Below are 57671 nucleotides of genomic sequence, written 5' to 3'. Positions count from 1 at the left end.
GAAACTACGGAGAGAGGCTTAGCTGCCCTCCCCACATTCTTTCCATAGAAGAGTTCAGGAAGATCCTTTCGGAATACAGCGATGTGCTCCTACTTGCGGAAGAACACAATACTGCAGGTGTGAAGGATATCCTCGAAGCCTGGGGAAAATTCCGGAACAAGTCCTTTCATAAGATGTTCGAGCTGGAACAGGAAGCTTTCAGGAAAGGCTTCATCTATGCCCACCTGCTCCGACCCGGCCCCTGTAATGAATGCAAGAAGTGCAACCTTGAAAAGTGCGTAAAACCCGAACTCAGGCGTTTTCCTCCGGAAGCTGTGGGAGTAAACCTGCAGAAAGTCCTGGAAAAGGCAGGCATCGAGCTTGAGTTTTGCAAACCCGATAAAACGATGTGTGTGGGAATTCTCCTGGTGGGATAAAAACTGAAAAAAGAATCCAAAAAGAAAAGGTTGAATTGCCCTTTTTGAGGACAATCCGATTTTTCAGGTTGTTTTTCAGGTTAAATCTGTTTGCTTATTCACCATAGGCAAAATCGTATGCAATCTTTCCTATGATAGGGATTTTGAACTTTGAGCCCCTGAAGGCCATGTACGCCGGGATCACGATGAGCAGCAACCCGGGCATTCCAACACTGTCTGCAATGGCCCAGCCAATCCATGGGATCCATGCCACCGCAAAGAGGAAGAGAGCAAACGGCATGAAAAGCAGGATAGATTGCATGGCGTGGAAGCGGACGAACCTGTTCTTGCGCTCAAGGAGCAGGAAGAACAGGCCTGAGAGCCAGCCTACAGGGTAACAAAGGGCTGCCACGATATTTTCAGGCAAGCCAAAGGAAGTATCATAAGACATATTTTCCACCTACCTCAATTTCAGGTTCAAGGTCAAAAAACGAGCCCGGAATTACCGGAGCTCGATTGCCTTCTGCGGGCAGATTGCTACACAGGCTCCGCATGCTGTACACTTTTCCTGGTCAATTTCAGCCAGGAAGTCAGTGACCTTGATCGCCCCTGCGGGACATTCTTTTTCACACTTTTTACAGCCTATACATCCGACCTCACAGACTGCCTTAACGTCCTTACCCTTGTCATGGGAACGGCAGAGCACATGCACTTTCTCCGAGTCCCTGGCAAAGGTGAGCACCCCGTTAGGGCAGGCTGCAATACAGTTACCACAGCTTGTACAGAGGACTTTATTCACAACAGGGAACCCGTTTTCTCCCATCGAGAGAGCACCGAACTGGCAGGCACGAACACATGTCCCCAGACCGACGCAGCCATAAGTACAGCCTTTCCTGGAATCACAGATCATCAGGGCAGCCTTACAGCCTTCAACTCCTTCATAGTCGTAAAGGGTTGTACAGTTAACATTGCCACCCTGACAGCGGACAAATGGATACGCAGGTTCGGTTTCCGTAACCTCCTGGCCGAGAAGAGCACCGATCTGCTTTGCAACCTCAAAACCACCTACAGGGCAACTGTTTACAGGAGCACCATTTTCAACGATTGCTTCAGCGCATGCTGCACAACCCGCAAATCCGCAACCTCCACAGTTTGCTCCTGGCAAAAGGGAAGCAACATCATCGATAAGGGGATTTGAATCGATCTTAAAGACCTTGGAAGCAATGACCAGCATTACCCCGACTGCAAACCCCAGACCCGCAAGTACGGCTATAGAGTTTATGAGCACGTTATTCAAGGGGAATCACCCCAAAGAAGTTCACGAAAGACATTGACATAATAGTCGCAATGAAGAACGCGTATGTTACACCTCTTCCAACGGATTTCGGCACTTCTACCAGGTCACTTCTTTCCCTTATTGCAGCCATCATCAGCATGGCAACCGTATAACCAAGCCCTGCAGCCACTCCGAAGACAACGCTCTGAGCGAAATCGAAATCGTTCATGACATTAAGGAGCACAGCCCCGAGCACCGCACAGTTGGTGGTAATCAGGGGCAGGTAGATCCCGAGGGAACGGTAGAGGGCAGGCACATGTTTCCTAACGATAAACTCTACAAGCTGCACGAGCGCCGCGATAACCACGATGAAAGCGATAGTCCGCAGGAACTCCAGCTTTAGGGGTACTAAAATGAAATTATACAGAGCAAAGGATACGGTTGCTGCCATCGCCATGACGAAAACTACAGCACCCGACATTCCTGAAGCACTTTTCAGGTCCTTGGTTACGCCCACAAAAGAACATAAGCCCAGGAACTGAATGAGAAGAAAGTTCTTGATAAACACTCCTTCAAGAAAGATTGTAAATAGAGATTCTGCCATTTTAACCACCCTTTGCAGCTTTCTGCTGCCTGCGATAGTTCACAATGGTCATCAACACTGCAATTGTGAGGAAGGCACCTGGGGACATGGTCATGAACATTGCAGGGTGGATTATACCACTCAGGTTTATGAGAGTCATTCCGAACGGATCGATAATGCCAGTTCCCAGCAGTTCTCTGATTCCCCCGATGAGAATTAACACGAGCAGAAAACCCGTACCCTCACCAAGAGCATCGATAATCGAATAAAAGACTCCATTCTTCAGGGCGTAGGCCTCAGCCCTTCCAATAACAATACAATTAACCACGATCAAAGGAATGAACACACCGAGAGATGCATACAGGTCCGGTGTAAATGCTTCCATCACCATGTCAACGATCGTAACGAAAGTTGCAATGACAATAATTTCAATGGGAAGCCTAACTGTCCCCGGAATTCCTTTTCGGATCGCAGAAACCATCATGTTCGAACCTACCAACACGAACAGTGTACCCATGGCCATACCGATCCCGTTTTCCACGGATGTTGTGACTGCTAGAGTCGGACAGAGCCCGAGCACAAGCCCAAAGGTAGGGTTGTCTTTAGTAATTCCGCGTATAAATTCACTTATAGGATTCATATCAGCCCTCCTGTGCGGATACATAATCAACTGCACTGTGCAGCGCATCTACCACTGCCTGTGAAGAGATCGTAGCTCCGGAAATTGAATCAACTTGACCGCCATTTTTGGTTAAACTCGTATCGGCCACAGGAAGATCCACAAACTGCCCCTGGAATTCGGGAGTTGTAATAAGGGCTCCTAAACCGGGGGTTTCGGAATGTTTCATAACCTGAAACCCTGTGATCGTACTAAAATCCGAGGAAATTCCCGCAAGCAATTGGATCATGCCCTGGGCTCCTACCTGGTTCCGTTCGACCACATAGCCTACGACATTTCCTGAAGAATCAACTCCCCGGTAGTACAGCACAACAGGATTTCCATCATCATCCACCTCAGACCCGGCAACTTCTTCGAAATCAGAAGCCTGCGGAAGGATTGCCTTCATGGCTTCTTTCTGCTGTTCTGCATGTAAAAGTTTCAGCTGCTCCTGGGTAGGAGTATAGGTGAGAGCAAGCAAAGCTGCAGCAACAGCAGAAATTACCACTATTGTTACAATAACTTTCATTACTTCCTTACCATCACTCATGCGCTACACCACCCATAGGTTTTGGAAGAGTCTTGAGTTCGATAAATGGAGCTACCGCGTTTGACAGAAGCAGGGCATAAAGGGTACCCCATACATAGTTTCCTGAGAAATACCCATAAATCACAGTAAGGACTCCACAAAGGATCCCGTATACAATTCTTCCATTCCGGGTTACCGGACTTGTAACTGTCTCCGTGGCAATGAAGAATACTCCAAGAAGGAAAGTCCCCGAAACCACGTAAGATATGGGGTCTCCAAGCACTGAAGCCAGGATAACCGTTGTCAAGAGATATGATAGCGGGATCCTCCACTCAATATATTTCACAAGTATGAGTATTACTCCTGCAAGAAGCACAAGGATCGGAGAAACATCTGCAAGGAATCCGGCTCCATTCTCCAGTATCAGGTCCGAAAAGCTGCTTAAAATCGGGATAGTTCCCGGAAGCATGTCCTGAGCCCAGGCAAGGCTTAAGAAAACCCAGGCTGCAAGTGAGGGATGAAAAGTATAGGACCCGAGTCCTCCGAATGCGTGTTTCCCAACTCCTATAGCAAACGCCCCTCCTATAAAAATCATCCAGGCAGGGAGTGTGGGCGGAGAAATAAGAGCAAGCAAGAGCCCGAGATAGATGGCATTTCCATCCATTATTGTAAGCTTCTTATTGAACGCTTTTTGAATTACAAATTCAATACCCACTGCCCCTAAAATTGAAGCAATTATGTTCCCCAGAGCAGCAAATCCAAAGAAATAAACAGCTGCTGCACTGATGGGTAACAGGGCAACAATCCTACTCCATATGAGATTTTTGATGAAAATTTTCTTTTTTCTATGAGGAGGGGGAGATACCGTAAAAGATGTCATTCCGTCGCCTCCACTGTTTCGTTCTTTTGATTCATAATCTGAAGCTTTGAATAGCGTATGAGCTGCACAAGATGTTTCTTAGCAGGGCAGACTACAGCACATTCTCCGCATTCGATACAACCTAAGGCAAAATACTCTCTGCACCTGTCAAACATGCCCTGGTCAGCCATAACGGCAATTCTCCCGGGCAGCAGGTTCATGGGACAGACATCCACGCAACGCCCACAGTGGATACAAACATTTGCTTCGTCCCTCAGGACTTCAGCTTCTGTCTGGACGACAATCCCGACGGTAGTCTTAACCACAGGCGCCTCGTCCGTATACACGGCCACTCCGCCCATGGATCCATTAACAATAACCTTGCCGGGTTCACCTTTGTACCCTCCACAGGCCTCGATTACATCCTTAATAGGAGTCCCGAACTTGACAATTACAGTCTTGGGGTTATTAACCGCCCCAGTAACTGTTACTGCACTTTCGAGATAGGGTTTTCCCTCGTTGATTGCGTCGTATACTGCTTTGGCAGATTTTACCCCACATACTACTACATGCACGTCTGAAAGCTTGTATCCCAGAGGAAGTTTTCTACCCATTATGTTGGCTGAAAGCAGGTTCATCATCGTAGGAGTGTATGTGATATTTCCTGTGACAACAACGATGATCTGATCCTCTACATCCTCAAGGTAGTAGTCAGCATGCCTCTTTCCAATGATAGGAGCAATGGTAAGCGATTTACCATCAACCTTTGCACTCTTGAAGGCTTTAATGGATTCCTTATCATCTCCTCTTACAACAATTACCCCCCTTGGAATCCCGCTTGCCTCAAGCATAAGCTTGAACCCTTCAAGGACTTTGTCAAGAGAACTCAGATAAGCATGGGTAATAAGGGGAAAAGTTGCATTCATAAGCAAAGTATCGATCCTCTTACCGGGCTTAAGAGCAAGGTATGTGGGTATTTCATAATACTCGACAATTCCCGCTTCCTTGATAATCTCAATTAACCTTGAAGGGGGCGCATTCTTTTCAGGAATGAAATCAACCGTTTGCTCACACTCCGAAGGAGTGAGCACAACACTAAGGATTCTCTTTCCACTTGGGTTTGGCATTAGCTCGATTGATTTAACAGTCCCGCAGAAAGGGGAATGGACATAAGCGAGGTCACTGCCCTCACATTCCCCCAGTTTCTGGCCGGCGATAACTTCTGCACCTTTCTTAACCAGAGGAGCACAAGCAATTCCATCGTGCTGCCTCATGGGTATAATTGCCTTTTCAGGCAGTTTGTCAATTTTAATAACGTCACTCAGGTTTGCCACCTCCTTATAGTGCAGGTTCCCTTTCAACTTCAACAGGTCTTGGCCTATCGTAAGTTACAGCAATACTCTTCACAGCCGAAGACTCTCCTCCCGGGTCCTGCTCATAACCAAGGGCTGCCCAGTCAATCACGGATTCATTCCCGTGGCAGTCCTTGCAGGTGTATGGGTCAGCGAGTCCAATATCACTGCTAACAATACTGTGAGCGACCTGGTAATAAAGCTCCACAGTTCTCAACACCGCGTTCGGATAGTCGGCCTGTCCGTCTCCGTCAGCATCATAAGCCTGCATTTCTTCCACTGTGACTTCACCGTCACCGTTGGCATCTGCTGCCTTTACATACTGGACCGGGATCGGGTCTCCGGTGGAGATGCTGGTGTTCGGGTTTGCGAGCACTTCAGGATCGGTGCCTGCGTCCCACCAGGTTCCGGTAATGTTGTTGAACGGAGTAACCATTACATCCGTGTCATTCCTTGTGTCCACACTTGGCAGGACATCTCCTGAGTTTCCGTTATACCAGGCAAGGGCAGGCTGGAAGTCCGAATCCCTGTAAACGTCCTCACGTTCTCCATTCTGCCAGCTGAAAGACTCGAGCACGTTGCCACCCGGCAGGTCTCCTCCAGGAAGCTCAGGGATGTGGCAGGCTTCACATGCAAGGAATTCCATGTGAGAGTCAGCAAACGGGCCGTGAGAGATTCCTGCATGGCACGCGGCGTCATCACAGCTGCGCATAGTGTCATCATAGTGGCTATCCGGAAGATCCGGGGAATCAGAGGCGTTTCCACGTCCGATCTGGTGATCGGAGGTTATGATGAACGCTTCAGTATGGTGGCATGCCGTACATTCAACGCCGTTTGCTGCATGGGCATCAGACTCCTCAAAGGCCTCTTCATCAGCCCACATAACAGCACTCGTTTCCACATCGGTTCTGTGACACATCTGGGCACAGGACGTTGGAGCTCCGTTTACAGCATCATGGAAAACGATCAGCAGAGGGTAGGGGGTAAGGACGTTAGCAGCGTAGACAAAAAGGTGCAGGGGATCAGTCTGTGCGGTAGCACTGAAATTCGCCACCGCTAGACTATTCGCATTTGCAAAATTCCCATTTGCAATAGCTTCGGCACGTGCATCAAAGTCATAGAGCCCGTACTTCTCATGACACATCATGCAGTCAATGTCAATACCATATTTTGCAAGCGGACCTCCACCGGGATGATACATCCCGAATTCCTTGACCCATTCCTCTTCTCCGGATGTTTCAAGATCAAAATTTGTGAGGGGAGACCATCTACTCATATTTACCTGTACATGATAAGAATTATTGACGTTTTCATAGACATCGAAGTGACAGCCTCCGCAGACCGAATCGGACCATTCTCCTTTGGTCATATAGTGAGATGCAATTGCATCATTCCCTGAATACCCAAGAGAAGAATAGGCACCAGCAGCCACGAGAAGCACCACAGCGACTCCCGACACCAACAGATTTAACCTATTCATAACGACCACATTCTCTTTTTTTGTTCACGTTGTTATGTTCATGCTGGGAAAGAAAGAAAGTTCAAATTTCAACAACTTGAAACTTATATCGAATAACGAATGAAATTGAAAGATATTTACGGCTGGATCGTACACGGCCAGAGGGGTGTACACTGCCGTTCCTTCCAGACCTCCAGTGGCATAATCCAGAGACCGAAAGGAATCAATTAACGGAAAACTGAAGCGAGAAGGAACTGGCATGAATGACTAGCCTAGCTCTTTTTAGCGTCATTGGTTTTCCTGAAGGTTTTTTTGATCACCGGCTTTTTCCTTTCCTTACTTTAGATAGCCATTTTACTCCGAAAAACAAAGCTAAATTTCACTTCAACGAAAAATGTTTGCTTGAGGTAATACTTATTTCTTTCGAAATAAGTTTTAGGGAATTGCATAGACTTTTATAACGTAATCAAAATATATACTTAATATATACCATACCGTGTATATTAGTTAAATATATAAAATAATTGAAATATAAGTAAAAAACTTACACTTTTTTTATATATATAGTTTTCCAAAGAGAATGTACATGATTATACATTAAAATCAAGAAGAGTACCTGTACAGTTAACCTAAAGAAAAAGAATCTTTTTTAGCTTTTATGGGTAGGGAAAAATCTCGAAAAACGAGAATAAATTGAAAAATATATAAAATATATTAAATATAAGAAAGTAACCAATAATTGATCGTTCAATAACCATTAATCATGAATTAACCACCAGATCAGGATGAAGAACTATAGAGTTTTCCGGGCCAGACAGGAGACAGGCGTAACAAAGAAAAAGCTAACTAAAGAGCATGTCAGGCTTTTATCAATAGAAATAGGGAACGAAGAAAAAACAAAAAAAATGAGATAAGAGAAAAGAAGTGAAAAATAGATGAAAACCGCGAGAAATAAAAACAGAACAAGAAACAAAAATAAAACTTCATTTTCAAAATAAAATATTACTTCCACTTCATTTTCAAAATAAAATATTACTTCCTATTCATTCCACTACAGATTTCATCCACTACAGATTTCATCCATTACAGATTTCATCCACTACAGATTTCATCCATTACAGATTTCATCCACTCTAAATTTCATTCACTCTAAATTTTATTCACTCTAAATTTCATCCACTCTAAATTTCATTCACTCTAAATTTCATTCACTTTAAATTTCATTCACTCTAAATTTCATTTTTACCTTGTTTTATCCTTTGGAAAAAATTCGGATAAAGAATTAAACAATCCCAAAATTAAAAAACTAGCAGGAAAAATTGATAGATCATGGATTTAAAATACAAAACACTACTTGCATTTCTACTTATCATATCGATATTAGCATCGGGTTGTGTACAGTCTGAAACCCAAGAAGAGAAGGAACTTCAGGAGTTTCAACAGACAAAAAGCATTATGGACACCACGATTACAGTAGCTGTCTACGCCTCGAATGAAAGCGAAGCTTCGAAAGCAATAGATGATGCCTTCAGTGAAATATACCGAATTGATGCCCTTATGAGCCCTTCAAAAGAGGACAGTCAGCTCACTATCCTGAATACCGTGGGAAAAGTTGAAAATGCTGGCCCTGATTTTATCTATGTGCTGGAGCGGTCAAAGTACTATTCGGAGAAAAGCGGAGGAGCCTTTGATGTCACCATCCAGCCCGTACTTGATCTATGGAAGAGTAAATTCCTCCCTGGAGGCTCGAAGGAACCCCCGACTGCAGATGAACTGAATGAGACCCTCAAACTCGTAAATTACTCAAAAATAAGCATTGAAAACGGAACTGTAAGCCTGGAACCCGGGATGAGGATAGCCCTGGGAGGTATTGCAAAAGGCTACGCCGTTGATAAAGCAATAGAGGCTCTGGAGAAAGACGGGATTGAGAACGCCTTCGTAAATGCAGGCGGAGACGGAAAATATATAGGCCAGAAGCCCGACGGTACACCCTGGATGGTAGGCCTTCAGAACCCTGACAAAAACGGGCAATATGCCACTGCAATTGAAGCCCAGGATATTGCAGTTGCAACGAGCGGAAACTACGAACGTTATTTTAATGAGTCAGCCAGAGTGTCCCACATCTCAGATCCGAGAACAGGATATCCGTCTGAAGGCATTATAAGCAGTACTGTAATTGCCGGAAATGCTATAGATGCCGATTCTTTTGCAACTACAGTCTTTGTACTGGGAGAAGAAGAAGGGCTTGAGATGATAGAAAATCTCGAAGGGATTGAATGCCTTATAATAACCGAAGACCGCAGACTTGTGTATTCAAGCGGATTCAAAGAATATGAAGCAGAAGGATATAGCTGAGATCAAAAGGGTGCCATTAAAGAAACAAAAATCACCACACAAATGAGATAATGAGATACAAAAATCAGTAATTAGATAAAAATAAAGTACGAAAAAAGGAATAGGATACATAGAGAATTTAGAGACTTAAATAAAAAGAAGTGATCAGGGTTGAAAGGACTGATACGGTCCTGCGCAGGGGCCGGTCAGTCCAGATATACCGTATGCAGGGTCTCATAAATGGGACCTTCGGGAGTTAGAGTGCTTTTTTTCAGAAGCACTTTATTTACCCTTATGCTTCCAATTTTTGTATCTTTTAATTCGTTCAGGACACCTGCAAAAGCATTTTTTTGATTTTTATTCAGGAATTTTACCCTGGCAAGGGTAGCATGGGCAGTAAACGCCCTCTCGTCCTCTTTGAATTTAAAAGGCTTCAATACGGTTTCCACATCATCATGAAGAGCCTTGAAGTTTCCTTTTGCCCCCAGCCACAGAACTTTAGGGTTTGACAGCTTTGGGAAAACTCCGATGCCTTCAATTTTTGCATCAAAAGGCTCACAAAGAAGAGAATCAAGAGCTGCTGAAAGGGATTTAACCTTTGATTCCTCGATATCCCCGAGAAACTTCAGGGTTATGTGAACGATTTCAGGGTTAACAAACTTCAGGTTAAAATCGGAAAATTTCTTCTGGATCTGGCGGATTTCCTCCCTGAAACTCGGGTCCAGTTCCACTGCTATAAATGTCCTGATCAGAGTTTTCATCAGTATGAATTAGATGAAGGAACCAGAAAAAAGTTTCTATCTCTTTGCCTCCCGGAGAAAGCTAATTCAGGATGCCGTTTTCCAGAAAAAATTGTAAACCTGTACGACCGGACTGAATTCAAAAAAATGGTAGAGATAAGAGACTGGAATTGAGGGCAAAATAAGAGAGAAAGAGAGAAAATGAACCAGACCCAGAACAATTATAATATATAAAATATTACACTACACAGTAAACATGCCTGTCAAATGTGCAATTACCGTAAATGTTAACTCTGAGAACTAATGTTAACCTATGGGGACAACATTAGTTAAAAGAAATAATAATTATCTTCGAAAGCAAACAGCAGAATATAAATTAGCTCAGAACAAAAAAGCAGGACTGCAAATATAGTCGGGTAAAAATAAAAAGGGGTGGAAGATATAGACAGAGCGCATATAATTGCAGAAGCGGCCGCCCGTATTTCTCAGGAACTTGACGCTGCCGCAATTATGGTCTCAGGAGATATGAACTTTGAGGGGACCGAAACCGGAGGGATTCCGGTCTATTATATCTCCATGCGCCCGAAAAGCATAATAGACCACCTCGTGGCAACCGGCAAAGAAGGGAAAAGTCCTGTAAAAGAGCTCAGCGACCAGCTCAACCGGGAAGCTTCGGGTAATGTTGACCACCTGCAGCATGCCGCAGCTATAGAGTACGTGCTTGAAGGACCAAAAAGCGGAACAATTGTCGGGGTTGTCGAAACCCGCGGTTCCAGCTCTATCATAGTCCACAGCCTCGATGAAAACCCCCTGATAAAAGCAATGAAAGAATGTGAAGAGCGAGTCCGACCTGAAGTCATGAATGCAGTTCTGAAAATTGCTTTTGATATTGCCCTTACAGGAAGAGAAGGGAAAAAAATAGGAGCGGCTTTTATTGTAGGCGATTCCGAAGAAGTCCTGAAACGCTCCCATCAAATAATCCTTAACCCTTATGAAGGTCACGAAGAAACCTACAGGAACATCCTTGACAGGAAAAACTGGGAGTCAATAAAGGAATTCGCTCAGCTTGACGGAGTTTTTGTGATCGACGAGACAGGTTTTATACACGCAGCAGGGAGATACCTTGACGTGGACGGGAAAAATATTGATATTGAAAAAGGATTGGGAGGACGGCATGTCTCAGCAGCTGCCATCAGCAGGGATACGGTAGCAATCGCAGTTACGGTCTCAGAGTCAGGTGGAATCCTGAGGGTCTACAAAGATGCAAAAGAAACCATCTGCATGGAATCCTTACAGCCTGCGACCAGATACATCTGAATCCGGGATTCAGACAAAATATTTAACTACCTGTTTTAGAAGTCGCCGGCAAAGGTCTGAAAATCCGAATGAAAACGGATACTAATTAATAAGAGTGAGAATAACTCTGAACATGCAAAAAACCGGAGAAAAGAGGGTGATTCCGTGAACAGACAGATTTTCTACTTACCTTTCAGCCTGGGATTCTTTTTCCTTTTAATTCTCATCATGATCTTCGGGCTTGGATCTCTGTTTCTTGGAATTATCGTTTCTGCCTTCATGAAAATAGGATTCTCCGCAGAAGATGCGCTTTTAATCCTGCTCCTGTCCCTCCTTGGAAGCGGAATCAATATCCCACTGACAACCCTTAAGTCTGACACCCCTGTTGTCAGGGAAAATCATGTAAAGGTTTTCGGGGTCTCCTACAGGATTCCTGTCCGGGAGATGGTCAAGAATGAAACCTTACTTGCAATCAATGTAGGAGGAGCAGTTATACCTGTCCTGATTTCCGCCTATCTTCTAACTCAATTTTCATCTGCCATCTATCTTGCAGGAGTCGGGGTAGCAGTTGTGGCAGCCGTAACCCATTCCGTAGCAAAGCCGATCCGGGGGGTAGGCATTGCAACTCCGGCTCTGGTTCCACCGCTGACAGCAGCCCTTACCGCAGTCCTGCTTACTTCATTAATCCAGCTCTCCGGCTGCCCTGTAGAACCCTGCCGCGTTATCATTGCCTACACGGGAGGAGTACTCGGGACCCTTATAGGAGCCGACCTGCTTAATCTGGGGAAAATCAAGAACCTCGGAGCTCCGATCGCAAGTATAGGAGGAGCAGGAACCTTTGATGGAATATTCCTCAGCGGATTTATCGCCCTTCTCCTGATCTGAAATAGATTAAGCTCTGATTAATTGATCGCTCTATTCCCAGGCCCTGGGACGGATTTTTCATTTTTCTCCCTGCGCCACACGGGATATAGGCCAGCCTGTAAGGCAAGAAAAAATAACCTGTAAGCAGGTACTGCAATTAAGAGGACCAATATACTGAAAAATGAACTTCGTGCTGAAAGATATATCCCTTAAGCCTGGGAATGAATTTCAATTGGCAGAAGAATATGGTTTATGAGAATTAAGGAAGTAAAAATATGAAAAAAGATAGTAGAGGTATTCTCTCAGAAAATAAATCTCTAAGAGATAATTTTCTAAGAGAATGAATTCCCTATTTTATTCTTCACCTGAAAAACGGATTAACTCTTTTTCCAGAGAGCCACGCAGATTATAACCCCAAGAATCCCGGAAATTATTCCAAAACCGGGGAGTTTAGAGGTTTCCTCTGCGGCTTCTTCGGGTTGACTGCTGTTATCTTCGTCCGCTATTTCGGCAGAAGATGCTCTGTAATCAGAGGAGACATCAGACCCTTTTGACTCCGAGGTCACGTTGAGATTTTCTGTAGAATTCTCTGCGGATTCAGAGGCGTCTTCAGCTTCGATAACCACATCCGTTACAGGACAAATAACGTAACCGTTAGGAGAAGTACTGCCCTTTCCCTCATCTGAGGTCTGGAAATACCAGGAATCCGTAAAGTAATTCTTTACATCCTTATCAAGGTTTAAGGTAATCGAATCGGTATTTTTGAGAACAAGCTCATCTTCGGAAGCCTCTTTTACCTCAAAGCCCTGGTATTCATCCCCTTCTTTAATAATAAGGATATTACCTTTGTCGATTAACCAGGTGTACTTGAAGACAGCAAAGGAATCGGTAGCGCTCACAAAAACGGAGTCAACATAGGTGATGAAATAGAGCTGATCGCTTCCGTCCCCGCAATCTGCTTTTGCAGTAAAGGTCTGACTTTCAACAGTCCCGTCTGCATTAATAATCCCGGACTCCAGTTCTTCTCCGTCTTTAGACAAAGAGAACCAGACTTTGTTGCCTTCGACATCAACCTGGTTAACGGTCAGAGAATAGCCTTTCCCGAAGTCCCAGACATCCCCGGCTTTAAGTATTTTTTTATCACTTCCGGACTGGTCGATTACGATGCTTGCAAGCTGGGTAGCATCGTTTTCAACAGTAACATAAGGTTTGCCAAACCAGGGAAGCTTGTAGTAAACCATACCGCCAAGTTCTGAAGGCGTTGTATTTGCATCAAGTCCAAGCTCGGAAACAACCTTGTATTTGTTGGGGAAAGGTCTTGTAGAATATACAAGCTCATCTTCACCAATAACATGGTTTCCGGGATTGCTTTTCCCGAGTTCGTACTGGCCGTCGGTTTCGATATACTGGAGATGTTCTCCAAACCAGTTTTCAGAGGCCACAAGATTCTTATTCTTGTTTATAGAATAGTAAAGGCCTCCAAAAGTGCTTGGATCCCAGCAAAACTCATCCGAGGAAGTTGCATTGGTGTCAAAAGGCATACCTCTCAGAGTGTAAGATCCGGGAGTGCTTAGTTCTTTTACAGGGTGAATAACGTAACCGTTAGGAGAAGTACTGCCCTTTCCCTCATCTGAGGTCTGGAAATACCAGGAATCCGTAAAGTAATTCTTTACATCCTTATCAAGGTTTAAGGTAATCGAATCGGTATTTTTGAGAACAAGCTCATCTTCGGAAGCCTCTTTTACCTCAAAGCCCTGGTATTCATCCCCTTCTTTAATAATGAGGATATTATCTTTGTCGATTAACCAGGTGTACTTGAAGACAGCAAAGGAATCGGTAGCGCTCACAAAAACGGAGTCAACATAGGTGACGAAATAGAGCTGATCGCTTCCGTCCCCGCAATCTGCTTTTGCAGTAAAGGTCTGACTTTCAACAGTCCCGTCTGCATTAATAATCCCGGACTCCAGTTCTTCTCCGTCTTTAGACAAGGAGAACCAGACTTTGTTGCCTTCGACATCAACCTGGTTCACGGTCAGAGAATAGCCTTTCCCGAAGTCCCAGACATCCCCGGCTTTAAGTATTTTTTTATCACTTCCGGCCTGGTCGATTACGATGCTTGCAAGCTGGGTAGCATCGTTTTCAACAGTAACATAAGGTTTGCCAAACCAGGGAAGCTTGTAGTAAACCATACCGCCAAGTTCTGAAGGCGTTGTATTTGCATTAAGTCCAAGCTCGGAAACAACCTTGTATTTGTTGGGGAAAGGTCTTGTAGAATATACAAGCTCATCTTCACCAATAACATGGTTTACTGGATTGCTTTTCCCGAGTTCGTACTGGCCGTCGGTTTCGATATACTGGAGATGTTCCCCAAACCAGTTTTCAGAGGCTACTAAATCCTTATGTTTGTTTACAGAATAGTAAAGACCTCCAAAAGTGGTTGAATCCCAGCAAAACTCATCCGAGGAAGTTGCATTGGTGTCAAAAGGCTCTCCGTTGATAGCCGTAGCCGCAAGGCCTAAAGGCGGGAGCAACAAACAGATTGCAAATGCAACAAAAAGTAAAGACAAAGTTTTTTTGATACCTGAATACATAAACATCATCACTTATTTTTATTAAATATCACAAATTGAGCCACACACTACTGGAACGTAAAAGCAAGTAGTTATATAAATTAAACTAAAAGTAACAACAAATAAAGCTGAATAGTTAATAAGTTTTACGAATTTAAACTAAGGAGATTAAAAATAATACAAAATAAAGTATAATAAATAAAAAAGTGGAATTATAAAAAAATAGAATTAATCGCTTAAAAATTGCATAAATTTGTAAAATAAAAATCACAGGAAAAATTAAAAAGAAAATAAGGAATAAAAAAATTACTTGAAGATTATGAAAAGTAAAACAGTTGATATTAAAAGTTCAGTATCAATTCAACCTGTTACTTTGAAGCGGAGCAGAGCCGCAACTCCCCCCAGTTTATGAAGCTTTTCCCCGGGTTCAAAGGCTGTGCTGAATACAACAACCTTCCCCTGTGCCTGCTCAACTTTCATAAGGACTTTGTCTATGTCTTCCCCTTTCTCCCGTCCTTCCCGCAGGGTTTCGTCAGCAATGAGCAGGGTTTCGACAGCCCCGTAGTTGAGGGCATTTTTGACATCCGCAAAACCATAAGCTGCCTTCCCGTCCATTGAGATCTCCCTGAGAAGGTCTTCCATGAGAGAGGACTCCCGGGCTATACGGGACTCCTGCATTATCCGGTCAACAGCTCCCCTGCGGAGCACTTCCTGAAAACCGGACATCCCTATCATGGAGGTGTCTTCGGTGAGCGCCTTTGAAGCCATCTCAGGCTCGATTTCATGGAAATATTTCAGGAAATCTTCTTTGGTAAACCCGGGACCTGCAATCACTATAGAGGCGTCTTCCGGAACCGCATGCCTGAGCTGGTCAACAATTTCCCTGAAAAAATCACTCCTGAGCCCGTTTTCTCGCTTTCCGGAAGACTGCCGGATATGCGAGTAGACCTCAATTCCGTAGTGGCGAACAAAACCAATGTCTGCATCCCCTTCTTCTACTGCCACAATTACAACTTTAGGACGTTTCCCCGCCTCCTCAGCATCCTGGATCCGCTGGAGCTGGTCATTTTTCCAGTGCTCCTTGAATATGGAAATATTGGTCCCGATTTCTACATTGAGGGTGTGATAGGAGCCAGCGTCCATCCCGTGCTCTATAGGGCCGTGGATTCGCAATCTGTTCGCGAATTTATGGAATTCCATTTCCTCGACCCGGATTCCAAGCCTGACCTTTACTTTCTCGACCTTTTCCGGGCGAAGCTTGTCGCTAGCGGCATCGGCTTTCCTTTTTGTGAGAGCAAAGACCAGATCCCCTTTTTCAACAATGTATTTCAGGTGCCAGAGGTCGTCCAGGGTCTCAGCTGTTACGGCAATTTCCCCTTCCCGGCCCCTCAGAGAACGTTTCGTGACCCTCATACCTTTTTCACCCCATGAATTTCAATTTCCGCTTCAATTTCCCCTCTGGCTCCCATTTCAATTTTCAAATCTTCCCCCTCGCCGGCTTCTTCTCCGAATTCCGCTTCAGCTTCTTCTTCACTCCCTTCAAATTCGGGTTCCGATCCGGAAATCCCGCATTCTTCTCCTTCGGACTCGATTCCCTGGCCTTCCCGTGCGGGTTTCTGGTTCCTGAGGTCTGACTCCCCGGCAGGAATCATCATAGCAATCTGGTCAGGAGATGCAATCTGCTTTACAAAGCGCGGGTCACCGAGTTCGTCAGCATAAGTCCTGTAGATTTTCTTTGAGATATCATTCTGGTTGAATTTGCCCGGAACAATTTCAAGGATGTAGTCCCCATGCTTCCTGACTGCAGAAGCAGGACCACCTATAACCCTGGTCTCTCCCTTCAGCTCAAGCCCGACTGCAACTCCGAGAGGGATATCTTTGAAGTAATTGCGCTCTCCTCGGATAACAAATGCTCCCTTTTTCAGGTACTCTCCCGATTCCGGAGTCTTTGTAACCTGCTCGGCTTTAATCCAGTAGCAATCTCCGCTGAACTGTCCGGATTTCCAGAGGCTCGAATAAGAAACTGCAAACCGGGCAACTTCCAGAAGAGTAGATTCCGGTACCTCCTCGCCTCCGGTCTTTACAACTGTAAGAGGAGCCCCCGGAGTTTGGGTATGAAAGACTATATCTCTTTTTTCCATGTATTTTTTGAAAATTTCCTCATTGGTGTCGGCATCCCTTCCCCCTACAACCAGGAATCCATCCGAGGACACAAACCACCTGAACCGATCGTACCAGTGCTTTTTCCGGGAAGCCTGCATCTTTCGCCCTGCCTTTGCAACCTTTGACGCAGTCTTTTTCTCCATTGATTTCTTCGTTTCTTCGATGGCTTTGAGAGCCCCGTCCCTCTTTTTGGAGAATTTCTTCACCTTCTCATAATATTCCTGAGCGTTCTGGGGCACAGTCTTCCGGATATCAAGGTTGACGCTCCTGCTGTCAAGCTCAACGGTTACAGTCCCGGTCTTCTGGTCGATGTTTGTAATCTTTTGCGCAGCAGGCACGGTCTTTTTCGCCTGCTTCAGGATGGAACGGATTTCATCCCAGGAATATCCCTTTGCCCTTGCCCCGTTGAGTACGGAAAAAAGCTCTTCGATAAGCTGGTAATTGGCATAGACAATCTCTGCAAGTGTGTTATTTTTCTCAATTTCTTTTCCGAACTTTTCAAGGCTCCCTTCCTGCTGGAGCAGGCGGCGCTCGAAAACGCCCAGGGTTTTTTCCTTTTTTTCAGCCGCTTTTACTTCGGCGACCTGTTCCAGCGCCTTTTTCCCGAAAAACTCATCAAGTGCCGAATTAAAGGAATCAAAATATTCTTTTTCGAATTCGGAATAACGTTTAAGGTCAAAAGGAACCACATCGAAGGTCTCTATTTTCCCGTTGATTTCTTTTTTCACATGCTGGGGCCTGAGTTTCGGAGCTACCGCTTCACCCTCTACCTCACCTGCAACCCTGCCCGTAAAGAGAGGAGAAAAGAGGTCTTGCAGCGCACCCCGGAGCTTTTCAGCATCCTCTACAGTGGCTCCTTTTGCAGGTTTGGACTTATCGACACCTGCACGTGAACAGGCTTCTTCTGCCAGGACTCCTCCAAGGTTGAACCTTGTGGCAATGGTCCGGACAATATCAGCCGTCGATTTCGAAAACGCCTCCATGAGGTCCGAAACCTTAGCCTCCACCGGGCTCATCTGTGCCTCCGGAAGCTCGTAAATCTCCCCGCTCCTCAACCTTCGGTCCTTGAGGGTCACGGGATTCATGGGCAGGATGATTTTGTTTTCCGAATCCACTATCAGGACATTGCCTCGCGCAAACAGTTCTACAATAAGAGTGCTTCTGACTCCGGCCCTTTCAATCCCTATCTTTATGATCCTGTCGAAGTCGTGCTGCTCGACAGATACGATCCTGCCCCCCATCAGGTATTTTCGCAGAAGCATGGGAAAAGCCTGAGGAATAGTGGGGCTTGCCCGAACGTATTTTGTCATATGGAGGCGTTTTCCTGCCTCGATTACCAGGTTGTCCCTTCCCTGGTGAAAAACGTAAAGGTTGATGCGGATCTCCTCGCTCGCAGGCTGGTAGATCTTCCCTATCTTCGCATCAATAATGGACCTTGGACCCGCTGACAGTTCGGCAACAACCGCAGCAACGTCTGCACTTGACATATCCTGTTTCATAAAGTGGATATAATAGAGGATTCATGTATAAGTGTTTTCCACCCCGAAGTTGCGCCAGCAGAGTTGCGGCTCTGCAGTGCGCTGTCCTTTTCGCTGCGCTCAAGAGGACTTATTGTTGGCGGCAATTTTTGGGGAACCAATAAAAGAAAGCCGGGTGAGAAAAAGAAGTAGGAGTAAAAAGTAGTTACAGTTCCTTCACAAGTCGAAAGCCCAGGTTGGCGAAATGGCTATCATGCTCACGTCCGAAACGGCCCGCTGACCGGCAGGATTCAGCAATGCAGTACCAGCTCCCCCCACGAGAGACCCGGAGAGAATTGTCCAGGTCTTCCCATGCTTTTCCGTCGGAAGGAGAATCGTTGTAGTTTTCGTGCCAGTTATCCTGAACCCATTCCCAGACATTCCCATGCATATCGTAAAGCCCCCAGGGATTTGACTGCTTCCTGCCAATAGGATGAGTTTTACGACCTGAGTTTTTAACGTACCATGCATACTCTTTAAGCTTTGATTCGTCGTCCCCAAAGGAATACCTGGTTTGTGTACCGGCTCGGGAAGCGTATTCCCATTCGGCTTCGGAAGGTAAACGGTATTTATAGGTGTTTTCTGCTGCATTCAGTTTTTCAACAAATTCCTGAACATCATTCCAGGAAACCATCTCAACAGGCAGGGCTTCCCCCCTGAAGTGGGAAGGGGAATTTCCCATTATATTTTTCCATTGTTTTTGCGTGACCTGAAATTTGCCCATGTAAAAGGAGGTTTTAATTGTTACTTTATGGGCCGGAGATTCGGAATCGGACCTTCCCTGCTCTTCAGAAGGAGAACCCATATAAAATTCCCCGGGCAGGACCAGGACAAATTCCATACCTGTAGAGGAGCTAACAGAGGTTTCAGGAGTGATAGAGTTGCCAGACTTTACCACAGCATAAGAGTCTTCAATAAGATACGAATTTTCAACAACATGCGAGTCTGTAACAACATATGAGTCTTCAATTTCTTCCCTTTTCAAATGACTTAGAACTGTATTGATGTGATTTTTAAGGCTAATTCTACTTCCCATAAGACTTCCCCCAAAAGTTCTTATTTCATAACCAGTTTCGAGAGTTCATCAGAGCTATCATGACGTTAACAGGAACATTTATAGAGATATTATATATATTAACAGGAAAGTCATTTCCAGGCTTCTGAGACAATTTATTTTCATTGTATATTAGAGATCTGAAAAAGGAACCTGAAAAATCCAGATGATCATCCGTTTCTTTTATAATTTCAACTTTTCGTCCAATATGGGTTTTTTTAGACATGGTGTATTCTCTGATATTGAATGGGACGGTTTTCAATTGAATTGGATAGATTTCAATCAATAGTGAAACCTCTGACCTGAATCCGAATAGACGAAAAAAACTGTTTTAAAAAAATTCATATAAACAAAAGTAAAATATGAGTTAATATTATCTAAGGAACTTCCGAACAGGAAACTCCTGAGCTTAGAGGACGTCTGGACTTAAGAAACTTCTGACCAAATATACCCAAAAACCATACCCTAAAAACCTACCCAACCCAGAACCATGGACACACGAACCACCCAGTTTTTGAAATCCCGCTTCCAGAAATATTATAAAAACGCAGAGATAGGGCTTCCTGACCACCTGCCTAACCGGGAATGGGCGTTTATCTTCTACGATGATATGCCGGAAAAGATGATGCATCGGCACAAGTCTTTCGGCTCGCCTGGAGAGGCCCTGGACTACCTGTACGGCATGGCCCCTGCACATGTATACAATTCTACGGCGTATTACGAATATCCAGACGCAAAGAAGATGAACGAGAAAAACTGGCTCGGAGCCGAGCTTATTTTTGACCTGGATGCAGACCACCTGCCCAATGCCCCGAGAAACTATGCGGATATGCTTGAGCTCGTGAAGAAGGAGACCCTCAAGCTTCTGGACTTTCTTACGGATGATTTCGGGTTTTCCGAACAGGAAGTACAGCTTGTGTTTTCCGGAGGGAGGGGGTACCACTTCCACATTACGAGCCCGAAAGTCCTGACGCTCGGAAGTTCCGAGAGGAGGGAGATCGTAAATTACGTGAGCGGAAGGGACCTGGAGTTCAAGTACTTTTTCAGGGAGGTTGCAATGGACGGGGACTTCGGAACGGGGTCAAAGACGTTTAAAGGCATGAAGAACGTACCCAGGAAGTGCACACTTGTAGGGTACGACTCCGGATGGGGGAAGAGGATTGCGCTTTATCTTACGGATTACATTAAAAGTGAAAGTGAAAAAAAGTACAAAAAAGATATGTTCCCCGAACTCCGCAGGCATGATAAAGTAGGTAATACCACAATAAAAAAGCTGATCAATATTGCAAACAGCGAAACCGGCTTAAAGGACATTCTGGAAAAAGGAAGGCTGGACTTCGACGTCAGAAACTTTAAGGAAATTGCTGCATACTTTATGCAGGAATCGGCCGAGGATTTTCTGCACAGGTTCGGGGCCAGCGTTGACGAGCCGGTGACAGCCGATATCAAAAGGCTTATCCGTGTGCCCGGGTCCCTGCATGGTGGGTCCGGGATGCTGGTAAAGAAGCTTGCTTTATCCGAGATGGAAGAATTTGACCCTCTTAATGATGCGGTTGTTTTTGGGGAAAGGCCGGTAAAAATAACTGCTTTAAAACCTTTCTCAGTACAGCTGAAGGGCAAGGATTTAAGAATAGAGGAAGGCATACAGGAAGTTCCGGAGTATGCAGCCGTATATCTGATATGTAGAGGTGTTGCAGAATATGGATATCGAAGAAATCAGCCAGATCCTGTATAAGGAAAAAAACCAGACATTGAAAACAATTCCGGCTGATTTTTACCTGGAAGCTGAAAAATATGTCCGGGAGCTTGAAAAAGAGATAGGTAAGATTAATAACCCCCGCTCCCCGGAGTCAAAGATGCTCAACGACGAGCATGAAAGAGCGCTTTCGGACCTAGAGACCATCTTTATGAAAAGGATAGGAAAGGTTATTACCAGGGCAACGATCCAGTCTAATGCTGATAAGCCCATTTCAAAGGATATCGAAAAACTGCTTCCTGCGGAAAAATTGCTGTATGACCTCGTACTTCAGGGCATAGAAGCTGCAAAAACAGAGCTATTAGGACCCATTCTTTACCCTGATTCCGGGAAGACTGCAGTCTGGCCATGTATATGGGCATCAAGGCAGGATCCTGCCTCGGGTCATCCGAAAGAAAAGACAGGAGAGGACAGAACCGCAACTACAGGGAGAAAGAAAGCAGGGACAGAATCGGGCAAAAACAATATAAACGAAGAATATGTTGTTGTCCGAATACTGAAGAACCTGCCCACCTTCACGGGTGCAGACGGACGAAACTATACGGTAAGTGCCGAAGATGTAGTTGTTTTGCCGCAACTGAATGCAACGGGACTGATAAAACGGAATGCAGCAAAACTGATTGCTGCCGGAGAGGGAGGTTCTGGAGAAAGGAATTTCGCAAAGAACTGACTCCTTAAGACATGCAGCTTATTTTTGCCAGAAAAACAGTTGTGAACAGACGTATTCAAGATCCTGCAAACAGCTTATTCGTACCTTCTGAAGAAAAAAGTCCTTCAGGCAATAGTATTAGTATTTATATGTGTAGCTATATCTGTGTAGCTTAACCTTGTTAGCGTGCTCTGACCTCGTCTTCGATATAAGACCGCCACTCATGATATCGAGCCAAAAGAGGACCAGACAATTTCAAACTCATCAATCAAGCTTCCCAAATTAATAATTAATAGCTTCCCAGGAAAAAATAAACGCCATACGTAACGCCATACGTATATTGAATAAGTATATTATCGGTGCTTTTCCGCAAAAGCCGGAAAATGCACACCATACCAATAATCATCAAAAAAGGTGTAAAGAATGAAGATTCCAAAGAGGTTCAGAACTTACTGCCCGTTCTGTAAAACCCACAGTGAACACGTAGTTGAGAGGGTAAAGAAGGGCCAGGCTTCAGCAATGACTCATATTGCAAGACAGAAGAAGAGACAGGAAGGGATAGGAAACAGCGGAAAGTTCTCCAAGGTGCCCGGTGGCGACAAGCCAACAAAGCGCATCTGGCTCAGGTACCGCTGTACAGTATGTAAGAAAGCCCACCAGAGACCCTGCTTCAGGGCAAAGAAGTTCGAGTTCAAGGAGTAAGATAATATGGTAGACTATACCCAGAGACCAAAGAGCAGGTTCCTGCGCGTAAAGTGCAACGACTGCGAAAACGAACAGATCATATTCGGAAGCGCAAGCCGTAAGATTACCTGCGTTGTCTGTGGAAGAACCCTTGCCGAACCAACCGGTGGAAAGTCAACAATTACAACTCACATCCTGGAAGTGCTTGAATAACCGGACCGGTAAAAGCACTGCACAGGAGTACAGTAGAGAGTAATAAAAGACAAAAATCGAGAAGTGGTACGAATGGGAAACGATAACTGGCCCGAAGTTGGAGAGTTTGTTGTCTGTACGGTGAAGAATGTCACTGATTTCGGCGCCTACGTCGAGCTTGAGGAGTTCGGAGGCAGGGAAGGATTCATCCACATCTCCGAAATTAAAGCAGGCTGGGTCAAATACGTCAGGGACTACGTCAGGGAAGGGCAGAAGATTGTCTGCAAGGTTCTGAACGTGGACCCTTCCCGCGGCCACATAGACCTGTCATTGAAAGATGTGAACGAGCACCAGCGGCGGGCCAAGATCCAGGAATGGAAGAATGAGCAGAAAGCCGCCAAGTGGCTCCAATTTGTGGCTGAAGAGACAAAGACCGATGAAAACGGCCAGCAAACTCTGCACGAGAAACTTGTAGAAGAGTTCGGAAGCGCATACTCCGCCTTTGAAGAAGCAGCTATCGAAGGGGAAAAAGCATTCAAAGGACTTAAAGTCAACAAAAAATACCTGAAGAGCATAACCAAGATCGCAGGAGAGAATATCAAACTTCCCTTCGTGGATATCGCAGGGTATGTGGATCTGACCTGCAATCTTCCAAACGGCATAGAGATCATAAAACAGGCCCTCCATGCTGCAGATTCCATCAGCGATGTAGATGGAAAAGATATCAGACTCGAAGTAAGTTACACAGGAGCTCCGAGATACAGAATCAAGGTAATAGCTCCTGATTATAAGAAAGCCGAATCAGTCCTTAAAAAATCCGCCCAGACGGCAATAGACACTATTTCCAAACTTGGCGGCCATGGGACTTTCAAACGGCACATCGAATCGGCAAAGGCGTGATGCCTTTTGGGACAAAAGATCCGCAAATGCAAAAATTGCGGCAGGTACACTTTAAGGGAAAAATGTCCGGTTTGCGGGGGAGTAACCTTGCCCGCTATCCCGGCCCGCTTTTCTCCTCAAGACCCTTACGGCAAGTACCGAAGACTGGCAAATAAAGGATAAGGGATTTTTATGCAGCAAAGTACACTTGTCCGCCTGAAAGAAAACCTTGAGCTCAGAAACCCTATACTGGTAGTAGGACTTCCGGGAGTAGGGCTTGTGGGCAAGCTGGTGGCAGAACATCTTGTAGATGAACTTGGAGCTGAGAAGATTATAGAGGTTTATTCCCCGCATTTTCCACCCCAGGTCCTTGTCAATAAAGATTGCACGGTCCGCCCGGTAAGCAACACCATATACCACGGAAAAGCAAACGAAACTGATGTTCTTTTTCTTGTTGGAGACCACCAGAGCACCACCTCACAGGGACATTACGAACTCTGCTCAATTTATCTGGACATTGCAGAGGAACTTAATGTGCCCAGAATATACACCCTCGGAGGCTATCCGACAGGCAAACTGACATATGAAGAAACCGTACTCGGGGTTGCCAACAGCACGGAACTGATCGAAGAGATTAAGCAATACGGGGTCGAGTTCCGGGAATCGGAGCCAAGCGGAGGAATCGTAGGAGCATCTGGCTTGCTTGTAGCTTTTAGCGGGATGAGAGATATAAATGCTGCCTGCCTTATGGGAATGACCCCCGGATACCTGATGGATCCGAAAAGCGCCCAGTCTCTTTTGAAGGTTATCTGCAGGATTTTCGGGATCGAGGTAAACACGGACTCCCTTAAGAAAAAAGCCGAGGAAATGGAAAGTATCCTCGAAAAGCTGAAAGAAAAAGAAGAGCAACAGAACCTTCCGGAAGTCAAACCCTCGGAAGAAGACCTGCGCTACATAGGATAAATGTGTAGATAATATACATACCGGGAAGTTCCGTAGAGGACAACGGACCGGAGAATCCGGGTAGAAAAATACAGTTGCGGGATCCGAAAGTCAAAAGGTTCGGAAATAAAGGTTTGGAAATGAAAGTCAATGCAGACCTCCATCTCCACTCGAAGTACTCGATGGCGTGTTCCGGGAAAATGGAACTGCCCACAATCGCGAGTGAAGCTTCAAAAAAAGGGATGGAGCTTATAGGCACAGGGGACTGCACCCATCCGGAATGGCTGAAAGATATTAAAAAAGCAGCCATTTCAGATAAGGAAATCCGGATAGGAAATACATTTTTCATCCCTACCACCGAGATTGAAGACAGCAACCGTGTGCACCACCTCCTGATTTTACCTTCGGTTTCAAAAGCCGAAGAGCTAGCAGAAAAAATTGCTCCTTTCGGGAACCTTGAAGCAGACGGGCGCCCGACAGTTAAGCTGGATGGCTGCGAAATTGCAGAGATCGCAAAAGATCTTGGGGCTCTTATCGGCCCCTGCCATGCTTTTACTCCCTGGACCGCCCTCTACGCCTACCATGACAGCCTGGAAAGTTGTTACGGAGATATGACCGATTATATTTCTTTTCTTGAGCTTGGCCTGAGCGCAGACAGTGATTACGCAGACAGGATTGAAGAACTGCAACGCCTTACCTTCCTCACAAACTCCGATGCCCATTCCCCTTACACCAACAAACTGGCAAGGGAATTTACTCAGTTCAATGTTCCTGACATCACCTTTGAGGGGCTCAGGAAAGCCATCCTCAGGGAACAGGGCTACGGGCCTACCCTGAACGTCGGGTTTTTCCCTGAAGAAGGTAAGTACAACCGGTCCGCATGCATCAAATGCTTTACCCGGTATACGCTTCCGGAAGCCGAAGCAAACCGATGGCACTGCCCGAAATGCGGAGGGATTATTAAAAAAGGAGTAGCTGACCGGATCAACGAACTTGCGGATTTTGAAAACCCCAGGCACCCGGACCACCGTCCCCCGTACCTTCACCTGATCCCTCTTGCAGAGATCATACAGATGGCACTCGGCCATGCAAGCATCCAGACAAAAGGCGTAAAGACTGCCTGGAAAACCCTTGTGGAGAATTTCGGAAACGAGGTTGAAGCCCTGATCTATGCAGAGCCCGATGCCCTGGAAATAGTGGATGACAGAATAATAAACGCAATTCTCGCCTTCAGAAAAGGAGACGTTATAATCCACCCCGGCGGAGGTGGCCAGTACGGCTGGCTTGAACTGCCCGAAACCCTGAAAGCCGAAAAGCCCGGATCTGCAGAAAAGAGTGCCGGGGAAAAGAAAAAGACCTCAAAAACAACAAAAAGAGAGAAAGGAAAAACCGGAGCTCAGATCTCTTTTGCTGACCTTGAAAGCATAAAATCGACAGAAACAGCAAAAACTGATGAAGAAAATCGAGCAGGAGAGGAAGCGAAGGCACCTGAAGAAGAGGGTCCGGAAAAACCTGCAGGACAGAGATCCCTTTTCGATTTTTAAAAAGAGGGAGTCCGCTGAGAATAAAATATATAAGATAGAAAGTATATTCACTTTACTCTGCACCAGAAGCACCGGGCACTGCCCGGAATTTCTCATTAACAAAAAATTCATCCGGCATTTAAGCTGACATGAAACCATAAGTCAAAATAAAACCAGCCTGAAACGTTCTTAAATCAAAATGCCCAGGTCGTCTAGCGGTATGGCGACGGTCTCGAAAACCGTTCCCTTTGGGATCGCAGGTTCAAATCCTGCCCTGGGCGTAAATCCTTAAACTAATTTTTTTGATGGCCAATTTGTATTTGATTGGTATTATATATGAGGAATTATATGTTTATATTATGGGGAAGAGAGGTCCTAAACCACAATTTACTGACGTTGCCTGTCCTAACAAAGGCTGCAAGCTCTACGGCCTTACTGGTCAAGGCAATGTTACTGGAAATGGAACTTACATAAGCCGTGGAGAAAAAACAAGAAGATATCGTTGCCATGCATGTGGCAAAGCATTTTGCAACCATACAGGTACTTTTTATCATGATCTTCGCAAAGATGATAAAACAATTGATTTAGCTTTAAAGATGTCTATGAAAGGAATGAGCGTTCAAGCTATTGCCGATGTTTTAGAGGTACAACCTGCCAGCGTAAAGCGCTGGCTATCCCGTGCAGCTGAACAATGCGATAAAGTAAATGATACTATGATGAAGAACGTAGATGTGTCAAAGGTAGAAATGGATGAACTATGGGTTATAATCCAAAAAAATATTCCCACGAATGAAAAATTATGAAGATGATGGGCCCTGGATGTGGGTATCTTTTGCACCAGGTTGCAGGCTAATTCTTGACTTTGTAATAGGTCCAAGAAAGCAGTATGTTGCAGACAAACTGGTTGAGTTAACTATCAAACATCTTCCAGATAAAATCCCTCTTTTTGTCACAGATGGGTTGAACTTTTATAAAGAAGCTCTTTTAAAACAATTTGGAGTTTTGATAGAGTTCCCAAGAACTGGGAAAAGAGGAAGACCAAAGAAACCAAAAATCGTTTCCTCTGAGGATTTAAGGTGTGCACAGGTAGTAAAAACAAGAAAAAATGGAGTACTTGAGAAAGTAGAGAAGAAAATCATTTTTGGAGAAGACATTGAACAAAGCGAAATATCAACAACTTTACTGGAAAGACAAAACCTAACCTTCAGGCAGGATAACAACAGAGTGTCAAGGAAAACAATAGGGTTTTCAAAAATGAAAGAATGGTTAGAAATACAGATGAAGCTCTATTGCACGTATTTTAACTTCTGTAGAGGGCATGGAGGATTAAGATACAAAGATGAAAGAGGGGTTGAATGCAAAAATACACCTGCAAGAGAAGCAGGGATTACAGAGTCAAAGTGGACTTTGAAGGAAATACTGACATTTAGGTGTTTCAAAACATCAATCGGATAAAGATGGACCATCATTTTTTTAAACCCTGTCATTATGTTTTGTCCTGAAATTATTTCGGTTCATGAAATATCCCTGAATTTTCACGCTAATGCTTAGAAATGATTGAGCAGGAAAATGACCAAAAAGAAAATCGACCGGAAAAAGAAAAGGAACAAGAAAATTAAAAATCCCTGAAACCAAATTCCTTATTTTTTTATCAGTTTTTCTCTTACCAGATGCCGTTATTCTTCAGGGTAGCCAGGACATTGGTGAATTCATTGTTGAACCTGCATTTCCGGAAGTCAGCAGAGTCCAGAATGTTTGTCTTTATTGCCTGCAACCCGATCAGAAGATTTATATCGTCACTGTACTCGAATTCTTCTCCGGAAGCTGTGATATTTTCCGCAAGGACCTCAAGAAGTTTCGGATCAAGATCGGCTGTGATATAAGTATCCAGAATCAGAAGATCTGCAATTCTCCTGTAGAAATCAATCAGATTCTGGCAATAGGGTATGGAGTAATCCTTTGCTGTCTGCTTTTGCCTGTTAAGATAAATCAGGTATCTGCACAGTGTGCTTATAAGAGTTTCAGTGATCTGTTTTTTAGGGAACTCAATTGGGAACCTTTTTATCATCTTAGAGTTCAAGCGGTTATTTCCCTGCATTTTTTCCCGGCTCCATATCTCAGGAAGAGTCCTTGCTATTGAAGAGTTAAGCACCGCTGTGACATAATGATAGAGCGTGGGATCTCCGAGAACAACTCCTATTCCGCCTGAAAACACGTATTTTCCACTCACATCGTATGAAGCATGCGGGCGATAGTTGTTGGTAATGATTATTTTAGGAGTTTTTATGTACTGCAGGAAGCTTTCATCTTCCAGGCGATAGCAGTCAGCAGATTCGATTTCCTGTTTCTCTGCTCCAGATTCCTGTTTGACCTCCATCAGCTGTTTGTATACTACAGGGAACCTGGCCTTCAACTCATCAGGCTGAAAGATTCGGTATTCTTTCTTTATATTGTAGTCCAGGATCTCGTAAGGTAACATAAACTGATGCTGCGTTGAGTGAATGGAAAACTCATCCAAAACAGATCCATCCATATAAGGATACATAACTTCCTTTTCCATACTCGCCTGTTCTACACTTATGCGTGCCTGGGGGTTTCTGCAGCCGCTGGATGCTTCGGTACAATGTTCTTTCGAAAGGTCTGCTTTGTATACCAGGTCACTGGCAGGGGGTACGCCTTCAAAGATCTCTATTGAGATATCTTCCAGCGTTCGGGGTATTTTGCTCAGCCTTTCGACAATATAGTCTTTACTCCAGAACATATATTTTCACTTCTTTTATATATATAGAGAGTTCCGGGCAAATGTTTTTTGTCTCCAGTTACAATGCCAAAAAAATTGGACTTTTATTTTGGGGACATTTAACTTTTGACTGGGGGGTTTCCGGATCAAATTTAAAATATACCTCTTTATATAATAATTTATTCATAATATACTGTCACAAATCGAACAACACGATTAATAAACTGCAAAAAAATAAAAATATGAGAAGCCAAACCAGAAATTTACGGCTTTAAGAGGAGGACTTTTAAGAGTAAATGCAAATTTCAGGGTTTAAGTATCTGAAAATTATTTTCTTCCTGTTTTTCTTTTGCGGAAAATACCTCTCTCCTACATCGAGTAGGATAACGGGCGTTAAGAATAATAGATATGACCGTAAAATAGAGCGAAAAAAGATTCAAATTAAGGGGAGATTAACATAAGTTCAAAAGATAACCTTAAAGCTGCATTTACCGGCGAATCGATGGCAAACAGAACATACCTTGCTTTTGCGAAGAAAGCAGATGAAGAAGGATACCCCCAGGTAGCCAAACTATTTAGAGCCGCTGCTGCTGCGGAAACCATCCATGCTTTCAACCACCTCCAGCGTATGGGTGGGATTGGAACTACAATGGAAAACCTGAAAGAAGCCGTTAATGGGGAAACATACGAATTTGAGACAATGTACCCCACTTTTATAGAGGAGGCAAAAGCAGAGGGAGACAACAGGGCTCTCTGGAGCTTTGAAGTGGCAAATAAAGTAGAAAGGGTCCATGCCAGACTATACGAAAAAGCCCTGGAAGAACTCGGGAACAATAAAGAGGTCGATTATTACGTCTGTGGGGTCTGCGGACATACCATAGAGGGTGAACCTGAAGGGAACTGTCCGATTTGCGGAGCCCCTGCGTCCAAGTTCGAGAAAATCGACTGAAAACCAGTAAGACAATAACGTTTCTGAAAGAAAACGGAACACATCGGGAGCTAACAGGAAAAAAGCTCCCCATTCACTTTTTTGTACTCATACACCCACCTGGCAAAGAACGATGCTCAGAGATGGCGATGCCCTTACACTTATCAATATTTGTCAGACATATATAAAAATAATTGAGTGAGTTGACTGAGATTTTTGATCTTCAACCCAGCTCCCTCACAAGAATTATATGTTATAAGAGTAATTGATCTCATTATAGGTATGCATACCTGGAAAAAAGGCATATCCTAGAAAAGGTTAGAAAAAAGATCCGGGTAGGATTCACCCCAACCCCGCCACCAATCACTAAAATTGAGAGGGACCCCTTACCTCTCAATTCCAATCCATTTTCCACAACTTTTTTAGACAAAAATAGAATTTGGAACCGATTGAAGCCATTCATGGCCTGTTCTCATTTTCATGAAGGCACCAGGCAAATCAGGAATTTGATTCTCAGAGAGTCATATAAATAGATTTATTTGTAAAACCCCTGATATAGAACAAAAATGAAAAGGGAGACCTGAAACCTTTGAAATTGAGTAAGAAATGGATGAAATACTTTGACCGCCGGAGAACAGGCAAATGGACAGGCGAGGTAAGCACATACGATTTCACGGTCCGCCTGCTCGGATATATTTCCTTTGTAATAATTGTGCTCGCAATTCTTGCAGGAATAATATATTACCTGTTGATGTGAGAAAGAAATAATAATTCTTAGAAATCTGACATCAGAAACATTAGTTCCTGCCGTTAACTATTTAAAAGAGAAAGGCTATTTCAATATCCTTGTAAAGGGGCTGTGGCCTAGCCCGGCATGGCGATGGGCTCCAGCGGATAAATGATGAACAACGGGTCTACCGAGTCTTTCCCGACGGGGCAGGACGATGAGGAACCGTTGGAGCACTGATAGATGCTCGCCAGAAAACTGTTAAAGCAGTTGTTCGGAGATACCCGTCGATCGTGAGTTCGAATCTCACCAGCCCCACATTTTTTCTTTTCTTTAATTTTTATTTTCAGAAGACTTTTTCATTTTACAGGAGAGATTACTAATTCCGGTAGCGTCCTCTTAGGTAGCGTCCTCTTAATATTTATTCCTCTTTTGATAATACCTCTTTTTGGGATATCTGGATCTAACCTGTTATACATAATCTAACTTGTTGCAGATTCAAATAAAAAACATTCTCAAGAAAAAAACACTTTCACCCCGCTTCCTCAAGAGTTAATATCCCCAAAAACCAACCTTTATCCAGATTCACTCAAAAACAACTGAGGTTACCCCATTGAGGCGAGAAAAAGAAGAAATTGCGGTCCTTGTCAGAGCCACCCCCGAGAAGAGCAGAAGAAACGGGTACGTGCATGCCGTTGGAGTTACGGGCATCAACAAAGCCGGAGAACTCCTGAGGCTCTACCCCCTCAGGTTCAGGTACGGTGAGGGACTGGTTGATTTCAGGAAGAACGACCTGCTTGAGGTCACGGTTACGAAGCCCGAGCACGACCTGAGGTGGGAAAGCAGGAAAGTCCTTGATTACGTAAACCTGGAAAAGCCGGCAAAGGACAGGGAAATGAAAGAGCTTATCCTGCCGCTAGTGACTTCCCTGGAAGGGCTGAACATGGAAGGAGCAAGCCTGGGAGTGGTAAAGCCTGAGCTTCTGGATGTGGATGTTAAGGTAAACAGCACTGAGACCTGTGACCGGCAGCAGTACTTTAACCTTATGGGGGATTTTCTCGAAAAAGGGGAAAAAGCCGCGATGCCTGTAGAGGTAAAATATATCTTCAGGTGCGAGGGGGAAGACGCCTGCAGGGGGCATAAAATTATTCTGCTCGATTGGGAACTCAACGAAACCGTAAGGAATATAGTGAGGGGAGAAGGGGCTCCAGGAGCCGTGAAAAAGAAAATCAGAGAGCAGCTCTTTGAACTCCTTAAAGAAAAAGAACTTTACTTTATCATGGGGACGCATTTTATATATGGAACCTGGATGATTACGGGGATATTCTGTCCTGAAAAAGAGAATAGAAATCAGAGCAGCATTTTTGATTTCAAGCAGGAGAGGACAGATACGGCAATGGAAAAAATAATGACCTGAATTTAACGGGTAAAAAGAGACTGGAAAAATTCTGCTCAATAAGATAAAATGCTCAATCAGATAATGCCCTCGAAGATGAAATGCCTCTAGCAGATAAAAGAATGATGAGTTATAAATACCAGTTACTTAAAAAGAAGAGTCATCATTCAAAACGAAGGGGTTCCGTATAAAAAAGAAATCTGACCTCAAACCAGTGGCTTTCAGAAAAGCCCTGATCTGCACAGTATTTTCCTTCCTGATACTCACTTTAGCCGTCGGCCCCGTATTTGCGGACGTCTCTGCCGCAGATCCCGGGCAGGGCAATTCCACAGTTAAAGAGACTGAGAATTCCACGGTAGTGGATAAAGGGGACTCGGGAAATATCAAAATCACAACAGTTCCGAACGGCTCCGAGATCTATATAAATGAAATACCTGTGGGAAAAACCCCGGCCCTGATAGAGGACGTTCCTTCCGGTTTTTATGAAGTGGTGCTGAAGCAGGACGGGTATGAGGACGTCTTTGAGCGAGTTACTGTTACAGCCGGGGAAACGTATTCGATCTCAAAAAAGCTCCGGATAAGCAGGTGGACATACAGCGTTTCTTCAAGCCCCTCAGGAGCAAAGGTCTACCTTGACGGTGGATATAAAGGGGTTACCCCTGTCGTATTTAACGCCGAAGGAAGGCAGCACAAACTGACTATAAAAAAGACCGGATACGGCACGGTCTCAAAAGAAATCAATGCTTCCGATGATCCCTCAATTTTAATAGAGGAAAAACTACACATCAGTCTCCTTACATACCTTGCTGCAACCCTGGTTCTGCTGGCTGCGGGTGTTTATATCAAAAGAAACCCCGAGAAGCTGAAGTTCAAATCCCCGAAAAAAATCCCTGTGGACCGTACAGCAATCGAAAAACTCCGGAAGACGCCAGAGAAGAAAGAAGAAAAAGGGAAAGAAAAAGAAAAGACCGGAATCCCCGATTCTGGCAAAAAAGATAGCATAGAAGGAACCATAACAGAAATCTCAGTAGAAACATCGAAAGACACATCAACTGAAGCTACTAAGGAAACATCAACGGAAACAACGAAAACTACTGCAGAAACCACAACAGAAGGTACAAAACAAACAACAGTCGAAGAGGATAAAAAATCCGTTCCCGCAAATGAAAAAACAAAAGGAGAATTATCAGGTTCTGACGGACTGGTAGAACTGGAAAAGCTTTCTGAACCGGATTTTGAGTATACAATAAAAAAGAAAGAATGATGCAAAGAAAGGATGATCCCAAAAGTGATTATCCGGAAAAGTTGACTAACAAATTAACATGGAAATGCTTCAAACATGGAAACAAAAAAATAAAAAGCAAAAAGGGATGAAAGTACCTGTCAAATCACATTACTTTCATGCCAGAAGAAATTAAAAAATTAATAGCGGAAACTGATTGTTTCCTGGAAAAAACTGATTGCTTCCGAATTCCGGGAGTTCTCATTCATCTTTCTCATCCATCTTTCTCATCCATCCAGCTCTTTTTCCAGAAAAGTTTCCAGACGGTCCATGCCTTCTGCAATGTTTTCAAGGCTGTTGGCATAGGAAAAGCGCAGGTAGCCTTCTGCCCCGTTTCCGAAATCTATGCCGGGAGTCACTGCCACACCTGCTTCATTGAGTATCTTGCGGCTCAATTCAAGGGAATCGTTGTTGAACTTGCGGGCATCAGCAAGGACATAAAAGGCTCCCATTGGCTCTTTTAGAACTTCAAGCCCCATACCGAGAAGCCTTTTTAGCATGTACTGGCGACGCATATTGTAAATCTGGACCATTTCAGCAACATGTTCCTGGGAACCATTCAGGGCTGCGATACCTGCTTCCTGGACAAAGGAGTTTGCGCAGATAAAGAAATTCTGGTGAATTTTCTGGATCGCACGCACACATTCAAGGGGACAGATAATATAGCCGAGCCTCCAGCCGGTCATCGCATAGAGTTTGGAAAAGCCGTTAAGGACAAAGGCATTTTTGGTATATTCCAGGATGCTGTGTTCTTCTCCGCTGTAGATCAGGCCCTGGTAAATCTCGTCCGCAACGATAGGAATTCTTTTTTCGTCTGCTATTGCGGCAAGGCCCTGCAAAGTTTCGGGAGACATCACATGCCCTCCGGGATTTGAAGGGCTGTTGATAAGAATGGCTTTGGTGTTAGGGCTCAGGCACTGCCTCACGGTTTCCGGTTCAAGGGCAAAGCCGTTTGCCTCACTTGTATAGACAAAAACGGGGGTTCCGCCCAGATATTTTACGAAATTAGGATAGCAGGCGTAGTGAGGGTTCGACATTATTACCTCATCCCTCTTTTCAAGCAGAGCCATGAAAACCATCAGGAGCCCGGGACTTGTTCCTGAAGTAACGATAACCTGGTTAGGGTCAAGGTCAACCCCAAACTTCCGGTAGTAAGATTCAACTATTGCATCTCGGAGGGCAGGGAGCCCCTGGCTGTGGGTGTACTTTGTAAGTCCCTTTCCAATAGCAGTACAGGCAGCCTCACATATATGGGGAGCTGTAGGGAAATCAGGCTCTCCGACCTCAAGGTGGATTATATGCCTGCCCTGAGCTTCCAGCTCCTTGGCACTTTCCAGTACTTCCATCACATAGAAAGGAGGGATATCTTCGGACTGTTTTGAAAGGATGCATTCGGAATTTATCGAAAACATAAAAGACCTTCTGAAAAGCGATTACTATAAAAACCACAAGGGAAAAGCAAGGAATATCGTCAAATATGTATCATCATTGAGTAAATACTATCACTAAATATGTACCTGAAACTGCGTATGCTTTCAATATTTAAATATTCTGTGGGAAAAACAAAGAGTTAGAAATAGAGAGCATAAAAGAGAAATAAATTCCTAGAAGAAGTTGGGACGAAAAATTAATTCTCGGAAAAGGTTAAAAGAAAAAGCCAAAGCTCTGAACGGCAGAGGTACTATGGAAATTTGAGTTTTCAAAAATACATGGGTTTTTGGGGAAACATAAGTTTTCAGAGAAACTTAATCTTTAGGCATTATTTTTTCAACTACCTCCACTTCCGGGCCGTCCCAGCCCTGGTCTTCAAGCATTTTTGCAAAATCACGCTGAAAAGCCTGGAATTTTTCAACGTTTTCAGGGACGATATTGAGAAAATCGTAATCTCCATAAGCTCCCGTAAAGAAGGAAGCAACCGTTTCTTCAAATTTTTCCTCTACCCTCTGCGGGTACCAGACGCTGTATTGAGAAAGCAAAACGAAGTTGGGATCGGGAACAGGAGTTTCCTCCTTATAGCTATAAAAGCCTATAAAGACTTCCTCTCCGGATTTTGCAAGAACCAGTTTCTTTTCGAACTTCGGCTTCTGCAGTTTGAGGAACCACTCTCCCTTTAAAAGGTCTCCAGGTTCGTTAATAACCCCATGGGCTTTCAGAAGCCTTTCAGCTACCTGCTGGATCTCCAGAGTTATGCCCTTACGCTGTTCCTCAGGAATATCCATACAGGAGATACAGAATTCTTCAGAGGAAACTCCTTTATTGGGTTCCTTACCTGACTTTTCCTGCTCTTCAGCCTTTCTTTCATAAGCCTTTTCGGAATTTTCTTCATTAATTTGAAGATCAATCCTTGCCTGCCCTATTTTTATCTCAGGATGGTCTGCCATAATCAGCACCCCCGTTAATATATAGGGTATAGGACGGGGATATCCATAAGCATTGGGATTCAAGGCACGGAAATGTACTCCCAGGTCACTTCCAGGCCGAAGCTGATTTCAGGAATTGCCCATATTTAACCGTCAACCGAGCCTGCCTCCCGGTTTTCTCCTTGGTAGGGCGTTTCATCCGGGCTTTCTGAAGCAAGCCACCGGACTCCAAGATATACAAAAGGAGTATCAAGGAGAGCAAAACCCACTTTAAGGACCCAGAGAGGCACGATCATATAAAAAATCTGGACTGCCCCAAGATCGGGAGTGGCGTGATAGAAAGCGATAAACGTGAAAACAATGGAGTCAATCAGCTGGGAAACAATTGTTGAAAGATTGTTCCTGAACCAGAGGTATCTGCCGTTTGTCTTCTGCCTCCAGAAATTAAAAGCCCAGAGGTCATGGTACTGGCTTATAACAAAAGCGGTCATACTTGCCAGGATAATCCGCAGAGAGTTTGAGAAAACACTATTATAAGCCTCACTATGCGGATACAGAGGGGAAGAAGGGAAGCCCGTACTTACAAAGACGAAAAGTACGGCAATGAAGAGTGAAAGTAAGCCTGCGTGTACGAAAATCTTTGTTATTTCTTTTCCCCTAACTTCCTCTATTATATCCGTAATAAGAAAAGTAACCGGATATCCGAATAAGCCGACAGAGGTTACAATTCCGAAGATTTCAATTAGCTTGCTCCCCAGGAGGTTTCCGAGGAGCAGAGAGCTTATGAAAACTGCTAGTAAAATCTGTGTTTTGTAATCTATGGATTTCATGGATATTCAGGGGTTAAATTTGGGTTTAAGGGTTGCATAACACATATAAAGAGAATACTTCAAATTCTACAACGCCGGCGTTGGATTCCGGAGAGAGGGGCTACAATCAATGGGTTTCAGGAGTAGGATAATTACCTGAAACGTTCGGCTCTTCTGAAAAGGTTCTGGGGTGACCTGTCCACTTCATCGCATATGACCCTGTGGGGAATGGAAGAGGGCAGAATGGAGTAAGCCTGACTGTCCGTACCCCGAAGCCCCCAGGTTTCGTCTGTGAGCAGGAAGTAGGAGTTTTCAAACCTGACACCTTTTGATTTCAGAGAAGAAAAAACCTCAGGGTTTGAAATGTCTTTTCGAATCTGTTCCACAGCCTTGATCTGAGTGCCCGGCCCTCCTTTTTTTACCGGATAGAGCAGGTCATCAGAAAGAATCTTTTCCATTGTACGAACTATCAATCTGTAGCAGGTTTTTTTGTTTGTAGACATTTCCGGAACTTTTTCCAGATAAAAAACGGTGCTCCCATTCCGGGCTATATCTGAAAGAACGTCTTCCCGCCTCGAAAAAGACTCCACCTCAGATGTGGACGTGCTCGAGAAAAAAACAGGAAACTTTTTAGAGAGTCTGTCTGCAGCTGCCTGGTTCATTTTCTCCCGGGGGATATACTCAAAGCTGAGCCTGGACCCAGAAAACGCCTTTTCTACTTGCTTTACCCTGCCCTGAAAATCTTTTACGGCTTCAGTCGAGTCGTTATAAATGACGATTTCTTTATCGCCTGCTGAAAAAATTCTGACAAGGGATAGCGCGAAGTTAAGGGCTGCAAGTTCACATTCAAGATTGTTCTGAGGATGATCCGGGACTTTAGTTGTTGATTGATGAAGCTGCATGCCATCCCGTAGCATCACGCAACCGATGTAGGAATCTTCGCCTTTATTATAGGATGAATCACAGTAGACTTCAAGCATATTTACTTTCACCTTTCTGGCAGGAAGCGTTTTTAATAAACTGGTGGATGATAGGAGTTTATGAGCGGCTATGAATGACCAGAGGAGAGTCGAACAGATTAACTATAGATCTGTAGTTATAGATATCGAGAATTATATTTTTACAAACATGATGTGCCAATAACAGAAAAAGGTTTTCGGCCCTTATTAGGGAAAAAAGGATAGGAAAGAAAAAATAGAGAGAAAAGGAAATGAGAAAAATACTGCAATCAGATAATGATTGCAGCTGTCTTGTCGTCCTTTTCTTCGTCAAAATCGGTCACAAGAGCTTCCGTCGTGAGCACCATACCTGCGATTGAGGCGGCATTCTGGAGCCCGCTTCTTACCACTTTTGTCGGGTCGATTACGCCGGCTTCGAAGAGGTCTTCAAAGACGTCGCCCTTTGCATTGTACCCGAAGCACTCACCGGACTCGGCCCTTATGGTTGCCACAACTTCGGCGCCTTCCCTGCCTGCGTTTGCAGCTATCTGGCGGACAGGATCTTCTATGGACCTCCGGACGATCTTTACGCCCACCTGCCTGTCGCCTTCAAGGCCGAGGTCATCAAGGACTGCAGCTGCCCGGAAAAGGCTGACTCCTCCACCCGTAACCACACCTTCTTCAACTGCGGCTTTTGTAGCATTCAGGGCATCATCGATCCTCATCTTCTTTTCCTTGAGCTCGGTTTCAGTTGCAGCACCTACTTTGATTACCGCAACGCCACCTCCAAGCTTTGCCTGGCGCTTTTTAAGTCCTGTCTTTTGATAGTCGGCTTCGGCAATATTGACCTGGGCTTCGATGATCCTGACTCTGTCCTCAATCTTTGCCTTATCGCCCCTGCCTTCCACGATTATGGTTTTATTGTTGTCAACCGTAACCTTCCTGGCACTCCCGAGCATGTAATCACTGAATTCCTCAAGTTTCATGCCTTTCTCTTCACTGATTACCTGCCCGCCGGTCAGGACGGCAATATCTTCGAGCATCTCCTTTCTCTCGTTTCCGAACCCCGGAGCTTTTACAGCGCAGACTCTCAGGGATCCGCGGATGATGTTAAGGATCAGAGCTGCCTGGGCATCCCCGTCGACGTCCTCAGCAATAATCAGGAGGGATCGGCCTTCGGAAGCGACCTTCTCAAGCACGGGCACGATCTGCTTCATGCTGTTGATCTTCTTGTCCGTAATCAGGATATAGGGGTCTTCGAATTCACAGGTCATTTTTTCAGTATCAAGTGCCATGTAGGGCGAAACAAAGCCGCGGTCAAACTGCATACCTTCAACCACATCAAGGCTGGTTTCCATCGTTTTTGAGTCTTCAACCGTGATTACCCCGTTGTAGCCTACCCTTTCCATAGCATCGGCGATCAGGTTGCCTATTTCCTCGTCATTGTTTGCGGAAACGGTAGCTACCTGTACGATCTTGTCCTTGCCCTTGACTTCCACACTCTTGCTCTTGAGATACCCCACAACCTTTTCCGTTGCAAGCTCAATCCCTTTCTTGACCTCAATAGGGTTTGCCCCGGCACTGATGTTTTTCAGACCTTCCCGGATCATGCTCTGGGCAAGGAGGGTAGCGGTAGTGGTCCCGTCTCCTGTGTTGTCCTGGGTCTTGGAAGCAACCTCCTTGACAAGCTTTGCCCCCATATTTTCAAACTTGTCATGGAGCTCTATTTCTTTTGCAATGGTGACCCCATCATTTGTGACCACGGGTTTTGTGCTTTTGTCCAGCACAACGTAGCGACCTTTGGGGCCCAGGGTGATCTTAACAGTATTTGCAACTTTATCTACACCGGTTAAGAGGGCTTTTCTTGCGCCCTCATCAAACATTATCTGCTTTGAAGCCATCTGTATTCACCTGAATTATGATCAAACATTCTTACTGAATTGATTCATGATTTATCCGGATCAGGGTTTACCTGACCTTTGCGAGATACCTGAGGTAGTATTTCAGAAGCGGCCTCATTCAAAATTATTCTTCAACAACGGTTGCCAGGATATCCTTGAAATCAACAAAAATATATTTTTCGTCATCGATCTCAATCTCATCAGCTTGGTACCCCCCGTAAATTACGTGGTCTCCCTTTTTCAGGGGGAGCTCCTTTCCGTCTTCGAAAGTCCCCACAGATAGAACGATTCCTTCTTTTTTCTCCTGCCGGGCAGACTCCGGGATATAGATCCCGCCTTTAGTCACTTCTTCTTTCTTCTGGTGTTTGAGTAAGACTCGTTCGCCAATAGGTCTGATAATCACTCTTTGTTCCTCCTTATGCGTAAGTGACTTCAATATTAGCTGAACATTCACTGGTACAGGTCAGCATGGAAATTGATGAATGCATTGGACTTAAAACGCCCAACTATCTGCATATAATGTAGAACTTATATTTAAAAATTACCGGGAAACGAGAGGTGTTTTGTCAGTAAAATAAGAATAATTTCAAAAAAATCTACATGATATCGATAGATCAAAATAAATTATATATACATGAATCTCTAAAATAATATAAAGATGGTTCAGCAGATTATCCTCAGAAACATTGAAAAACCCCAGATCAAGAGCCTTGAAGAAGATCTGTTTTGGTTCTGTGACAGCTTTGGCTTTTCTTCAGGCAGAGATACCGAAAACACAGCCAACAGGATAATCTTCAGCCTGCTTGAAAAACTCTCAAACGACAGGATAAGCTCCTCGGAAGCTCTGGCTGAAGACCTTGAGATAAAAATTTCAAGAGTCAACCATCATCTCCGGAACCTCAATGACTCCGGGCTCCTTTACAGGAAAAAACGCCTGATTTACCTGAGAGGAGGGAGCTTGAAAGCTGCAGTAAAGGAGATGAGGAAGGACTCGGAAAGGATACTCGACGAACTGGAAAGCATAGCTGAAGAAATCGACTCAATAATGGGCCTGAAAAACAGGTAAACCCTTTATAAAGAGAGATCCAGAAACCGAAAACCTGAGAATAAACTGAAACCGGAAAAGAATTCAATAATTATTTCCACTTATTTATTAGCAATGAACAAAGTCTCCATAGTCCCCTGTCCTGATTATTCGGATACGAAAAAAGCAATAGTGGGAGCTCTTGACCTTCTGGGAAGCGTTGAAGACATAATTGATCCCGGAGACAGCGTACTTCTCAAGCCAAACATCCTTGCAGCCAGCCCTCCGGAAGCTGCCACAACTACCCATCCTTCGGTTGTAGCAGCAATGTGTGAATTCGTGCTCTCCGCAGGAGGGAAACCGATAGTTGGAGACGGAGCCGGCATATCAAAACCCGGGGCTACAGCAATAGCCCTGGAGACTTCGGGTATAGAAGAAGCTGCCCGAAAAGCCGGAGCAAAGGTAGTGAATTTTGAAACTGCAGGCTTTACCCTGATAGAAGTCCCGGAACCGCTTCAGTTCCGGAAATTATATATTGCAAACCCTGTCCTTGAGGCTGATGTCATAATATCCCTTCCGAAACTGAAAACCCATGAGCTTACGTATTACACGGGTGCGGTCAAGAATTTCTTCGGAGCTCTGCCCCTGAAATGCCGGAAAGAAATGCACCTCCTCGGAAAAAGGGAACTTTTTGGCGAAGCTGTTGCCGATGTTTACTCTGTTGTCAAACCCGCTTTTTCAGTCATGGACGGAGTCTGGGGCATGGAGGGAAACGGGCCTTCCCACGGAGAACCTGTGAACTCAGGAGTAATTCTGGCAAGCAGGGACTGTGTTTCCCTGGATATTGTTGCAGCGGAAATGATCGGTTTTGACCCTATCAAAATCCCCACTACAGCAGGAGCCCTGAAGAAAGGCTTCGGGAACCAGTGCCCTGTGGTAGTCGGAAAGCCATTAAAAGAAGTCAAAATGAAATTCAAGCCATCAAGCGGAGGGGTCAGTACAACCCCTGCTTTTCTTAAACGCAGCCTCGGCAGATATTATACCATTTATCCCAGGATCAACCAGAGAAAATGCACTCAATGCGGGACCTGCTATTTAAACTGTTCTCCCAAGGCGGTGGAACGGCAAAAAAACGGAACTTACAGGATAAATCCGGAAAAATGCATCCTGTGTTACTGCTGCCGGGAACTCTGCCCCAGTAATGCGGTGGAGATAAAAAAGTCCCTGCTGGCACAGCTTTTAACAGGGACTGAAAATTTGATACGCAGAATATAAACTCAGGGAGAAATACGGTACTCTCCAATGTATCAATTACTGATATTTGTGTTAATTACTGATATTTGTGTTCCCTCCTTTCTGCGACCACACGTTCTCTTTCTAACCTCTCTTTTTTCTCTTTGTCTGTCTCTGTTGCTTCCTGCTTTTCTATTCTTTCTTTATCCTGCTGCGCCATTATCTCTTCTGCGGTTTTTAGTTGTTCGCGCCTCTTTCTTTCTGCCCGGGTCATCATTTCCGATTCTGTCCCCCCGGGAGTTCCGGCTCGTTCCGCCAATTCTCTCTGCCAGTAGGGCTGGTACCCGTAGTAAGTGTAGGTATCGGAGAGTTCTTCACGAGTCAGAGGCCAGGTATTCTTATCAAATCCTTCTGCACTTTCCAGGACGTCCCTGGGGATATCAAGGGTAAAAGCATGTTCATGCTCTCTGTATGTAAGGAAATTCCAGGGAATAGCAAACAGCTTATCGCTCATACCCATGAATCCGCCAAAAGAAAGGACTGCATACGCTACCCTACCGTTATCGAGATCAATCATTAATTCATCAATCCTTCCGAGGTCTTCTCCAGCTGTATTGACAACCCTGTCCGTTTTTATCGTGTTTGCTGACAAAAAGTCCGGGATCTTTTTACCGGCAGCCTCCACCCGTCTCTCCACTTCAGTTCTCTCTCTTTCCAATTGGGCCAGCCTCTCTCTCTCGACGTCTGCCCGCCTCTCCACTTCAGTCCTCTCACTTTCCAGTTGAGCTAGCTCTTCTCTTTCCACCTCTGCCTGTTTTCTCGCCTCTGTACATTCTCTTTCCAGTTGGACCAGCCTATCCCTACGAATCTCTTCCTGTGTCTGTACTTCCTTCAGTTCATTCTCTAGCCTGGTCACTCGTTCGGTCTCTTCCTGCCTTCTTGCTTCTTGCAGCTCGCTTTCCAGTTGAGCCAGTCTCTCTCTCTCGGCCTCTGCCTGCCTTTCTGCCTCAATACGTTCCCTTTCCAGCTGAGCCAGTCTTTCTCTCTCAGCCTTTGCTTGCTTCTCTTTTTCCATCTGCTGTTTCTCTAGCTGCGATAACTTCTCTTCCTGCGTGCCTCTTAGTCCTTCCAGTCTTTCCCTTTCCTGACGCACCCTTATCTCTTCATCAGTTTCTACTACTTCAGTCCTCTTTGTTTCTGTCTTTCTAATGACTCCTGCAGAAACTCCGGCTTGCTTGATCTTTCCTGTAGAAACTTCCGGTTGTTCTGCAGCTACGATCTGCCAGTAAGGCTCGTATCCATAGTTGGTGTAGGTTCTGGAGAGCCTCTCACGAGTTAAAGGCCAATTGTCTTTATCAAAGCCTTCTTCCTTGTCAAGAGTCTCTTTAGAAATATCAAGAACAAAAGCATGTTCATGCATTTTCAGTTGGAGAGCCTGCCAGGGAATAGCAAATAATTTGCTTCCTACACCCAGGTACCCGCCATGGGAGACTGCAGCATATGCAACTCTACCATTTTCAAGATCAATCATCAATTCGTCAATCTTCCCAATATCCTCCCCGGTGCTACTGATGATCTTGTCCCCTTTTATCGTGCTTGCTGACAAAAATTCAGGACCCTCGCTAGCTGCCGTGCTTTCCATCCGTGATTCCCTTTCCGGTTCCACCTTCCCTGAAACTCTTCCAGTTTGTCCCGCCACTCCAGACTGCCAGTAAGGCTGGCATCCGTAGTAAGTGTAGGTTCCGGAGAGTCCCTCCCGGGTAGTTAGAGGCCAGTTACCTTTGTCGAAACCCTCTGCGTTTTCAAGAGTTTCTTTAGGAATATCGAGTAAGAAAGCATGCTCATGCACTCTCAGTTGGAGGGCCTGCCAAGGAATAGCAAAGAATTTATCGCTCATACCCAGGAATCCCCCAAACGAAAGTACAGCATATCCTACTCTACCGTCCTGGAGGTCAATCATTAGTTCTTCAATCTTCCCAATATCCTCTCCTGCTCTGTTGACAACCTTATCCCCTTTCAGTGTGTTTACTGACAAAAAATCTGGATTATTTCCATCTGCCATGTTCACAACTCCCTGGTTCGGAGGAGGTACATTTTAAAGCCTGCGTCCCCTTCACAATATTAAAATCGTTCCTCCGATCAATTTCTTCCCAACCTCCCGATTTACCGGTAAGGCTGATGCTTTTATCTGTTTGCAAAATTAAAAAGGTATTAAATGTTGCCTGGCCGGCTCTCGATTCGTTCTCGTTCCCACTGCCAGTATGGCTCGTATCCGTAGTAGCCATACATAGTGGAAAGCCACTCACGGTTAGTTATAGGCCAGTTATCTTTATCAAAGCCCTCTGCTTTTTCCAGGGTTTCTTTAGGCACATCAAGTACGAAGGCGTGTTTATGCACTTTTAGTTGAAGGGCCTGCCAGGGAATAGCAAAGAATTTGTCACCCATGCCCAGGAACCCGCCAAAAGAAAGCACTGCGTACGCGACTCTACCATTTTCAAGGTCAATCATTAACTCCTCGATTTTCCCGAGGTGCTCTTCGGCCTTATTGATGACTTTATCCCCTTTTATCGTGCCTGATGACAAAAAATCCGGAATTTCTTTACCTGCTACTGCCTTTTCTGTCCTTACTCCGACCTGTCCCGCCACTCCGGGATGCCAGTAAGGTTCGTATCCGTAGTAAGCGTACGTCTTGGAGAGCCATTCCCGGTCTGTTAATGGCCATTTGTCCTTATCAAAACCTTCTGCCTGCTCCAGCACTTCTTTGTCGACGTTAAGTACGAAGGCATGCTCATGTACCTTCAACGACAGCGTTTTCCAGGGAAGTGCGAAAAGCTTATTACCCATACCCAGAAATCCGCCAAAAGAAAGCACTGCATACGCTATACTTCCGTCCTGAAGGTCAATCATTAATTCTTCAATTTTCCCAAGATCCTCTCCCGCCCTGTTGACTACATTATCTTTCTTTATGGTGTGTGCCGACAAAAATTGCGGGTTATCTCTACTTTCCATAGTCTCAACTCCCAAAATTAGGAGGCATGTATTCTAAAGTCCGTGTCCCCCCAGGACAGAACTTTAAGACCTCTCCCCCGATGATTATTATTTTTTTAATGTTACTTAAAATTACTGGAATCACTAAAAATATTATTTTATGTTACAATCATAAGAAAATATCAACAAAAGTTACCTAGAAAACCCGGGAAAAAAATGTTTTTTACAAAGCTCTCTTTAGACCAGGAAGCTCCTTACTGAGAAATGACCAGAATGGAATAGAATGCCTTCTGCTGCGGTTTAAAGCATTCGGAAAGCAGGTAAATGAAAAAAATGAGTATTTACAGACAAAATTTTCAACCAGAAAAAGGTTCAAAATGTTACAGGTTCCCTGAACTTCAGGAAAAATATATTAGAAAGGGATTATATGGAAAGAGGAAAAATATCAAATGGAATTCGGCAATTATATTATAAGACTTTCTTTTTTATCTTTTTGCAAGATTTTTTAATCCAGAACGATGAAAATATGTATTAAAGAATCTTTTGTCTGGGAATTACACCTGTGCTGGAAAATTAGGAAGGTGATGGGATGCTTTACACTTATAGCGATACAGAGTATGCTCCGGAAAAGTGCTCTCTTTGCAACGGGGCCGGGTATACCGATGGTAAAATCTGCGAAGCCTGCGGAGGACAGGGGAACGTGCTCGTTGCCCAGCCTGCAATAATATGTCCTCTCTGCGGCGGGTCCGGAAACCTGGATACAGGAACCTGCAAGGCATGCGGAGGAAGCGGTTGGGCTCTTTTCAGATAAAATCTGATTTCCGATTCATGCCTCGAGGGGCATAAAGTTAAACCATGGCCCTTCAGCAAATGATTTATCAGAAAACTACTCCAAACTCTCCGGAAAATCCTCTTTTTCCTTTTGTCTTGCCATAACTTCGTTCTTTTTCTCATCAGGCAAACAGTCAAAACAGGTCTCATACCTTGAAGGCTTATACTTTTTTTTGCACACCGGGCAGAGCTCCATGCCCCTCAGGCTTGCAAAATGGCAACGATTGCAGAGCACAATCGCATGTTCAAAAGATGCGTATTCTTCTTCGGCTTTTCGGGTTTCTTCTTCAATCAGCTCTTCAATCCCACTTTCTTCGAGCCATTCATGATAAAGCTTTTTGAAGTTTCCTTCTTCCTTATCTTCAACAAGCACCTCGATACACTGCCCTTCAAGGCCGGTATGGTCAGGCTCGGCTTTGTGCACAGTAGAGGCTTTGTGCCAGGTAGGATGACTTTTATGGCGGTGTTTGCCGGTAAGAACCTGCTCGAATTTCTGGTACTTTTGCCTGTACACTTCCCTGAATCTGGAATATGCAAGCCTGTAAATCCCGGAACGGACCTCTGCCGGAGAAAAATCTCCGGGAGTGTGGACACACAGGCGCTCAGCGGAACCGCACCAGGCACAGGTTTTACCTTTAATGAATTCAGCCCTTTTTTCTTTCCATTCCTTGGTTCGTTTCATTTAGATCCCTGTAAGAGCTTTCGGGAATAAAAGATATTTAAAACTGAAGGTTCCATGTTCCGGATATAGGCCCATATTCCGGTCCTGTTCTCACCTTAATTTGAATCTTATTCTTGTATTTATTTTTGGTCCTATTACAGGTCATTGAAAGCTTTCCGGCCATCAGAGCTGCGATCTGAACAATCCATTGAACAGACTTTCTCTGACCTCTCCATGTAGTATTCGAAGAGTTCTTTTCCCCAGCTCAGAGCACGGGGTTCGAAATTGAGAAGGTGTTGTCCTTCAAACCTCCCATTCTTATTGAAGAACCCGAGCAATAAAGCACTTTCCGAAATCGCAATCAATGCGGGGATTTCAAGTGGATCTCCGGCATACACAAAAAGAGAGGCATTTTTTTTCGCCAGGATTTTCTCCCCCGTATTCCGAAAATCTCCCGAAAACCTATCAAATGAATCCCTGCTAAAGATGAGCTGCACCTGAATATCTCTTTTTGCGAGTTCCAGGGAAAAAGAGGGAATATGAGGGTTAAAATAAGAAAAAAGGAGCATAACCTTTGAAGAGACAATAAAATGATTGATCAGCTCAGGAAACAAATCAAGTCCGTGAGTGAGCTCGGGTTCGAGGAGCTGGCTCCCTTTAAGGTCTCCCATCCGTTTTAACAGATGAAAAGGAATGGAATCCAGTTTCCTGTTGCTCCAGAAAAAATCGTTTTCCTCAAACGTACTGGCCACATCCAGTAAAGATCTTGCTTTTTTAACCAGTATGTCACCTATGATTGAGAGGCTATACACTTCCCCATTCTGAACGATTAACCCTTCTTCTTTTAATTTTTTGATATGAGGGAGCAGGGAAATCCTCGATACCTGCAGCAGATCAAGAATTCCATCAATATCTCTGGGTCCTTCTGCCAGCAGTAATAGAAAATTCTTCCTTTTATCGGAAAATAAAAGGAGGTTAACAAGTTGCAGTTTCATCTGGTTTGCGCCTTCTAACGTAGATAAGCATTTTTTAGGGAAATCATTAGTATGAAAATTTCAAATAATTATAGTACCGAGATAATCATTAATATATAGATATAAATGTTATCTTGGATCTGAACCGAAAAAAATAAAGAAATGTTCATAAAAATGGGACGAGATTAACCAGAAGCCCCTGGAAACAGAAGCTGATACCTATAACACCACGCATCTCAGGATCAGAAGAAAACACTGTGGAAATGAAGTATCTAATATCCGAAGAAAAGGCTCCCTGGGACAGAACGACATATACATTGAATGACACTGTACGGGTCAAGAAAGATATGTAAACCCCAGATTCATGAGCATTTTCCGGAATTGCCGAACTTGATGGCGAACTCCGTCCCGTAGTCTCTGCTAAGCTCTATACAACCGCCTATCTGCTCAACAAGAATGGTTATGAGCTGGAGCCCAAGAGAGTCAGCATTTCGGAAGTCTACTTCTTCAGAGATTCCTCTTCCGTTATCGGCAACAGTCAAAGTATAATGGAAACAATTATTCCCCGGATGTTCCGAATTAGAACCGGAAAGTTCATCCCTGGAGTGAGGCTCTTCGTTACTCCGCAGGTTTATGCATATTTCTCCTTCTTTTTTATCTGAGAAAGCATGCTTCAGGGAATTTGAAACCATCTCATTGACAATAATCCCGAGAGGAATTGCAATATCCGTGCCAAGATAAACCTTTTCAAGGTCAAGTTTAAGGCTTACCCCATCCTTGCCCACACGATATGAATTGAAAAGGTCTGCAGTCAGCTTCTGCAGGTAGTCCGCGAAATCAAGGGAATCCAGATTTTTTCCTCCATGAAGCTCTTCATGGATCATGGCTATGGATGCAACCCGGTTCTGGCTTTCCCTGAACGCTTCAATCACTTCCCTGTCTTCGAACTTTTCCGCCTGCAGACTTAGCAGAGAAGAGATTACCTGGAGATTATTCTTTATCCTGTGGTGGACCTCTTTTATCCGAACGCGGTCTATTTTTTTGAGGGCTTCTTCAGCCATTTTACGCTCAGTGATGTCATAGACCAACCCCTGGAATTTACCTGAGCCTTCAGACTTGCCCCGAATCCTCTGGGTAATCTCCCGGGCCCATATTAGTTCTCCATTTTTTTTGCGGATTCTAAACTCATTCTCAGCTACAAATTTAGGATTTGATTTCAACTTCTGCTGGTTTTCAATAATCAAATGCTGATCTTCAGGTACAATTAGTTCCATCAAACTAACTTTTTCGGAAAGGAGATCCTCCTTCCTGTAACCTGTCATTTCTTCGACAGTCCCCTGTATGGATACCAAGAAAAAGTTTCCGTCAAGCTGGAACCCTATCCCCGGGAAGTGTTGTAAAAAAGACTGGGAATTTTCCTGATGTTCATCATCCCCAAATCTTTTGTTATTCGGCTTAAGATTCCTGTTTACTCCTATCATTCTGCATATATGGCCGTACTTATCCCCCAAAAAAATTGCTTTTTGCCTGAAGCCTTCTTCCCTTTGCTTGAGTACCCTGCAATTTCCAGACCTCCTTTCAACTTCTTTATTTTCGGGTTCTCTGTTACGTATTAAGAACAGTAGGGCAACCAGAAAAGAAAGGCTTTCCAGGTATCTTGCAAGTATCCGGAACTGATCAGGCAGGTTAATTTCAGGAACCTCGGAGAACCCCATTACCCTGAATGTGAGGGCATGCAAAAAGTCAACGCTGCCGATTAAAAAAAAAGCAACTCCTATGAGTATAACTATAGGTATAAGATATCTGTTTTCCAGGTAAGCTCTTGATTTCCACCCTATCAAAAATATTACGTATGCAACATAGACGCTGAACAGTTCTACCAGAGTACGGGAAAGAAGGTAGTTTCCAGGGATAATTAAGTAGGGCAGGCCTATTATCGCGATCAAGACCGCTGCCTCATGAAGCCTTACTTCAAACGAGTTTCCCCCAGTATGAGATATGCAGTTTCCCCCCTTGAATGTATTACCTGGAAATGAAGATCTACCTCACATAAAATTACATCAAAGTACTAAATACCAGAGAGCTGGAAACCCCTGACATTACACACTGTGATAAAATAACGGACAGAGAAAAGGACAGTGAAAAGCAGAGTAAGAAGAAGAAGCCCGGAGGTGCCACACCCCTTTTACTGGATTCCCAGATACGGCAGCTCCGAAGATATATTCCCCCAAGCGTATTGATCCGGAACAGGATCAATGATCTCCAGGCAGTCCTTTACATATTATCATACCCACTAACTTCCTAACTCCACGAATATAACATTATATTATTAACTATTTTAAATTAATTACCAAAAAAATTGCCTTCAAGAAAAAAATAATTTAATACTAAAAATTTCAAAGCGAGCATAAGAGTGTATATCGATTTACTTCGGTTGAAAAAGCCTGTTCCGTTATCTGTTACCGTAAGCATGTAATGGAAAAAATTTCCATTCTGGCAGCCCGGACATCTGCCCGGTTTTGAAGTGGAATCCTCCATTCCTTCATAAGAAAATGTGTATAATAGATCCAGAACCCCTAAAAAAGTAAGCAATTCATATAAACATGAGGTACCGGTTTTCCAGATGGTTTCTTGATTTCCACACTATTAAAAATATCACATATGCAACATACACACTGAAGAGTTCTGCCAGAGTATGGAAGAACAGGTAGTTACTGATGCTAATCAGGTAAAGTACACTAATTATGGCTAGCCAGAGTATCACTTCATAGGGCTCGATTGTTACCGGTTTATCTCTACCTTGAGATATTCAATAAAAGTTTAAGTTTTAATTTATAATACTCCATACATTTAAAAGTTTAAACATGGATACTATAAGTTAATATTCATCTTATGATTAATCCATTTCAACAGGGGGTTGAAGGGAATAATGGCAATCTTTAAAGACAGAGTAGATGCAGGGAAAATACTGGCAAAAGAACTTTCAAAATATTCAAACCGTCCGAACGTGCTGATACTGGCACTTCCGAGGGGTGGAGTCCCTGTAGCTTTTGAAGTTGCAAAAGCCCTGAATGTAAAAATGGATGTTTTCATAGTACGGAAGCTGGGAGTTCCGGGAAATGAAGAACTGGCAATGGGGGCAATTGCATCTGACGACATCCGTGTTTTGAACGAAGACATTGTAAGGTCTTTCCAGATACCGGATAGAGTAATTGCTACGGTAGCTGCAAACGAACTCAAGGAACTTGAACGCCGAGAGCGTAAATATCACGGGGGTCACCCCAAAACGGATATACGCGGCATGACCGTCCTCCTGATAGACGACGGGCTTGCGACCGGAGCAACAATGCATGCGGCAGTTGAAGCCCTTAAAACTAAAAAACCAGCTAAACTGGTTGTCGCAGTCCCTACGGCTTCCCCGGACATGTGCAGGTTCTTTGAAGATAAAGTTGATGAAGTCATCTGCGCTGCCACCCCGGAGCCATTTTATGCAGTAGGAACCTCATATGGGGATTTCAGCCAGACTACGGACGACGAAGTATGCGAACTGCTGCGTAAAGCAAGGAATTTTCATCGAAGTTAAATATTTCCGGGGGAACGAACATACCATCGAATACCGATAAAAGGGATGTTGAAGTCCGCATTCCTATTGACGGAATATATCTTGAGGGAATTCTATCTATCCCTGAAGGATCCGGGGGGATTGTTGTTTTTGTGCATGGAAGCGGGAGCAGTCGCCACAGCCCACGCAACCAGTACGTTGCAAAAGAACTTCAGAGAGGCGGTCTTGGAACCCTTTTGTTTGATCTCCTGACAGTCGAAGAAGAGAGAGTCGATATGCTAACGCGCCATCTCCGTTTTGACATAGACCTGCTTTCAAAACGCCTTATTGACACGACAAACTGGCTTTTACATAACCCTGATACAGAAGAGCTTAACATAGGTTACTTTGGCTCCAGTACAGGTGCTGCGGCCGCACTCATAGCTGCAAAAGAGCATTCCGAAACTGTAAAAGCAGTGGTCTCGAGAGGAGGGCGGCCTGACCTTGCTGAAAGCGCCATGATGTATGTAAAAGCACCGACACTGCTTATTGTAGGCGGAGAAGATACTCAGGTAATAGACCTGAACCGGTGGGCATTAGAGAGAACGACCATGCCGGAGAAGGAACTGAAGATTGTTCCCGGAGCTACACATCTTTTTGAAGAGCCAGGAACGCTGGAAGAAGTTGCTCGTTTAGCCAGGGAGTGGTTTAAAAAATACCTTTGAGAGGGAAAGGAAAAAACTGAAAAGACTTTTGAAATGAGGGCACAGGATATGGAACGAAAATTCAGACATGGGGGGCAATAAGGCTCGATAATAAGTTAAAATCAAACCTCTAAATTAGCCCTTGAATTAGCCTTTGAATTAGCCCTTGAATTAGCTTTTAAATTAAAACTTAAAAGAAAAAATTTCAAGGAAAAATCGTTTGAAGAAATAAAAGTTGCGTTGGTGCACCCCGCTGCAACACATGGGGTATGTTTGCGTCCTCGCTCTCGTTATTGAGCTATTCAAAGGAAAATACCCTCAAATCTAAAGAGTCAGAAGCTTCCCATTCCTTTCTCTTTTTGAGAACAAGTCCTCAGGATCTTTCCCACTTTTCGCAGGTGTTATAGTCCAATTAGATTATAGTCCAATTAGATTTTGATCCGAAAATTGAGGGTTGACGCGACAGAGCAGGGTATTTGACTGAAATAAAGGAAATTGTCCAGAGGTATACAGCAAATATCTGATAGAAATGTAGTATCAAGGGACATGGAAAATCCTGGAACTGAAGGAAGAGAATATTTATATCTATTGATAACTTACCTATATTTTCCTGTCTAATAGAAATAATAAGGGTATGAATTTTAAATTATTCGAATAAATTACGGCTTTCCTGAGAAATTATGAGAGGAACTGATTATACAGATAATGAAACTCCCTCTCACCCGGAGGAGTTTGAAAATTTTCGGTATTCACAGGCAATTTACGTAACAAAGGTTGCAATGGCTTCAAACCTTTTACTTACTGGGTTTAAGTTTTTTGCAGGGATAGTGGGAAACAGTTCAGCAATGATTGCTGACGCCATTCATTCCACATCGGACTTCATGACCGACATCGCAGTAATAGCAGGTTTGAAAATTGCCAGAAAACCGGGGGACAGCACACATAATTACGGGCATGGGAAAATTGAAACCCTCTCGGCTGCATTTATAGGACTGGTACTTATCGCAGTGTCTGTCGGGATTTTCTGGAGCGGACTCCAGAAGGTTCTCGCGTTTTATCACGGAGAAATACTCCCGGCTCCTAGCAGAGTCGCTCTTGCAGCAGCGGTCCTTTCAATTGTAATAAAAGAGTGGCTGTACCGTTATACAATGGTATATGCCAGAAAATTCAGGAGTGATGCTCTTACTGCAAATGCCTGGCACCACCGTTCTGATGCCTTATCTTCCATAGGGACCATGATAGGGATTGGGGGTGCAATCCTGCTTGGAGGCAGGTGGGTGGTACTCGACCCGATAGCTGCCGTTATATTGAGTTTCTTCATCTTCAAGGTAGCCTTCGAGATCTCTTACAAAAACCTGAACGAACTGCTGGAAGCCTCCCTGGACTCGGAGGCTTATAGAACTATTGAGGAGATTCTGAAATCCACGGATGGTGTGCTGGGTTTTCATGAGCTTAAGACCCGAAAGATAGGAAACGCCGTGGCTGCGGATGTCCATATTGAGGTAGACAGAAACCTGAACATTGTAGATGCACACGAAATTTCAACGCATGTTGAAGACAGATTAAAAGAAGTCTGCGGCAAAAACGGATACATTTCAATTCATGTGGAACCCTGCTCGGATACTCACTATTCAGAATACAAAAATAAATAAAAAGCAGGAACTCTCCTGGAATAGAACATTTATTTTAAGATGCGAACTACTTGCCAGACCAAAAGACTTAACGAGCTTCACCATTCATACTTTGGAACAATTGGCAGCAAGCTCTCCAGGTTAATTTTTCTTATTCCGATGATGTAAGCGTTTTTGTGTGAGCTGCCCTCAGCTTCTGGTTCCCATGATACTCAAAACCCTTCGGGAGCATTTCTTTCAGAAGTGGCTTAAAATTTGGCTGCCAGACCTTTTGAAGCCATAAGTTTGTCGAAAGTCACGACCAGTAAAATGATTCAACATATATTTTTCTTCGTGACATTTTTACCCTAATCGATGCCGAATTAGACATTCATGCTTCCTAACATTTCCTTAAGAGCTCAGCACACTTGCATTACTGCTGATACATCTCAGAATATAGCTACCCCCATGGAAAGGGCAGCACAACACAATTTATGACATAACTTCCTGTCGCACCTACAGTACTTGAGGTAAGCTATCTTGTACAAGTAACCCATTATTTTTACTTCAACTTCAAATTTGTTTCATATTACAGGATTATTCCAAGTACCAAAATGGAATTGGAATTTACTCAACGTTTTACTTTTTGTGTCACATACTGCGGTAGTCACATACTGCGGTATTATGTATTGAACATTCAAGTAGATTTGAATCTACGAAATATTTTCGGGATACAACGCCTCTGTTCCTCATTACAAGTCAAAAAGGTAAAATTCTAGCATGAGTTTGAAAATTTATGATTGGCAAGTAAGTTGAGAATTACAGATCTTAAAGAAAAAAATACAAATGTAAACAGTATTAATCCAAAAACAAAACTATAATTAAAAAAATGAATTTAAAAAATATAGTTAGTGCTACAATGAGAGAAAACCGAACAGTTTAAATAATTTAATACTAATTTCATTAAAAATTAATACTGTATGGGACGTTAACAATTTTGCGCCAAAGAATGATGTTGATGTTGAACTGAGTACATACCGAACATAAATCTGAAGAAATCGCTTATATGTAGTATTTTTGAAGCCTTTAGACATCGAATATTTATTTTGATGAAGATTAGATTTTTCTTGTTAACTCCAATCTTCAATAATAGTGTTACAAGATACGCTCAAATTGCCCAAATTTGGTTTCAATTATATCCAGAGACACTACAAGCATTAATCAGTATACATTCCAAATCATTGGAGGAAGAAATTTATTGGAAGTCATAGATTGCCATGTACACATAACCGCATCTGGACATTGGTTTGATACTCCGTATGATGCATCGGTAAGGAAACTTAAAGATGAAATGAGGCACGCCGGAATCACACAGGCAATCCTGATCCCATTCGCTCATGTATCAACAGATGACATCCGTTTCTGCCTTGATCTGGCTAAAAAGCAACCGAAGAAATTCGCGGTCGCACCCCAGATTGATGTAGCAAACTTATCTCTCCTGACAGGGTACGAGGATGTGGTCGCCGGGTTGAAGGTCCACCCGTCCCTTCAACAAGTTGATCCCACTTCTCAGGCCGTTTGTGAGATCCTTGATACGGCTTCCAGTATGGGAAAACCCGTCATCTTTGATACCATCATGCAGAGCCCAACTATCCCAATGCGACTCCTTGATCCTAGTGTTTTTGACGAACTCGCAAAGACATACTGCGATGTCACTTTTGTCCTCGCCCATTCGTGCTGGCCGCGCCTGCTTGATGCCTACACTCTTGCGAAAGCGAACCCTAATGTCTATCTCGACCTCTCATATTTCGGTAAGATAGCTGAGGGAACCCATCTGCTCCATGACTTCTGCTGTCTGCTAGATAGACTGGATCAGAAAGTAATCTTCGGGACTGATTTTCCGGAAGTTGATATGAAGGCGTATCACAACCTATGGAATAGATATCTGCAGCCTCTACCCAAGAGGAAACGGGAGCGGATCTTTTCAGGTAATGCGCATGAGGTGTTTAATTTATGAAAGTAGATGACATCGGGGTTACCAGGCAGCGCTACACCGAACGGTATGAAACATTTGGTTACAGCCCTCAAACCCTTGGATGGGGAAAGCAAGGAAGGCAGGCACTCCGGTTCTCAGTCCTGACAGGGATCGGTGATCTACAAGGGAAGTCCGTGCTTGATGTCGGATGCGGATTCGGTGACCTCTATGGTTTTCTCACGGCAAGAGGGTGGACAGGCCGCTATGTAGGTATCGATTTGGTTTCAGTCCTTGTGGAAGAGGGTAAAAAACGGTTTCCCGATGCAGAACTGCTCGTCGGAGACTTTGAAGAACAGATTTTTGATGAACCGTTCGATTACGTCATCGCTTCAGGGATCTTCAACTTCCGACTCACACAGGAAGACAACTGGGCATATATCATGCGAACGCTAGAGAAGATGCTTGCCATTGCGTCATTGGGAGTTGGAGTCGATTTCATGACTTCTTGGGTAGATTTTCAGAACCCTATCGCGTTCCACACCGATCCCTGCATACTTGTCCAGAACATCCGCAACCTTACCCGACGGTTCACCCTCAGGCAGGACTACATGCCTTACGAATATGCTCTCTATCTCTACCATGACACTCCTGTTAATCACGATAACACCTTCCCAACGATATGAACGATGGATCTCGACATTAAATTGATCCGGAATTTAGAAAAGACACCTAACCTTAGCATTCAATAATCTACTAGTAAGGTGAGCTCAATGACCACATATGATACCGATACCGTTCAGATCATCAGCAAAATTAAGCGAAATCGAATTTCTTCGACAGAGGTTGCCGACTGTCTGGGAAAGAGCGGAGACATTCCGGGAGTAGTTCCACTAAACATCGGACATTTCCGCGTCGGTCGCGTTCGGTGGACGTATGCATTGAACGAAAGTAACTGGGAATTTCATGAACAGATTATAGATGTAGAAGAGGGGGAAGTCCTCCTCTTAGAACCCTTCGACTGCAACGGTCGTGCAATCTTTGGCAGTATTGTCTCAAAATATTTAATCCTCTACCGGCAGGTTGCGGCAATCGTTGTGCAGGGATATCTCCGAGACATACCCCATCTGCGTAAAGAGAACTGGCCAATATGGTGCACCGGAGGCACACCTATAGGTTGCTTCAACCGTAAGAATGAAGTCGACCTGGACCCAGCAATCATCGCTGAACGACGCAAACGGTATGATGGGGCTATTGCCATCTGCGACGATAGTGGTGTGGTTATAATCCCAAAAGATAGGATCAATAGGGATTTCCTCGAAAAACTCGACTGGATTGAAGAGCAGGAAGATATCTGGTTCGACTGCATCGACCGCCGAAAGTGGAACACCTATGATACAGTCTGCCTGAAGAAGTACCAGGAGCAGAAATAATGAAGAAGATCATGATCCTAGGTGGAGGTCAGTACTCAAAGCAAGTATTTCATACACTCGCAGATGCGGGTTTTGTCACCATTTGTGTCGACCGTGATCCACAAGCTCCCTGTGGAGCACTGGCAGATGTGTTTTATCCTGTTGATATTATGGATCTTGAAGGGGTCTGTGCCATCGCACGTAGCACCCATACCGACGGAATCATGGCGATCAACGACTTCGGCACCCGAACTGCCTCTTACGTGGCGGGAGAACTGAGTCTAGCAGGCCTCCCCATAGAAACCGTCGATGCAGCAAATGATAAGGGACGCATGCGTGATGTATGGAGCAAACAGGGGCTTGCACAGCCACAATACAGAGTATTTAAGACCTTAGAAGAACTGAAAGAGATGACAGAACAGATCGGATTTCCCTGCGTCGTCAAACCTACAGAAAGCGGAGGTGGTGGACGCGGGGTATCGGTGCTGAGATCTCCAGATGACATCGCATGGGCATACCAGTTTGCGCAGCCGTATGTGAGAAATGGCCGCTTTATCGTGGAAGAATATGTGGAAGGCATTGAGATGACGATAGAATCGTTCTCATACGGCGGGGAGGTCACCATTCTGGCAATGAGTGATAAGGCCAAACCGGACCTCCGAACACGAGTTGCTACAAGCCTTAATTACCCCGCTGCTTTCTCCAGAGTGATTCTTAAGCAGGTGAGAAATCTTGTCATAGCAGCAGTAAAGGCGATAGGTGTTCAGATCGGTATGGCGCATACGGAAGTTATTGTAGCCAGCGACGGACCGAAACTCGTTGAGTTGGGAGCACGGGGGGGTGGAGGTCACATATTCCACACGATCATTGAGGCTGTATCCGGGTTCAATGCACCCGTACAGACTGCTCGTATTCTTACCGGTATGCAGGTAACAATACCGGAACTGACAGATAATGGTGCAGTCTACCGCTTTTTTACCCCATCAAGAGGTATCCTCAAAGGAGTACGCAACCTGGAAGCAGCAGCGCTTCTCGAGGGCATTCTCGATATCGGGCTGACCAAAAACATCGGTGACTTGGTGGGAGACTTCGAAAACTCTCTCCAGCGAACTGGTTTCGTAGTCACTAAAGGTCAAACCCGAGAGGCAGCCATAGTGGTAGCCGACCGTGCCGAATCAATGGTTGAATTTATCGTCGATCCATGTTGATGAATATTTCACACCCGTATTCAGCACGGATATATCAAAGCCCTATAAACCCAAATTAATTGGACACGAAATTGGACTTCATTTTGATTTTGGATTAAATCAGCATCCTGAACTGAATTGATACACAATACTCGAATGGCCGTACGAAATACGTTATT

Annotated in this window: 56 protein-coding genes and 2 tRNA genes (1 of these 58 only partly in view); 31 read left to right on the top strand and 27 right to left on the bottom strand. The window is 44.3% G+C overall.

The genetic code is table 11. From position 1 onward, the window contains the following. Window positions 1–416 carry the 3' portion of a DUF2284 domain-containing protein gene (locus MSSIT_RS03125; protein ID WP_231590393.1) on the top strand. Its footprint begins 139 nt before the window's first position, so the window shows 416 of its 555 coding nt (coding positions 140–555); the start codon falls outside the window, past its left edge; its stop codon occupies window positions 414–416. Window positions 417–510: 94 nt separating this feature from the next. Here MSSIT_RS03125 and MSSIT_RS03120 read toward each other — a convergent pair whose 3' ends face one another. From MSSIT_RS03120 to mmcA, 8 genes are read right to left on the bottom strand one after another with little or no spacing between them, the layout of a single operon-like run. After that, window positions 511–846 (bottom strand): DUF4870 domain-containing protein, encoded by a 336-nt coding sequence (locus MSSIT_RS03120; RefSeq protein WP_048169926.1) that lies wholly within the window; start codon window positions 844–846, stop codon window positions 511–513. Between the two features lie 51 nt (window positions 847–897). Further along, window positions 898–1683: a Fe-S cluster domain-containing protein gene (locus MSSIT_RS03115; protein WP_315968705.1), complete on the bottom strand. Its 786-nt coding sequence runs from the start codon at window positions 1681–1683 to the stop codon at window positions 898–900. Between the two features lies 1 nt (window position 1684). Next, window positions 1685–2275, bottom strand: a complete 591-nt coding sequence (gene rnfA / locus MSSIT_RS03110; RefSeq protein ID WP_048169921.1) for an Rnf electron transport complex subunit RnfA — start codon at window positions 2273–2275, stop codon at window positions 1685–1687. Between the two features lies 1 nt (window position 2276). Further along, the gene (gene rnfE / locus MSSIT_RS03105; protein ID WP_048169919.1) at window positions 2277–2894 is read right to left on the bottom strand and encodes an Rnf electron transport complex subunit RnfE; all 618 of its coding nucleotides are present in this window, start codon (window positions 2892–2894) and stop codon (window positions 2277–2279) included. Window position 2895: 1 nt separating this feature from the next. Further along, window positions 2896–3462: an Rnf electron transport complex subunit RnfG gene (gene rnfG / locus MSSIT_RS03100; RefSeq protein WP_048169918.1), complete on the bottom strand. Its 567-nt coding sequence runs from the start codon at window positions 3460–3462 to the stop codon at window positions 2896–2898. After that, window positions 3455–4321, bottom strand: a complete 867-nt coding sequence (rnfD, locus tag MSSIT_RS03095) for an Rnf electron transport complex subunit RnfD (protein ID WP_048169916.1) — start codon at window positions 4319–4321, stop codon at window positions 3455–3457. Before rnfD ends, rnfG begins: the two co-directional genes overlap by 8 nt. Beyond that, window positions 4318–5667 carry an Rnf electron transport complex subunit RnfC gene (gene rnfC, locus MSSIT_RS03090; RefSeq protein ID WP_231590392.1) on the bottom strand — a complete coding sequence of 450 codons (1350 nt, stop codon included), beginning with the start codon at window positions 5665–5667 and terminating at the stop codon, window positions 4318–4320. Before rnfC ends, rnfD begins: the two co-directional genes overlap by 4 nt. Then, a complete protein-coding gene (gene mmcA / locus MSSIT_RS03085) occupies window positions 5639–7132 on the bottom strand; it encodes a methanogenesis multiheme c-type cytochrome (protein ID WP_048169914.1) in 1494 nt (497 codons plus the stop codon). Before mmcA ends, rnfC begins: the two co-directional genes overlap by 29 nt. A 764-nt stretch (window positions 7133–7896) precedes the next feature. On the opposite strand from mmcA, the gene MSSIT_RS25185 reads away from it, so the two are divergent. Together MSSIT_RS25185 and MSSIT_RS03075 are read left to right on the top strand one after the other, a co-directional pair. Next, on the top strand, window positions 7897–8025 hold the full coding sequence (locus MSSIT_RS25185; protein WP_269430803.1) for a hypothetical protein: 129 nt from the start codon (window positions 7897–7899) through the stop codon (window positions 8023–8025). 415 nt (window positions 8026–8440) lie between these two features. Then, complete coding sequence (locus MSSIT_RS03075; protein WP_048169910.1) at window positions 8441–9466, top strand: FAD:protein FMN transferase; 1026 nt, start codon at window positions 8441–8443, stop codon at window positions 9464–9466. Between the two features lie 185 nt (window positions 9467–9651). Here MSSIT_RS03075 and thpR read toward each other — a convergent pair whose 3' ends face one another. After that, window positions 9652–10206: an RNA 2',3'-cyclic phosphodiesterase gene (gene thpR, locus MSSIT_RS03070; RefSeq protein ID WP_082088860.1), complete on the bottom strand. Its 555-nt coding sequence runs from the start codon at window positions 10204–10206 to the stop codon at window positions 9652–9654. Between the two features lie 420 nt (window positions 10207–10626). Here thpR and MSSIT_RS03065 point away from each other — a divergent pair, with 420 nt between their 5' ends. Beyond that, a complete protein-coding gene (locus MSSIT_RS03065; protein WP_048174470.1) occupies window positions 10627–11502 on the top strand; it encodes a DNA integrity scanning protein DisA nucleotide-binding domain protein in 876 nt (291 codons plus the stop codon). A gap of 144 nt (window positions 11503–11646) precedes the next feature. Next, complete coding sequence (locus MSSIT_RS03060) at window positions 11647–12366, top strand: DUF1614 domain-containing protein (protein ID WP_048169908.1); 720 nt, start codon at window positions 11647–11649, stop codon at window positions 12364–12366. Window positions 12367–12722: 356 nt separating this feature from the next. Here the strand turns inward: MSSIT_RS03060 and MSSIT_RS03055 are convergent, their stop codons facing one another. The 5 genes from MSSIT_RS03055 to MSSIT_RS03035 all read right to left on the bottom strand — a co-directional run bounded on the left by MSSIT_RS03055 (window position 12723) and on the right by MSSIT_RS03035 (window position 19935). After that, window positions 12723–14912 carry an S-layer protein domain-containing protein gene (locus MSSIT_RS03055; protein WP_231590391.1) on the bottom strand — a complete coding sequence of 730 codons (2190 nt, stop codon included), beginning with the start codon at window positions 14910–14912 and terminating at the stop codon, window positions 12723–12725. Between the two features lie 363 nt (window positions 14913–15275). Further along, window positions 15276–16328, bottom strand: a complete 1053-nt coding sequence (locus tag MSSIT_RS03050; RefSeq protein WP_048169903.1) for an mRNA surveillance protein pelota — start codon at window positions 16326–16328, stop codon at window positions 15276–15278. After that, on the bottom strand, window positions 16325–18577 hold the full coding sequence (rqcH, locus tag MSSIT_RS03045; protein ID WP_048169901.1) for a ribosome rescue protein RqcH: 2253 nt from the start codon (window positions 18575–18577) through the stop codon (window positions 16325–16327). The genes MSSIT_RS03050 and rqcH overlap by 4 nt, the downstream gene beginning before the upstream one ends. A gap of 184 nt (window positions 18578–18761) precedes the next feature. Next, the gene (locus MSSIT_RS03040; protein ID WP_048169900.1) at window positions 18762–19631 is read right to left on the bottom strand and encodes a formylglycine-generating enzyme family protein; all 870 of its coding nucleotides are present in this window, start codon (window positions 19629–19631) and stop codon (window positions 18762–18764) included. 25 nt (window positions 19632–19656) lie between these two features. Then, entirely contained in the window at window positions 19657–19935 is a 279-nt protein-coding gene (locus MSSIT_RS03035; RefSeq protein ID WP_048169896.1) for a hypothetical protein, read from the bottom strand. Window positions 19936–20139: 204 nt separating this feature from the next. Here MSSIT_RS03035 and priS point away from each other — a divergent pair, with 204 nt between their 5' ends. The 10 genes from priS (at window position 20140) to MSSIT_RS21615 (ending at window position 27729) form a co-directional block, all read left to right on the top strand. After that, window positions 20140–21384, top strand: a complete 1245-nt coding sequence (gene priS, locus MSSIT_RS03030; protein ID WP_048169894.1) for a DNA primase catalytic subunit PriS — start codon at window positions 20140–20142, stop codon at window positions 21382–21384. Beyond that, window positions 21350–22075 carry a DNA replication complex subunit Gins51 gene (locus MSSIT_RS03025; protein WP_048169892.1) on the top strand — a complete coding sequence of 242 codons (726 nt, stop codon included), beginning with the start codon at window positions 21350–21352 and terminating at the stop codon, window positions 22073–22075. The genes priS and MSSIT_RS03025 overlap by 35 nt, the downstream gene beginning before the upstream one ends. 402 nt (window positions 22076–22477) lie before the next feature. Beyond that, a complete protein-coding gene (locus MSSIT_RS03020; RefSeq protein ID WP_048169890.1) occupies window positions 22478–22756 on the top strand; it encodes a 50S ribosomal protein L44e in 279 nt (92 codons plus the stop codon). 6 nt (window positions 22757–22762) lie between these two features. Continuing rightward, on the top strand, window positions 22763–22951 hold the full coding sequence (locus MSSIT_RS03015) for a 30S ribosomal protein S27e (RefSeq protein WP_011020692.1): 189 nt from the start codon (window positions 22763–22765) through the stop codon (window positions 22949–22951). 72 nt (window positions 22952–23023) lie between these two features. After that, complete coding sequence (locus MSSIT_RS03010; RefSeq protein ID WP_048169888.1) at window positions 23024–23830, top strand: translation initiation factor IF-2 subunit alpha; 807 nt, start codon at window positions 23024–23026, stop codon at window positions 23828–23830. A gap of 6 nt (window positions 23831–23836) precedes the next feature. After that, complete coding sequence (locus tag MSSIT_RS21620; RefSeq protein WP_082088859.1) at window positions 23837–23992, top strand: RNA-protein complex protein Nop10; 156 nt, start codon at window positions 23837–23839, stop codon at window positions 23990–23992. A 9-nt stretch (window positions 23993–24001) separates the two neighbouring features. Continuing rightward, complete coding sequence (locus tag MSSIT_RS03005; protein WP_048169886.1) at window positions 24002–24772, top strand: proteasome assembly chaperone family protein; 771 nt, start codon at window positions 24002–24004, stop codon at window positions 24770–24772. A gap of 119 nt (window positions 24773–24891) precedes the next feature. Beyond that, complete coding sequence (locus MSSIT_RS03000) at window positions 24892–26295, top strand: endonuclease Q family protein (RefSeq protein ID WP_048174469.1); 1404 nt, start codon at window positions 24892–24894, stop codon at window positions 26293–26295. A 180-nt stretch (window positions 26296–26475) separates the two neighbouring features. Further along, a tRNA-Ser gene (locus MSSIT_RS02995) sits at window positions 26476–26555 on the top strand. 78 nt (window positions 26556–26633) lie between these two features. Continuing rightward, a protein-coding gene (locus tag MSSIT_RS21615) for an IS1 family transposase (RefSeq protein ID WP_156158928.1) occupies window positions 26634–27729 on the top strand; the annotation gives its coding sequence in 2 pieces (ribosomal slippage) (window positions 26634–27058 and window positions 27057–27729; 1098 coding nt in all). A gap of 208 nt (window positions 27730–27937) precedes the next feature. Here MSSIT_RS21615 and MSSIT_RS02980 read toward each other — a convergent pair. After that, the gene (locus MSSIT_RS02980; RefSeq protein ID WP_048169880.1) at window positions 27938–29035 is read right to left on the bottom strand and encodes a hypothetical protein; all 1098 of its coding nucleotides are present in this window, start codon (window positions 29033–29035) and stop codon (window positions 27938–27940) included. Window positions 29036–29471: 436 nt separating this feature from the next. Here MSSIT_RS02980 and MSSIT_RS02975 point away from each other — a divergent pair, with 436 nt between their 5' ends. The 5 genes from MSSIT_RS02975 (at window position 29472) to MSSIT_RS02965 (ending at window position 33329) form a co-directional block, all read left to right on the top strand. Next, on the top strand, window positions 29472–29963 hold the full coding sequence (locus MSSIT_RS02975; protein ID WP_048169878.1) for a rubrerythrin family protein: 492 nt from the start codon (window positions 29472–29474) through the stop codon (window positions 29961–29963). A gap of 589 nt (window positions 29964–30552) precedes the next feature. Next, complete coding sequence (locus MSSIT_RS22805) at window positions 30553–30699, top strand: hypothetical protein (RefSeq protein WP_156157252.1); 147 nt, start codon at window positions 30553–30555, stop codon at window positions 30697–30699. Between the two features lie 96 nt (window positions 30700–30795). Further along, a tRNA-Trp gene (locus MSSIT_RS22800) sits at window positions 30796–30987 on the top strand. 295 nt (window positions 30988–31282) lie between these two features. Beyond that, a complete protein-coding gene (locus MSSIT_RS02970) occupies window positions 31283–32086 on the top strand; it encodes a hypothetical protein (RefSeq protein ID WP_048169877.1) in 804 nt (267 codons plus the stop codon). A 193-nt stretch (window positions 32087–32279) separates the two neighbouring features. After that, complete coding sequence (locus MSSIT_RS02965; protein WP_048169875.1) at window positions 32280–33329, top strand: PEGA domain-containing protein; 1050 nt, start codon at window positions 32280–32282, stop codon at window positions 33327–33329. 245 nt (window positions 33330–33574) lie between these two features. On the opposite strand, the gene MSSIT_RS02960 is transcribed toward MSSIT_RS02965, so the two are convergent. The 6 genes from MSSIT_RS02960 to groES all read right to left on the bottom strand — a co-directional run bounded on the left by MSSIT_RS02960 (window position 33575) and on the right by groES (window position 39758). Continuing rightward, window positions 33575–34759: a pyridoxal phosphate-dependent aminotransferase gene (locus tag MSSIT_RS02960; RefSeq protein ID WP_048169872.1), complete on the bottom strand. Its 1185-nt coding sequence runs from the start codon at window positions 34757–34759 to the stop codon at window positions 33575–33577. A 333-nt stretch (window positions 34760–35092) separates the two neighbouring features. Beyond that, a complete protein-coding gene (locus tag MSSIT_RS02955; protein WP_048169871.1) occupies window positions 35093–35728 on the bottom strand; it encodes a hypothetical protein in 636 nt (211 codons plus the stop codon). 125 nt (window positions 35729–35853) lie between these two features. After that, window positions 35854–36537 (bottom strand): queuosine precursor transporter, encoded by a 684-nt coding sequence (locus tag MSSIT_RS02950; protein WP_048169869.1) that lies wholly within the window; start codon window positions 36535–36537, stop codon window positions 35854–35856. 131 nt (window positions 36538–36668) lie between these two features. After that, window positions 36669–37508, bottom strand: coding sequence for a ribonuclease H family protein (locus tag MSSIT_RS02945; RefSeq protein WP_231590390.1), 840 nt, complete (start codon window positions 37506–37508; stop codon window positions 36669–36671). Between the two features lie 236 nt (window positions 37509–37744). Continuing rightward, window positions 37745–39355: a chaperonin GroEL gene (gene groL, locus MSSIT_RS02940; protein ID WP_048169865.1), complete on the bottom strand. Its 1611-nt coding sequence runs from the start codon at window positions 39353–39355 to the stop codon at window positions 37745–37747. A 124-nt stretch (window positions 39356–39479) separates the two neighbouring features. Next, window positions 39480–39758, bottom strand: a complete 279-nt coding sequence (gene groES, locus MSSIT_RS02935) for a co-chaperone GroES (protein ID WP_048169863.1) — start codon at window positions 39756–39758, stop codon at window positions 39480–39482. Between the two features lie 255 nt (window positions 39759–40013). Between groES and MSSIT_RS02930 the strand changes: the two genes are divergently transcribed. After that, window positions 40014–40421, top strand: a complete 408-nt coding sequence (locus MSSIT_RS02930) for a protein kinase family protein (RefSeq protein ID WP_048169861.1) — start codon at window positions 40014–40016, stop codon at window positions 40419–40421. A 93-nt stretch (window positions 40422–40514) separates the two neighbouring features. Continuing rightward, window positions 40515–41654: a DUF362 domain-containing protein gene (locus MSSIT_RS02925; protein WP_048169859.1), complete on the top strand. Its 1140-nt coding sequence runs from the start codon at window positions 40515–40517 to the stop codon at window positions 41652–41654. A gap of 55 nt (window positions 41655–41709) precedes the next feature. Here MSSIT_RS02925 and MSSIT_RS02920 read toward each other — a convergent pair whose 3' ends face one another. Both MSSIT_RS02920 and MSSIT_RS02915 read right to left on the bottom strand, forming a co-directional pair. Continuing rightward, window positions 41710–43674 carry a PRC-barrel domain-containing protein gene (locus MSSIT_RS02920; RefSeq protein WP_048169858.1) on the bottom strand — a complete coding sequence of 655 codons (1965 nt, stop codon included), beginning with the start codon at window positions 43672–43674 and terminating at the stop codon, window positions 41710–41712. Between the two features lie 149 nt (window positions 43675–43823). Next, a complete protein-coding gene (locus MSSIT_RS02915) occupies window positions 43824–44621 on the bottom strand; it encodes a PRC-barrel domain-containing protein (protein ID WP_048174468.1) in 798 nt (265 codons plus the stop codon). A 303-nt stretch (window positions 44622–44924) separates the two neighbouring features. On the opposite strand from MSSIT_RS02915, the gene MSSIT_RS22795 reads away from it, so the two are divergent. Together MSSIT_RS22795 and MSSIT_RS02910 are read left to right on the top strand one after the other, a co-directional pair. Further along, on the top strand, window positions 44925–45074 hold the full coding sequence (locus MSSIT_RS22795; protein WP_156158778.1) for a hypothetical protein: 150 nt from the start codon (window positions 44925–44927) through the stop codon (window positions 45072–45074). 115 nt (window positions 45075–45189) lie between these two features. After that, complete coding sequence (locus MSSIT_RS02910) at window positions 45190–45411, top strand: transcriptional regulator (protein ID WP_048169855.1); 222 nt, start codon at window positions 45190–45192, stop codon at window positions 45409–45411. Window positions 45412–45486: 75 nt separating this feature from the next. On the opposite strand, the gene MSSIT_RS02905 is transcribed toward MSSIT_RS02910, so the two are convergent. The 4 genes from MSSIT_RS02905 to MSSIT_RS25475 all read right to left on the bottom strand — a co-directional run bounded on the left by MSSIT_RS02905 (window position 45487) and on the right by MSSIT_RS25475 (window position 49830). Then, window positions 45487–46113 carry a hypothetical protein gene (locus tag MSSIT_RS02905; RefSeq protein WP_048169852.1) on the bottom strand — a complete coding sequence of 209 codons (627 nt, stop codon included), beginning with the start codon at window positions 46111–46113 and terminating at the stop codon, window positions 45487–45489. Window positions 46114–46247: 134 nt separating this feature from the next. After that, the gene (locus MSSIT_RS02900; RefSeq protein ID WP_048169850.1) at window positions 46248–47087 is read right to left on the bottom strand and encodes a helix-turn-helix transcriptional regulator; all 840 of its coding nucleotides are present in this window, start codon (window positions 47085–47087) and stop codon (window positions 46248–46250) included. A 341-nt stretch (window positions 47088–47428) separates the two neighbouring features. After that, window positions 47429–49012, bottom strand: a complete 1584-nt coding sequence (locus MSSIT_RS02895; RefSeq protein WP_048169847.1) for a sensor histidine kinase — start codon at window positions 49010–49012, stop codon at window positions 47429–47431. Between the two features lie 647 nt (window positions 49013–49659). Next, the gene (locus tag MSSIT_RS25475; protein ID WP_315968694.1) at window positions 49660–49830 is read right to left on the bottom strand and encodes an MASE3 domain-containing protein; all 171 of its coding nucleotides are present in this window, start codon (window positions 49828–49830) and stop codon (window positions 49660–49662) included. A gap of 165 nt (window positions 49831–49995) precedes the next feature. Between MSSIT_RS25475 and MSSIT_RS02885 the strand changes: the two genes are divergently transcribed. The 7 genes from MSSIT_RS02885 (at window position 49996) to MSSIT_RS02855 (ending at window position 57513) form a co-directional block, all read left to right on the top strand. Then, window positions 49996–50649, top strand: coding sequence for a phosphoribosyltransferase (locus MSSIT_RS02885; RefSeq protein ID WP_048169844.1), 654 nt, complete (start codon window positions 49996–49998; stop codon window positions 50647–50649). A gap of 131 nt (window positions 50650–50780) precedes the next feature. Further along, on the top strand, window positions 50781–51332 hold the full coding sequence (locus MSSIT_RS02880) for a dienelactone hydrolase family protein (protein WP_231590389.1): 552 nt from the start codon (window positions 50781–50783) through the stop codon (window positions 51330–51332). A 659-nt stretch (window positions 51333–51991) separates the two neighbouring features. Then, window positions 51992–52963 carry a cation diffusion facilitator family transporter gene (locus tag MSSIT_RS02875; protein WP_048169839.1) on the top strand — a complete coding sequence of 324 codons (972 nt, stop codon included), beginning with the start codon at window positions 51992–51994 and terminating at the stop codon, window positions 52961–52963. A gap of 1216 nt (window positions 52964–54179) precedes the next feature. Next, entirely contained in the window at window positions 54180–54938 is a 759-nt protein-coding gene (locus tag MSSIT_RS02870) for an amidohydrolase family protein (RefSeq protein ID WP_048169837.1), read from the top strand. Beyond that, window positions 54935–55579, top strand: a complete 645-nt coding sequence (locus MSSIT_RS02865) for a class I SAM-dependent methyltransferase (RefSeq protein ID WP_048169835.1) — start codon at window positions 54935–54937, stop codon at window positions 55577–55579. The genes MSSIT_RS02870 and MSSIT_RS02865 overlap by 4 nt, the downstream gene beginning before the upstream one ends. Window positions 55580–55666: 87 nt before the next feature. Beyond that, window positions 55667–56326, top strand: coding sequence for an RraA family protein (locus MSSIT_RS02860; RefSeq protein ID WP_048169832.1), 660 nt, complete (start codon window positions 55667–55669; stop codon window positions 56324–56326). Then, window positions 56326–57513, top strand: a complete 1188-nt coding sequence (locus MSSIT_RS02855; RefSeq protein WP_048169830.1) for an ATP-grasp domain-containing protein — start codon at window positions 56326–56328, stop codon at window positions 57511–57513. Before MSSIT_RS02860 ends, MSSIT_RS02855 begins: the two co-directional genes overlap by 1 nt. Window positions 57514–57671: the final 158 nt, after the last annotated feature.

Origin of the sequence: Methanosarcina siciliae T4/M, from assembly GCF_000970085.1 — an archaeon.
Lineage (GTDB): Archaea > Halobacteriota > Methanosarcinia > Methanosarcinales > Methanosarcinaceae > Methanosarcina > Methanosarcina siciliae.
Note: the sequence above shows the minus strand (reverse complement) of the source record. Positions and strands in the feature narration are given on the sequence as shown.

What these genes read in the sequence shown, in the direction of transcription:
- MSSIT_RS03120 (WP_048169926.1), bottom strand. Translation starts at nt 846, where the DNA reads ATGTCTTATGATACTTCCTTTGGCTTGCCTGAAAATATCGTGGCAGCC.
- rnfA (WP_048169921.1), bottom strand. Translation starts at nt 2,275, where the DNA reads ATGGCAGAATCTCTATTTACAATCTTTCTTGAAGGAGTGTTTATCAAG.
- rnfE (WP_048169919.1), bottom strand. Translation starts at nt 2,894, where the DNA reads ATGAATCCTATAAGTGAATTTATACGCGGAATTACTAAAGACAACCCT.
- rnfG (WP_048169918.1), bottom strand. Translation starts at nt 3,462, where the DNA reads ATGAGTGATGGTAAGGAAGTAATGAAAGTTATTGTAACAATAGTGGTA.
- rnfD (WP_048169916.1), bottom strand. Translation starts at nt 4,321, where the DNA reads ATGACATCTTTTACGGTATCTCCCCCTCCTCATAGAAAAAAGAAAATT.
- mmcA (WP_048169914.1), bottom strand. Translation starts at nt 7,132, where the DNA reads ATGAATAGGTTAAATCTGTTGGTGTCGGGAGTCGCTGTGGTGCTTCTC.
- MSSIT_RS25185 (WP_269430803.1), top strand. Translation starts at nt 7,897, where the DNA reads ATGAAGAACTATAGAGTTTTCCGGGCCAGACAGGAGACAGGCGTAACA.
- MSSIT_RS03075 (WP_048169910.1), top strand. Translation starts at nt 8,441, where the DNA reads ATGGATTTAAAATACAAAACACTACTTGCATTTCTACTTATCATATCG.
- thpR (WP_082088860.1), bottom strand. Translation starts at nt 10,206, where the DNA reads ATGAAAACTCTGATCAGGACATTTATAGCAGTGGAACTGGACCCGAGT.
- MSSIT_RS03050 (WP_048169903.1), bottom strand. Translation starts at nt 16,328, where the DNA reads ATGAGGGTCACGAAACGTTCTCTGAGGGGCCGGGAAGGGGAAATTGCC.
- rqcH (WP_048169901.1), bottom strand. Translation starts at nt 18,577, where the DNA reads ATGAAACAGGATATGTCAAGTGCAGACGTTGCTGCGGTTGTTGCCGAA.
- MSSIT_RS03040 (WP_048169900.1), bottom strand. Translation starts at nt 19,631, where the DNA reads ATGGGAAGTAGAATTAGCCTTAAAAATCACATCAATACAGTTCTAAGT.
- priS (WP_048169894.1), top strand. Translation starts at nt 20,140, where the DNA reads ATGGACACACGAACCACCCAGTTTTTGAAATCCCGCTTCCAGAAATAT.
- MSSIT_RS03025 (WP_048169892.1), top strand. Translation starts at nt 21,350, where the DNA reads ATGGATATCGAAGAAATCAGCCAGATCCTGTATAAGGAAAAAAACCAG.
- MSSIT_RS03020 (WP_048169890.1), top strand. Translation starts at nt 22,478, where the DNA reads ATGAAGATTCCAAAGAGGTTCAGAACTTACTGCCCGTTCTGTAAAACC.
- MSSIT_RS03015 (WP_011020692.1), top strand. Translation starts at nt 22,763, where the DNA reads ATGGTAGACTATACCCAGAGACCAAAGAGCAGGTTCCTGCGCGTAAAG.
- MSSIT_RS03010 (WP_048169888.1), top strand. Translation starts at nt 23,024, where the DNA reads ATGGGAAACGATAACTGGCCCGAAGTTGGAGAGTTTGTTGTCTGTACG.
- MSSIT_RS03005 (WP_048169886.1), top strand. Translation starts at nt 24,002, where the DNA reads ATGCAGCAAAGTACACTTGTCCGCCTGAAAGAAAACCTTGAGCTCAGA.
- MSSIT_RS03000 (WP_048174469.1), top strand. Translation starts at nt 24,892, where the DNA reads ATGAAAGTCAATGCAGACCTCCATCTCCACTCGAAGTACTCGATGGCG.
- MSSIT_RS02980 (WP_048169880.1), bottom strand. Translation starts at nt 29,035, where the DNA reads ATGTTCTGGAGTAAAGACTATATTGTCGAAAGGCTGAGCAAAATACCC.
- MSSIT_RS22805 (WP_156157252.1), top strand. Translation starts at nt 30,553, where the DNA reads ATGAAATACTTTGACCGCCGGAGAACAGGCAAATGGACAGGCGAGGTA.
- MSSIT_RS02960 (WP_048169872.1), bottom strand. Translation starts at nt 34,759, where the DNA reads ATGTTTTCGATAAATTCCGAATGCATCCTTTCAAAACAGTCCGAAGAT.
- MSSIT_RS02955 (WP_048169871.1), bottom strand. Translation starts at nt 35,728, where the DNA reads ATGGCAGACCATCCTGAGATAAAAATAGGGCAGGCAAGGATTGATCTT.
- MSSIT_RS02950 (WP_048169869.1), bottom strand. Translation starts at nt 36,537, where the DNA reads ATGAAATCCATAGATTACAAAACACAGATTTTACTAGCAGTTTTCATA.
- groL (WP_048169865.1), bottom strand. Translation starts at nt 39,355, where the DNA reads ATGGCTTCAAAGCAGATAATGTTTGATGAGGGCGCAAGAAAAGCCCTC.
- MSSIT_RS02930 (WP_048169861.1), top strand. Translation starts at nt 40,014, where the DNA reads ATGGTTCAGCAGATTATCCTCAGAAACATTGAAAAACCCCAGATCAAG.
- MSSIT_RS02925 (WP_048169859.1), top strand. Translation starts at nt 40,515, where the DNA reads ATGAACAAAGTCTCCATAGTCCCCTGTCCTGATTATTCGGATACGAAA.
- MSSIT_RS02920 (WP_048169858.1), bottom strand. Translation starts at nt 43,674, where the DNA reads ATGGCAGATGGAAATAATCCAGATTTTTTGTCAGTAAACACACTGAAA.
- MSSIT_RS02915 (WP_048174468.1), bottom strand. Translation starts at nt 44,621, where the DNA reads ATGGAAAGTAGAGATAACCCGCAATTTTTGTCGGCACACACCATAAAG.
- MSSIT_RS22795 (WP_156158778.1), top strand. Translation starts at nt 44,925, where the DNA reads ATGAAAAAAATGAGTATTTACAGACAAAATTTTCAACCAGAAAAAGGT.
- MSSIT_RS02910 (WP_048169855.1), top strand. Translation starts at nt 45,190, where the DNA reads ATGCTTTACACTTATAGCGATACAGAGTATGCTCCGGAAAAGTGCTCT.
- MSSIT_RS02905 (WP_048169852.1), bottom strand. Translation starts at nt 46,113, where the DNA reads ATGAAACGAACCAAGGAATGGAAAGAAAAAAGGGCTGAATTCATTAAA.
- MSSIT_RS02900 (WP_048169850.1), bottom strand. Translation starts at nt 47,087, where the DNA reads ATGAAACTGCAACTTGTTAACCTCCTTTTATTTTCCGATAAAAGGAAG.
- MSSIT_RS02885 (WP_048169844.1), top strand. Translation starts at nt 49,996, where the DNA reads ATGGCAATCTTTAAAGACAGAGTAGATGCAGGGAAAATACTGGCAAAA.
- MSSIT_RS02875 (WP_048169839.1), top strand. Translation starts at nt 51,992, where the DNA reads ATGAGAGGAACTGATTATACAGATAATGAAACTCCCTCTCACCCGGAG.
- MSSIT_RS02865 (WP_048169835.1), top strand. Translation starts at nt 54,935, where the DNA reads ATGAAAGTAGATGACATCGGGGTTACCAGGCAGCGCTACACCGAACGG.
- MSSIT_RS02860 (WP_048169832.1), top strand. Translation starts at nt 55,667, where the DNA reads ATGACCACATATGATACCGATACCGTTCAGATCATCAGCAAAATTAAG.
- MSSIT_RS02855 (WP_048169830.1), top strand. Translation starts at nt 56,326, where the DNA reads ATGAAGAAGATCATGATCCTAGGTGGAGGTCAGTACTCAAAGCAAGTA.